Consider the following 57,671-nt stretch of genomic DNA (forward strand, 5'->3'; position numbering starts at 1 on the left):
GTGGCCGATCAGGTCGACCTGGGCAAGCTGTGGCAGGACACGCTCAGCGAATTGTCCGAGGAGATCGCTTCGCGGCAGCAGCGTGCCTATCTCCGATTCACCCGGTTGCGGGCGATCGTCGAGGACACCGCACTGCTGTCGGTTCCGGACGCGTACACCCGGGACGTGATCGAACTGCGCCTCCGTCAGGTGATCACCGAGGCGCTCACCAAGCGGCTGAACCGGCCGATCCAGGTGGCCGTCACGGTCCGCCCACCGGAGGACGGCACCGGTATACCCGGCACGGTGTACGGCACCCCGGTGGAGCCCGAACCGGCGCCCCGCCCGGAGCCGCAGCCGATGCACTACGCGGATCCGCCGCGGACCCCCGACCCTCGGCCGTACCAGCCCGAGCTGCCGCCGTACCCGCCCGAGACGGCCTACCAGCAGCCTGCTTTCGGGCCGCAGGAGCACGCCCCGGAGCCGTACCCGACCGGATCGGCGCAGCACTCGTCCCCGGCGCCGGCGCCCTACACCCGCAACGACGGGCAGGAGGCGCTGTTCGCCGACCCGATGCCGATGATGCCGCCGCCGGCCGCGCCGCAGGTCAACCGGCCCTCTCCGGCGCCCGCACCGGAGAAGAACGAGGCCGCCCCGCTCCGGATGCCCGTCGACCCGGCACAGCTGCGGGACAACCAGCGCCACCCGGCCGACCGCCGCGACGACCCGATGCCGAACCGGGCCGGTGACAACGGTCCCGGCCGGCCGCCGGTCGACCTGCGCGGTCCCGGCTCGTCGCCACGCCCGGGCGGCAACGACGGGAACCGGCTCAACCCGAAGTACATGTTCGAGACGTTCGTCATCGGCTCGTCCAACCGCTTCGCGCACGCCGCGTCGGTCGCGGTCGCCGAGTCACCGGCGAAGGCGTACAACCCGCTGTTCATCTACGGCAGCTCCGGGCTGGGAAAAACTCACCTGCTGCACGCCATCGGCCACTACGCCACCACCCTCGGTCACGCGCGCTCGGTGCGCTACGTCTCCACCGAGGAGTTCACCAACGACTTCATCAACAGCCTGCGCGACGACAAGACGCAGGCATTCCAGCGCCGCTACCGCGACGTCGACATCCTGCTGATCGACGACATCCAGTTCCTGGAGAACCGGGAGCGGACGCAGGAGGAGTTCTTCCACACGTTCAACACGCTCCACAACGCGAACAAGCAGATCGTCATCAGCTCCGACCGCTCGCCGCGCCAGCTCGCGACGCTGGAGGACCGGATGCGCACCCGCTTCGAGTGGGGCCTGCTCGCCGACATCCAGCCGCCGGATCTGGAGACGCGCATCGCGATCCTGCAGAAGAAGGCCGCCCAGGAGCGCATGTACGCCCCCGACGACGTGCTGGAGTTCATCGCGTCCCGGGTCTCCAACTCGATCCGCGAGTTGGAGGGCGCCCTCATCCGGGTGACCGCGTTCGCCAGCCTGACCCGCTCCCCGGTGCAGCTCTCACTCGCCGAGGAGGTGCTGCGCGACTTCATGCCGGACGGCGCCGGCCCGGAGATCACCGCCGACCAGATCATGGTCTCCACCGCCGACTACTTCGGCGTCTCCCTCGAGGACCTGCGCGGCCACTCCCGCAGCCGGGTCCTGGTCAACGCGCGCCAGGTCGCCATGTACCTCTGCCGCGAACTGACCGACCTCTCGCTGCCCCGCATCGGACAGGCCTTCGGCGGCCGCGACCACACCACCGTCATGCACGCCGACCGCAAGATCCGGCAGCACATGGCCGAGCGCCGCTCCCTCTACAACCAGATCGCCGAACTGACCAACCGGATCAAGCAACAAAACACCTGATTTCGTACGCTCTGGCCCGCCCCCACCCGCACCAGCCCCGTCCCGCCGAGCCACCCCGGCCCAGCGGGCCAGAGACCGCCGTCGGCCGCCGGGCGGAATCCCCACTCGCTGTCGCTCCGGTCCCACCCGCCCGACACTCCGCCCCCGCCGTGCCGCGCCCAGCCGCGATGCCCCGGCCGGCCTCCTTCGGCCTTGAGCGCCGTTCTACCTTCCGGCAGCACCACGCCGCGCCCTAACTTCCGGCGGCGCCCGCCGCCCCGCCTCACCTTCCGGCAGCGCCCACCGCCGAGCCCTATGTGCGCCGGCCGCTTGCCGCAGGGCCGGCCTCCGATCGGTATGGCACGCCGCTGCTCGGCGGTTGTCCACGGGGCTCACCCGGCCGGCGTTCGAGCCTCCGTCCACACCTCCCAAGCACCAGGTCTCAGCGGTCCCACGGCATCGCTTCGCAGACCCGAAAGGTGCTGCCTGCTCGAGTTACCCACAGGCAGGTGACAACGACCTTGAACTGGGAAAACGCGGAATACACAGCAGTTATCCACCGGTTCCACCCGGGTTTTCCACAGATTCATCCCCGGAATTACACCCAACCTGGGGATATCGTCAGATCTCTATGTCAACTTTTGAGGGCGCAAAACCTGAAGTTGTCAACGGCGGAACGGACCCGTTTCGTGCCAACGTTTTCCACACTAATCCACAGGCGTCCACAGGGGTTCTCCCCAGCCGGTGGACAACTCGCTCCCCGTTGACCACAGATGTGGAGAACTCCTGGGGATATCGATGTGGACAAACCCGGGAGGGTGACTCGTTAGTCAACTGCCTGTGGAGCAGTGTGGATTACCTGTTGAAGGTTCTGGGGACAACGAGACGCCGACGTCCCCGTCCTGTCCACAGGTCGGGGGACAAACCCAGTGGATTACCGGTGGATAGCCTGGGGACAACGGTGGATAACTGCCGTGAACTTCTTCGCTGTGGACGCAGACCCGGGTTTATACCCCGGTTACCCACATGTGAATCACCGGTGGATAACCCTCTCACCAGGGCAAACGCGGGTTCTCCACAGAATGCACAGGACCTATGAAGACGACTAGTTATTTCTCTAATAGAACTCAAAAACAATCATCAGCGTTGTGGAAGGTGTGGATGCCCGGCTTCCGGGCTCGCTGAGGTCCGGGACAGAGCAGCACCAGAAGCAGGAGGGCTGACCACCCTGTCGCCTCGAAGCGAGCTCCCCGACGTGACACCGCACCCCGCTGCCGAACCAGGCTGCGGCAGTGGCGCTGGGACTGACGGATCGCCCGTCGCCGACCGACGCGGGCTTGTCGAAGCTGTGTCTACCGACTACGCCTGAATACCGGGAAGCTAGGGTCTCGATCCGTTTCGCGCCTGGAGCCGGATCGCACCGAGACCCGGGCTTGCCTCGTTCCGGCAGTGGGGGTCCCTCTCCGGTGGCGGGATCCGACTCGTTCCGGCGATGCGGTTCGCCTTCGGCCGCCGGGGCCGGTTCGCTTCGATGAGGCGGCTCGCTTGACCGGAGCTGTGCCACCTCGCACGACGAGGGCTCGACGAAAGGCTTGTCGAAACGATGCCGGTTCGCTTCGACGGAGAACGCAGTGGTGCCGGCCGACTCGACCGGCCGGCACCCGTTCGCTTCGGCCCGGGGGTGCCGGTTCGCCTCGACGAGGGGATGCTGGTTCGCTTCGATGGAGCGGACCGGTTCGCTCCGGCGGGGCGGGGGCGGGCACACGTGAACAGCGTCAGCGCCATAGAGTTTCAGTGGGGTCGACACCCCGTAGAGGAAGCATCGCGGAGGACAGCATGAAGTTCCGGGTGGAGCGAGACGCGCTCGCCGACGCCGTGGCCTGGACAGCCAAGAGCCTGCCCAGCCGGCCGTCAGTGCCGGTGCTGGCCGGTGTCCTGCTGCGAGTCACCGACGGCCGCCTGCAGGTCTCCGGCTTCGACTACGAGGTCTCCAGCCAGGTCTCCGTCGAGGTCCAGGCGGACGCGGACGGTGCCGCACTGGTCTCCGGCCGCCTGCTCGCCGAGATCACCAAGGCGCTGCCCGGCAAGCCGGTCGACATCGCCGCGGTCGGTGCGCACCTCGAGCTGGTCTGCGGCAGTGCGCGTTTCACCCTCCCCACGATGCCCGTGGAGGACTATCCGACCCTGCCGGACATGCCATCCAGCGCGGGCACCGTCGACGCCGCTACGTTCGCCTCAGCGGTTTCCCAGGTGGCCATCGCGGCCGGCCGGGACGAGACGCTGCCGATGATGACCGGCGTCCGGCTCGAGCTGAACGGCTCGACCATGGCGATGCTGGCCACCGACCGGTACCGGCTGGCCATGCGCGAGATCGAGTGGACCCCTGACGACCCGGACATCAGCCTCAACGCGCTGGTCCCGGCAAAAACCCTGAACGACACGGCGAAAGCGCTCGGCCCGCTCGGTGGCTCGGTGACGCTCGCCCTGGCGCAGGGCAACGCCGGCGAGGGCATGATCGGTTTCGCCGGCGGCACCCGGCGCACCACCAGCCGCCTGCTCGACGGCGCGAACTACCCGCCGGTCCGCTCGCTCTTCCCGACCTCGCACAACGCCGAGGCCCGGATCGCCGTCTCCGCCCTGGTCGAGGTCGTGCGACGGGTCGCGCTGGTGGCCGAGCGCACCACCCCCGTGCTGCTCAGCTTCAGCGAGGACGGCCTGGTGGTCGAGGCCGGTACCACCGAGGAGGCGCGCGCCAGCGAGGCGATGGAGGCCGAGTTCACCGGCGAGGCGCTGACCATCGGCTTCAACCCGCAGTACCTGATCGACGGCCTGCAGAACCTCGGCGCCCCGACCGCGGTCTTCTCGTTCGTCGACGCGTTCAAGCCCGCTGTGATCTCCCCCGCGGGCGAAAGTGGCGAAATCATCCCGGGATACCGCTATCTGATCATGCCGATCCGGGTAACCCGCTGATACTGAGCGAGGAACATTCGCACTTCTAGGGGGAAGACCATGCAACTCGGCCTGATCGGTCTCGGCCGGATGGGTGGCAACATGCGGGAACGACTCCGTGCCGCCGGGCACGAAGTCGTTGGATTCGACCACAACGCGGACAAGTCCGACGTCGCCAACCTGGCTGAGCTGGTCGAGAAGCTGGCCGCCCCGCGCGTCGTCTGGACCATGGTGCCCGCCGGCAAGATCACCGAGGACACCATCAACGAGCTCGCGGGGCTGCTCTCCGAGGGCGACATCATCATCGACGGTGGAAACTCCAAGTTCACCGACGACGGCCCGCGCGCCGAGCGGCTGAAGCCGAAGGGGATCCACTACCTGGACGTCGGCGTCTCCGGCGGCGTCTGGGGCATCACCAACGGGTACGCGCTGATGGTGGGCGGCGAGGCCGAGATCGTCGAGCACTGCAAGCCGATCTTCGAGGCGCTCAAGCCGGCCGGCGAGTTCGGCTTCGCGCACGCCGGCACGCACGGCGCCGGCCACTACGCCAAGATGATCCACAACGGCATCGAGTACGGCATGATGCAGGCGTACGGCGAGGGCTACGAGATCCTGCTGGCCTCCGAGCTGGTGCACGACGTGCCGGCGGTCATCAAGAGCTGGCGTGAGGGCAGCGTCGTCAAGTCGTGGCTGCTCGACCTGCTCGACCGCGCGCTCGACGAGGACCCCACCCTGGCCAACCTCAAGGGTTACGTCGAGGACACCGGCGAGGGCCGCTGGACCGTCGACGAGGCGGTCCGGCTGGCCGTTCCCGCACACGTCCTGGCCGCCTCGATCTTCACGCGGTTCGAGTCCCGGCAGGACGACTCGCCCGCGATGAAGGCTGTCGCCGCGCTGCGCCAGCAGTTCGGCGGCCACGCCGTCAAGCGCTGATCCATGCACGTACGCCGGGTCGAGCTCGTCGACTTCCGTTCCTACGAGCGGGTGGCCGTCGATCTCGATCCCGGCGTGTCCGTGCTGGTCGGGCAGAACGGCATGGGCAAGACGAACCTCATCGAGGCACTCGGCTACGTGGCCACTCTGGACAGTCACCGAGTGGCCACCGACGCTCCGCTGGTCCGCTTCGGCGCGACCTCGGCGGTGATCCGGTGTGCGATCGTCCACGATGGACGCGAGCTGCTCGTCGAGCTGGAGATCGTGCCGGGCCGGGCGAACCGGGCCCGGCTCAACCGTTCGCCGGTGCGCCGCCCGCGCGAGGTCCTGGGCGCGCTGCGGATGGTGCTGTTCGCCCCGGAGGATCTGGAACTGGTCCGCGGCGACCCGTCCGAGCGCCGTCGTTACCTGGACGACCTGCTGGTCGCCCGGCAGCCGCGGTACGCGGGTGTGCGCGCCGACTACGACCGCGTGGTCAAACAGCGCAACGCCCTGCTGCGGACGGCCTACCTGACCCGCAAGGTGGGCGGAACTCGGGGGCAGGACCTGTCCACGCTGACCGTCTGGGATCACCACCTGGCCCAGTACGGGGCGGAGCTGCTCGCCGGCCGCCTGGAACTTGCCGCGGCCCTCGGCCCGCACCTGACCAAGGCGTACGACGCGGTGGCGGCCGGCAAGTCGGCGGCCTCGATCACCTACGCGTCCCGGCTCGGCGAGGATCTGACCACCGATCGCGCGGCACTGGCCGAGGCGATCGTCGCCAAGCTGCAGGAGCGCCGGGCCGCCGAGGTGGAGCGCGGCACCACGCTGGTCGGCCCGCACCGCGACGACCTGCTCCTGTCGCTCGGCGAACTGCCCGCCAAGGGCTACGCGAGCCACGGTGAGTCCTGGTCGTTCGCCCTGGCGCTGCGCCTGGCCGCGTACGACCTGCTGCGCACCGACGGGATCGAGCCGGTGCTGGTGCTCGACGACGTCTTCGCCGAGCTGGACGCCGGGCGGCGCGATCGGCTGGCCGCGCTGGTGTCCGACGCCGCCCAGCTGCTGGTGACGTGCGCGGTGCCCGAGGACGTGCCGGCCGCGCTGCGGGGCGCGCGCTTCGACGTGACCACCGGGGCGGTGACCCGTGCCTCCTGAGTCGGCGGTGAACAGCCTGTGGACAACGCTGTGGGCGATTTGTGGAGGAAAGTCGGCCTGTGCGGGCAGCGCTCCGCCGCCCGCGGCGGGCGTAGGCTTCGGGCGGCGATCACGCGGTGGTTCAGCGGCTCTCAGCGAGCCGGTGAGCGAAGTGTCGGCGTGCCTGGTGGGTCAGTGCCGGGGTGACCGATTCCGGCCAGGCTGGGAGACGGTCGGCGAGTCGGCGGCCGGTGGCGGGCACCATGGTTGTCCACAGGCGGTGCCACGAGGTGTGTGGCGGGTCGGTGCCGAGAGCGCCGGGACCGCACACGCGGTGAGTCAGCGGGGGGCGTGATGGCGGGCGAGGCGAACGCGGGTGCCGGACCGGAGGCCGCGGGCAGGGCCGCGCCGCGGGCCAGGAAGCCGGGCCCGGAGGCGGCGAACAACCGACCGGTGGCGGCGAACACCGGGCCGGTGGCCGGGAAGCCCGGGCCGGAGGCGGGAAACGCCGCGCCCGTGGCGCGGAACGCAGGGTCGCGGATCGGGCAGCCCGGGCCGGAGGCCGGGACCGCCGGATGGGAAGCGGGAACGGGCCGGCCGGCGGCCGGGACCGCCGCGTCGGAGGCCGGGATGGCCGGGCCGGAGCTGGCCCGGGCGGTGCTCGACGCGGCTCTGGCGCGACGGCGGGAGGCCGCCCGGCAGCCGCGCAGACGCAGCGGTGGGGGCGGCGGGGAACGCCGGTTGCGTGGTTATTCCGGGCCGGGGCCGGACCCGCGGGATCCGCAGCTGTTCGGTGCGGTTCTGCAGCGGTTGATGAAGACCCGGGGCTGGGAGCGGCCGCGTGCCGAGGCCACGGTCTTCGGCTCCTGGGAGAAGGTGGTCGGACCGGACATCGCGGCACACAGCCGGCCGGTGCGGCTGGACGCCGGGGTGCTGACCGTGGAGGCCGAGTCGACGGCCTGGGCCACCCAGCTGCGGATGCTGACCGGCAAGCTGCTCCAGCAGATCGCCGGCGAGGTGGGACACAACGTCGTCACCCGGCTCAACATCCACGGTCCAGCGGCGCCGTCGTGGAGCCGCGGCCCGCGCCGCGTCCAGGGCCGTGGCCCGCGCGACACCTACGGCTGAGCGGTCCGGCGCAGGCCCGACTTGTCGGCATTGCGGTTGGTGTGTTCCCGCGGAAAGACGATTTTTGCAGGAAGTTTTCGCTGGTATGGAACCAGATCGGAATCAGCTGCGTCGTTATGGATATGGGGATTCGACGGCTGCTGGTCCTGCTTCTCCTCGTCCTGGGCGCGGTGCCGGTGGCAGCAAGCCCGGCGTGGGCCTGCTCCTGCAAGGCGCCAGGTGGGCTGGACCGCGCCGACCAGGCCTTCGTCGGCGTGGTGCGTTCGGTGCAGGCGATCGGGCATGGCGAGCGCGTGGAGTTCGCCGTGGAGTCGGTGCTGAAGGGCTCGGTGGGTGCGGTCACGTCGGTGCGCACCATCGAGACCGAGCCGGCGTCCTGCGGGGTCCGCTTCGCCCAGGGCGGCCGCTATCAGGTGTTCGCCGCGGCCGGCCGGACCAGCCTCTGCAGCGGCAACCAGGCGGTCAGCGCCGGGCTGCGCAGCGGCGACAAGCCGGCGTCCCGGACCGGCGACCAGCTGTCGCCCCGCAGCGCGATGCGATGGCCCCTGTTCCTCGCCGCCGGTGCCGGAGTGCTCCTGCTGGTGATCGCCGGCGAGTTCTGGTGGTTGTCCCGCCAGCCGGAGCTGCGCGCGGAACCCCGCCGCCGAGCCGTCGGCCCGGTGTAACGGCCAATTGCCCCGGCCGGTGAGTCAGCTCCCCCATCCTGCATGCCGGCCGAGAGCCGCGGGGCACCCTCCCGCGCCGAGTGTCCGGCGTGACCGTCAAGGCCGGTAGGTGCGGTTCAACCGCGGGGATGGACCCGGCGTGACGGTCGCGGTGCGAGGAATGCGCGGCGTGACGGCGGCGCGCACCGGCGTGACCGTTGAGGAGCGGCGGTGCGGGGACGGGTTTTCGGTGACCAGCCGCGGACCGTGAAGGGTGCGGCGATTGTTTTGGACGCGCCAGCGGCCAGATCGCCGTGCCCGGCCCGCGCGGGAGCGTGCGGTCCGCACCCCAGCGGACGCGCGTAAATGATGATTTTGAAGTTGATCGGCTCAGTTGATCGGCTCGTCGGCTCAGTAGTCGGCGAAGACCGCGAAGCCGCGCTCCGCGCAGCGGCGGTAGAAACCCGCCAGGATCGCCAGCTCGGTGCGGGCGAAGCTCCAGTGCGGCGCGTTGCCCGCCTCGTCGCGCAGGGCGGCCAGGCGATGGTCGAGCCAGCGCAGCTGCTGCTCCGGAAGCCGCCCGCCGGAGATCGCGTTGCGCATCACCGCGGCGACGGTGTCGAAGGTGACCAGGTCACCGAAGTGCTCGTGGCCCTCGACGAAGCGCTCCAGGCCGCCGGCGATCCAGGCGCAGCCGTCCGGGTCGATCACCGGGTCCTCGTCCTCGGCGGCCGCGTCGGTCGCGTAGAGCACGCCTTCCAAACCGAGCAGCAGGTCGACCAGCTCGGTGTAGGCGGTGGCGCGCACCGTGCCGGTCTTGGCGATGTGCAGCGCGAGCGCGCCGGTGGGCGCGGCGATCTCCGGGGCGTCGGCGATCGCGCCGAAGTCGACGAACTCGGCGGGGGCCACCGGGTCGTAGTACTGGCCCGTCCGCGGCCAGTGCACCGCGACGTTGTCCAGGCCCTTGTCGTGCGCCATCGGGCAACCCTTCCTCGACCTGACCAAGCGATCTGTTCGGCCGTGCACGGCCCGCGCGGGCGAGGTTACGACACCGCCGCCCGCCGCTGACAGGCAGTGTGGCAGTGCGGGCGGGCCCGGTCCGGCAGGCGCGCCCGGCCCGCAGCGTTGCCATTGTGCGAACGGGCACTTCCGTGTAGGGGGAGACGTGGGAGGCGGGCTCAATCGCGCTACGGCACTCTCAGGCACCCGGAAGGGGTGCCGGACCCTCGCCAACTCGCTTCGGCGGAGTAGAATCGACGGCGACCGGGAAAACTGTGCTTGACGGTGCCGGGGCAGCTACGCGCAGCCACCTTCGTCACGCTACGCGGTTTTTCCAGCCGATCACGATCCGCGGGCCGTCCGCGGCGACCGGCGTGCACGGTTCCACCGGTGGTCCGCTTCTCCCGCGGTGTCATCTCCGGTGCCTCGTGCGCGCCGATAGCCGCTGGTCGCCCGCCAACCCCGTGCGGGGCCTCTTGGGGCCCGGTGCGAGAAAGCGGCCGAGGGTGGCAGAGAACAATCAGCAGTATGGTGCCGAGTCGATCACCGTGCTCGAAGGCCTTGAGGCGGTTCGCAAGCGTCCCGGTATGTACATCGGTTCCACCGGCGAACGGGGTTTGCACCACCTGATCTGGGAGGTCGTGGACAACGCCGTCGACGAGGCGCTCGCCGGGTACTGCGACACCATCGACGTGGTTCTGCTGGCCGACGGCGGCGTCTCGGTCACCGACAACGGCCGGGGTTTCCCGGTCGACCTGCACCCCAAGCTGAAGAAGCCGGGCGTCGAGGTGGCGCTGACCGTGCTGCACGCGGGTGGCAAGTTCGACAACCAGGCCTACAAGGTCTCCGGCGGTCTGCACGGTGTCGGCGTCTCGGTGGTGAACGCGCTCTCCACCAAGATGGCCGTGGAGATCCACAAGTCCGGCTTCGTCTGGCGGCAGAAGTACACCGCGTCCGTCCCCAGCGAGCTGGTCAAGGGCGAGGCCACCGACCACACCGGCTCGACCGTGCAGTTCTGGCCGGACCCGAACATCTTCGAGACGGTGGAGTTCGACTTCCAGACGATCTACCGCCGGCTCCAGGAGATGGCCTTCCTGAACCGCGCCCTCACCATCAACTTCACCGACGAGCGCACCGAGTACCTCGATGAGAACGGTGAGCCCCGCAAGGTCACCTTCATGTACGCGGGCGGCATCTCAGACTTCGTCAGGCACCTCAACGCCACCAAGAGCGCGATCCACAAGACGGTGATCGAGTTCGGCAGCGAGGACAACGAGGCCGGCATGGGCGTCGAGATCGCCATGCAGTGGAACGAGTCCTACGGCGAGTCGGTCTACACCTTCGCGAACCGGATCAACACCCACGAGGGCGGCACCCACGAGGAGGGCTTCCGCTCCGCGTTGACCACGATCGTCAACAAGTACGGCATCGAGAAGAAGTTCCTCAAGGGCGACCAGAAGCTGTCCGGTGAGGACATTCGGGAGGGTCTCGCCGCGATCATCTCGGTGACCCTGCGCGAGCCGCAGTTCGAGGGCCAGACCAAGACCAAGCTCGGCAACACCGACATGAAGAGCTTCGTGCAGCGGGTCGCCAACGAGCAGCTCGCCGACTGGTTCGACCGCAACCCGGCGGACGCCAAGCTGATCATCACCAAGGCCGACCAGGCGGCCCGCGCCCGGATCGCCGCGCAGCAGGCCCGCAAGCTGGCCCGGCGCAAGTCGCTGCTGGAGTCCGGCTCGATGCCGGGCAAGCTGGCCGACTGCCAGTCCACCGACCCGCGCGAGACCGAGCTGTTCATCGTCGAGGGCGACTCGGCCGGCGGCTCGGCCAAGCAGGGCCGGTCCAGCAAGTACCAGGCCATCCTGCCGATCCGCGGCAAGATCCTGAACGTGGAGAAAGCCCGGATCGACCGGGTGCTGAAGAACAACGAGGTCCAGTCGCTGATCACCGCGATGGGCACCGGCATCCACGACGAGTTCGACATCGGCAAGCTGCGGTACCACAAGATCATCCTGATGGCCGACGCCGACGTCGACGGCCAGCACATCCAGACGCTGCTGCTCACCCTGCTGTTCCGCTTCATGCGGCCGCTGGTCGAGCAGGGTCACGTCTACCTGGCCGCCCCGCCGCTCTACAAGATCAAGTGGAACAAGCGGGGTGACGACGCGCAGTACGCCTACTCCGACCGGGAGCGGGACGGGCTGATCGCGCTGCGTCAGCAGAAGAAGCCGAACGCCAAGCCGGACGACATCCAGCGGTTCAAGGGTCTCGGCGAGATGAACTTTCACGAGCTGTGGGACACCACGATGGACCCCGAGACGCGCACCCTGCGCCAGGTCACCCTGGACGACGCCGCGGTGGCCGACGAGCTGTTCAGCGTGCTGATGGGTGAGGACGTCGAAGCGCGGCGGTCGTTCATCCAGCGCAACGCGAAGGACGTCAGGTTCCTCGACATCTGATGCCTGTGGACACGTGCCCGGGTCACCCGACCTGGTCACGTGTCCACAGCGCGGGGCACCTTTCCACAGTGTTATCCACAGCAATTCGCGGGTCTTTGGCCGAATTTGTCTGGCTTCACCTTGAGTAAGGGTTAACAGTGACTGACATTCCCGAATCCCCCGGCGACGACGCGGCCCAGGAGGAATCCGGCGGCGGTGTGACCCAGCGCGTCGAGCCGGTGGGCCTCGAGGTCGAGATGCAGCGCTCGTACCTCGACTACGCGATGAGCGTGATCGTCGGCCGCGCGCTGCCCGACGTGCGCGACGGCCTGAAGCCGGTGCACCGCAAGATCCTGTACGCGATGTACGACTCCGGCTTCCGGCCCGACCGCGGCTACGTGAAGTGCGCGCGCGTGGTCGGCGACGTGATGGGCAACTACCACCCGCACGGCGACTCGTCGATCTACGACGCCCTGGTCCGGATGGGTCAGCCGTGGTCGCTGCGGTACCCGCTGATCGACGGCAACGGCAACTTCGGCTCGCCGGGCAACGACCCGCCGGCCGCCATGCGCTACACCGAGTCGAAACTGTCCCCGCTGGCGATGGAGATGTTGCGGGACATCGACGAGGACACCGTCGACATGCAGGACAACTACGACGGGCGTACCAAAGAGCCGACGATCCTGCCGGCGCGCTTCCCGAACCTGCTGGTCAACGGCTCCGAGGGCATCGCGGTCGGGATGGCCACCAAGATCCCGCCGCACAACCTGCGGGAGATCGCGGCCGCCGTCCAGTGGTGCCTGGACAACATCGACGCGGACGAGGCCACGACGCTCGACGCGCTCATCGAGATCGTCAAGGGTCCCGACTTCCCGACCTACGGCCTGATCGTCGGGCAGCAGGCCATTCAGGACGCGTACCGGACCGGTCGTGGCTCGATCCGGATGCGCGCGGTGGTCGAGGTGGAGGAGGACCAGCGGGGCCGGCCGTGCCTCGTGGTGACCGAGCTGCCGTACCAGGTGAACCCGGACAACCTGGCCGAGCGGGTCGCCGAGCTAGTCAAGGAGGGCAAGCTCACCGGCATCGCGGACATCCGCGACGAGTCCTCCGGCCGGACCGGCATGCGGCTCATCCTGGTGCTCAAGCGCGACGCGGTTGCCAAGGTGGTGCTGAACAACCTCTACAAGCACACCCAGCTGCAGGAGACCTTCGGCGCCAACATGCTGGCGCTGGTGGACGGCGTGCCGCGCACGCTCAACCTGGCCCAGTTCATCCGCTACTACGTCGAGCACCAGATCGAGGTCATCCGACGGCGGACCGCGTTCCGGCTGCGCAAGGCCGAGGAGCGGGCGCACATCCTGCGCGGTCTGGCCAAGGCGCTGGACATGCTCGACGAGGTCATCGCCCTGATCCGGCGCTCGCCCACGGTGGAGGACTCGCGCCAGGGCCTGATGACGCTGCTCGACGTCGACGAGATCCAGGCCACCGCGATCCTCGACATGCAGCTGCGCCGCCTGGCCGCCCTGGAGCGCCAGCGGATCATCGACGAGCTGGCGAAAATCGAGATCGAGATCGCCGACTTCAAGGACATCCTGGCGAAACCGGAACGGCAGCGGGCGATCATCTCCGACGAGCTCGGGGAGATCGTGCAGAAGTTCGGGGATGACCGGCGTACCCAAATCATCCCGTTCGACGGCGAGGTCTCCATGGAGGATCTCATCGCGCGCGAGGACGTTGTGGTGACCATCACACGTACGGGTTACGCCAAGCGCACCAAGGTCGACATGTATCGATCTCAGAAGCGCGGTGGCAAGGGCGTGAGCGGCGCGACCCTGCGTCAGGACGACATCGTCTCGCACTTCTACGTGATCTCCACGCACGACTGGATGCTGTTCTTCACGAACAAGGGCCGGGTGTACCGGGCGAAGGCGTACGAGCTCCCCGAGGCGAACCGGACGGCCAAGGGCCAGCACGTCGCCAACCTGCTGGCCTTCCAGCCGGACGAGCACATCGCCCAGGTCATCCAGATCCCGAATTACCAGGTGGCGCCCTACCTTGTGCTCGCCACTAAGAATGGTCTCGTGAAGAAGACCCGCCTCGACGAATTTGACTCCAACCGCAGCGGTGGCATCATCGCCATCAACCTGCGGGAGGATGACGAATTGGTGGGCGCGGCGCTGGTGGCACCCGAGGAGGACCTCCTTCTCGTGTCCAAGCACGCCCAGGCGATCCGCTTCAACGCGACCGACGAGGCGCTGCGGCCGATGGGCCGGGCCACGTCCGGTGTGATCGGCATGCGCTTCGGCGACAACGACGAGCTCCTCGCCATGGAGGTCGTGCGTGAGGGCCTCGATGTGTTGGTTGCCACCAACGGTGGGTATGCCAAACGCACGCCGATCGAGGAGTATCCGGTACAGGGGCGCGGCGGCAAGGGGGTGCTCACCGCGAAGATCACCGAACGTCGTGGTGGACTTGTCGGCGCTCTGGTGATCAGCCCGGAGGATGAACTGTTTGCCATCACCAGCAATGGTGGTGTCATCCGGACTCCCGTGAAGCCTGTACGGCGCACACGGGATCGGAACACAATGGGGGTCAAGCTGATGGACCTCCCTGAAGGTGTAACCATCGTGGCGCTTGCTCGCAATGCCGACGAGCCTGACGAACAGGACTAGTTGATGCCGGAGACACAGGCGAAGTCGGGGGGCCAGGGAACCTCAGCGACTCCGGACGATGCGGCGAAGAAGGACGGTGCCGCATCGAACGGACGCGAGACCGCTGGGCGCGCCGCTGTCCCCGCCGATGCCCCGTCCCCGCCGAAATTCACCAGGGCGCCGGGCATGGCCCCGCCGCCCGGTGAGCCATCCGCTGCCGGATCGGACGCCGAGGCCAAGCGGCCCGGCGGTCCCGCCGTGGCCAAGGCCTCGGCGGCGGTGCCGATCGTGACGAAAGGCAAGGGCGCCGCGCCCGGGTCCGCCTCGGCGCGACCCGCGGCGACCCCGGGGAGCACCACCGGCGGCGTCACGCGGCCGGCGGGCAGCGCCCCGACGGTGACCCCGCCCGGCGCTGCGAAACAGCGCACCGCGCCGGCCAGCGGGTCGGCCGCGGCCCCGTCCGGCTCGGGTGGATCGTCGGCGGTGGGGGCCGCCCGGGTCTCCGAAGCGGTCCGCTCGGCCCGCTCCACGGTCTCCTCGGCCGCGGCGCGTGGCCCGCGCCGGGCCCGGCTGAACCTCAAGCGGATCGACCCGTGGTCCGTGATGAAGTTCTCGTTCGCGGTCTCGATCGTGCTCTTCATCGTGGTGGTCGTCGCGACCTCGGTGCTCTACCTGGCACTGGACACGATGGGCGTGTGGACCTCGATCAACACCAGCCTCCAGGACCTGGTGAACGCGAGTGGTGGCTCCGAGGCCGCCACCGCGAACACCTTCCACATCACCGCCTGGGGCGTGATCGGCACCTCGATGCTGATCGGCGCGGTCAACGTGGTGCTGTTCACCGCGCTCGCGACGCTCGGGGCGTTCATCTACAACGTGTGCGCCGACCTCGTCGGTGGCATCGAGCTGACGCTGGCGGAGCGGGACTGACGATGTGATCGGGTTGCGGGCCACCCCCCGCTTTGGTGGCTCGCAACCCGGTGCGGTAATGTTCTGTCCGCAGGTGAGGGGCTATAGCTCAGTCGGTTAGAGCGCAGAGCTGATAACTCTGAGGTCGATGGTTCGATTCCATCTAGCCCCACAGACGACAGGGCGGCTCCTGTCCGCAGAAAGCGCGGACCTGGGTCGCCCGTCTTGTCTGCTCCGGGGCCGGCCCCCGGAACCCCGCGTTACGGTGGTTGCGGTGACCGGGTCTCTCGCTACTACCGCTCTGACGGTACGGTGGGTGCGTCTGCGGTCCCGGACTTGGGGGTAGTCGATGCTGAAGAAGCTGTTGATTGTTGCGGCAGTCGTTGGTGCCGCCGCGCTGGTGGTCAAGAAGGTCAAGGCCTCCAGTGACGAGCGAGCGCTGTGGCACGAGGCGACCACCGCTCCTGATCTGCGCTGAGGCGCGAACCGGGGCCCTAGCTCAACTGGCAGAGCACCGCCTTTGCAAGGCGGGGGTTAGGGGTTCAAGTCCCCTGGGCTCCACGGAGGAGAAGCTCTCACCCCTCGGGTGAGGGCTTCTTTGCGTCTCCGGTGGGTTTTCCGGCGACGCGGTGGTTCACCGATCTAGTGACGTGCCGCACCATCGCCGCCATACCTGTGCATTTGCCCGGTCTGTGCGCTGTCGGATATCCACAGAGGAGGGAACCGGCCCTGCGCGGCTGGTTCCCGGCGGTTAGCCTGCGACTCGTGAGCGAACGAAGACGGGCAGCCGCCGTGATCGTGCGGGACGGCCGCGTGCTGATGGTGCACGAGCGCAGCCGGCGATCGGGTGGCGGCGAGTGGTGGACCCTGCCCGGTGGTGGCCTGCAGCCCGGCGAGACGGCCGAGGACGCGGTGCGGCGCGAGGTCTTCGAGGAGACCGGCCTGGTGGTCAGCGACCTGCGATATGTGTTGGAGATGCCCTATCCGTCCGGCATGACGTCGGTCTTCGCGGTCACGGTGGCCGACGGCGAGCCGCGGGTGGGGCAGGACGACGGCAGCGGACCCGAGCCGCTCGGGCTGGATTGGCTGCCGGTGCCGGAGCTGCCGATCGAGACCAGCGGGGTGCCGGTGCCGCCGCTGATGGTGGTGCTGCCGACGATGGCGTCGGCCTCGGATTAGGGCCCGGCGTCAGTCCGGCTCCGCTGAGGGTCCGGTGCCAGGCGGGCAAGAACTTGGCTCCGGGTCCGGCTTCGGGCGGGGAAGAACTCGGCTTGAAGTCCAGTGCCAGGCGGGGAAGAACTTGGCTCAGGGTCCGGTGCCAGACGGGCAAGGACTCCGGGCAGGGTCCGGGGTCAGACTGGGGACGACTCCGATACCGGCGCCTCGACGGGCGTGGCCGGCTCGGCGACAGCGCGGCGGCGCTCCGCGACGAAATAGGCGCAGGCGGCGGCGTAACTGAAGGTCAGCAGCAGCCCCAGGACCCGCATCGGCGCGGGCGGGTAGGGCAGCATCGCGACCGCCAGGGCGCCGAGTGCCCAGCCGGCCAGCAGCACGGTGTTTACCACGTCGTGCCGGCCCCAGCGGCCGGTGCGACGGTGGGCCTGCCGCTGGATCTCCACGGTGAAGGCGTGCGCCATGCCGAGAGCCAGCAGAGCGAGCAGGATGGTGGCGAAGACCGAGTGATGGCCGCCGCCCACCGCCGCCATCGCGGTGGCCCCGGTCATCAGCGCGAGCCCGCTGACCGTCCCCACGCGGGGCTCGCGGCGCTCCTGAACGAACCCGTCCTCCACATCCTCAAACACTCGGCATGATCCGGCAGAATCTGAGCGCCGCGACCCGTATGAGGATCACATTCAAGAGATTGGCGTACGCGCGGGACCGGGCTGAAGTGACGGACGAGGCGTATCCGGGCGGACTGATTGCCGGGGGTGCCGGACAACAGGTGCCAAGAGCCGGGTGCCGCGGTGGAGGGGTATGTCCGGTGATGGGCATCCGCGCGACCGGGCCGCTGGCTGATGGTTGCCGGGGTGGAGGGACATGTCCGGTGGCTGCGCGGGCTGGTTTGGGGCCATGATGGCGGGCGTGATGGGAAGCCTGCAGACCGAACCCGCCCAGTCCCGCCCCGACCTGCTCGCCCCGCCGGTGGCCAAGGCCCTCGCGGTCTGGCCGGAGGAGGCGCCGGTCGACGTCGATCAGGTGCTGGTGGCGCCGATCGACGCGAGCCTGGCGGACACGGCGGCCTTCTGCGCCGCCTACGGCGTGACGCCGGCCGAGTCGGCGAACTGCGTGATCGTGGCCGGCCGTCGTGGCGAGGTGACGAGGTATGCGGCATGCATCGTCCTGGCCACCACCCGCGCCGATGTGAACGGCGTGGTCCGGCGGCATCTCGACGTTCGCAAGTGCAGCTTCGCGCCGATGGACGAGGCGGTCTCGCTGACCGGGATGGAGTACGGCGGGATCACCCCGATCGGCCTGCCCGCCGACTGGCCGATCCTGGTCGATTCCCGGGTGGTCGCCGCCCCGCACGTGATCGTGGGTTCCGGCGTCCGGCACAGCAAGATCGCGGTAGCCGGTCCGGCCCTGGGCGCCCTGCCGGGCGCCCAGGTCATCGAGGGGCTGGCCAGGGAGATCGGCTGACGTCGACGTGGACCGGCGTCAATCCCGTTCCACGTGAAACGTCATAGACCGGCGTCGACGGCTTCCCGGCGGGCGATCTCCTCGAAGGCGGCGAGCAGCGCGGACGGCTCCTGGGCACCCTGGATGGCGTACTTGCCGTCGATGACGAAGGTGGGGACGCTGGTGATGTCCAGCTCCCGCGCCTCGGTCAGGTCGACCTGGACGGCACTGGTCCCGGCGTCCGACTCCAGGTAGGCGAGCGCGGCCGCGGCGTCCAGGCCGATCGAACCGGCCACCTGGGCGAGCGCCGGCAGGGAGCCGATGTCCACGCCGTCGGTGAAGTGGGCCCGCTGCAACGCGTCGAGCATGTCGGCCTGCCGGTCCTGCCCGGCCGCCCAGGCGATGAGCCGGTGCGCCGCGAGCGTGTTGGCCGCGATCGCCCGGTCGAAGTCGAGCGCCAGCCCCTCGCTCGCGCCGATCCCGGCGACGTGCGCGAACATCTGCTCGGCTCGCTCCGCGCCGCCGAACTTGTCCGCCATCACCTGCTTGATCGGCAGTGGCTGGGGCACCGGCGAGGCGTCCAGCTGGTACGCCCGGTAGGTGACGGTGACATCCCCGCCGAACTCGGCCAGCGCGTTCTCGAGGCGACGCTTGCCGATGTAGCACCACGGGCAGATGACATCGGACCAGACTTGGATATCCACACTTCTCCGTTCTGGGGGCGGTTCGACCGACGGGGCCTCAGTTCAGCTGGTCGGCGATCTGGCGTTTGAGACGGGCCAGGATCGCCGTGCCGCCGCGGACACGCAGCGGACTGATCGCCTGGGCCAGCCCCATCCGCGCGTAGAGGTCATCCGGCACGGCGAGGATCTCGGTCGTGGACGCCCCGGCCAGCCCCTCGGCGAGGATGCCCGCGAACGCCCGGGTGGTGGGCGCCTCCGGCGGGCAGTCGAACCACGTGGTCACCGTGGCGTCCGGCCGCACCTCGGCCTTGAGGAAGAACGCTGTCTGGCACTCCGGCACCTGCTCCATGCCGTCGTGCCCGGCCAAGTCGGCGGGCAGCGACGGCACCGCGTCGGAGAACTCCAGCAACATCTCCAGCACCACCTCGCGGGGCGCTGAGGCGAACTCCTCGACGATCTCGGCCAGCTTCGGCGGCATGTCGGTCACGAAGACCAACTTAGCCCGGTCGCGCAGCCGGCGACGCGCTGCCCGATCGCGTCAGGCGGCGGCCGAGGTGGTGACGAGAGCGACGTCACTGGGACTGATCAAGCCGACCACCTCGCGGTCGGCGACGCGCTGCCCGATCGCGTCAGGCGGCGGCCGAGGTGGTGACGAGAGCGACGTCACTCAGACTGATCAAGCCGACCACCTTGCGGTCGGCGTCGCAGACCAGCAGCCGGCGGACCGAGCGGGACCGCATGGCCTGCACCGCCTCGTCCACCGTGGCGCTCTGCTCGATCATGATCAGCTCGCGGGTGGCGATCGCACCCAGCGTGGTGCCGGCCGGCGGAAGGCCCTCGGCGATCGCCCGCACCACGATGTCCCGGTCGGTGACGATGCCGGCCATGGTCGGGCCGTGTGTCACCACCACGTCGCCGATGCCCTGGTCCCGCATCGCCTGCGCGGCCTCGTCGAGGGGCGTGTCCTCGGGCAGGTAGACCACCCGCCGAGTCATCGCATCCGCCACCAGTCTGGCCATGCCGTCCCCTCCCGCCGTCGATCGGTCGCTATCCCAGTGTTCCCGCGATTACCCGGGCGACGTCCACAAGGGCCACGTCATTTCGCTCACCGGTGCCGCGGTCGCGCAATTCCGCGTAACCCTCGGCGAGGCGGCGGCCGACCACCACCGACCGCGGGATCCCGATCAGCTCGGCGTCGGTGAACTTCACCCCGGCCGACACGTTCGGCCGGTCGTCGACCAGCACCCGGATCCCGGCCCGGGACAGCTCGTCGCCCAGCGCGAGGGCGGCCTCCACCTGGCCGTCCCGGCCGGCCGCGACGATGTGCACGTCGGCCGGCGCGACAGCGGCCGGCCAGCACAGCCCCTGCTCGTCGTGGTGCTGCTCGGCGATCGCGGCGACCGCCCGGGACACGCCGATGCCGTAACACCCCATCGTCGGCCGGACCGGCTTGCCGTCGGCGCCCAGCACGTCCAGCCCGAACGCGTCGGTGTAGCGCCGGCCGAGCTGGAAGATGTGCCCGATCTCGATGCCCCGCCGCATGGTGAGCGTGCCGCCGGCGCAGGCCGGGCAGGGATCACCGGCCCGGACCTCGGCCGCCTCGATGGTGCCGTCCGGAGTGAAGTCGCGGCCGGCCACCACGTCGGTGGCGTGCTTGCCGGCCTGGTTGGCGCCGGTCAGCCAGGCGGTGCCGGGTGCGACGCGCGGGTCGGCCAGGTAACGCACCTTGCTGCCCTGCGGGCCGAGATAGCCCCTGACCAGGTCGGGGCGGGAGGCGAAGTCGTCGAAGAGGGTGGCGGTGGCCGGGGCGAGCACGGCGTTCAGCCGTTTCAGGTCGACCCCGCGGTCGCCGGGCACACCGATCGCCACGACCTCGTCCTCGCGGCCCGGATGGTGCACGGTGACCACCACGTTCTTCAGGGTGTCGGCGGCGGTCCAGTCGGTCCGGCCGCCCAGCCGGCGCTCGTTGGCCAGCTCGACCAGCGCGGCGATGGTCGGGGTGTCCGGGGTGTCGTGCACGGCGAGCGGGGGCGCGGTGACCTCCCGGGCGGGCGGCACCGGGGTCACCACCGCCTCGGTGTTGGCGGCGTAGTCGCAGGCGGTGCAGCCGACGAAGGTGTCCTCGCCGACCTCGGCCGAGGCCAGGAACTCCTCGGACGCGGAGCCGCCCATCGCGCCGGCGACCGCCGAGACGATGGTGTGCCGCAGGCCGAGGCGCTCGAAGACGCGTTGGTAGGTGGCGCGCATCACCGCGTACGAAAGACGCAGTCCCTCGTCGTCCAGATCGAAGGAGTAAGCGTCCTTCATCAGGAACTCGCGGCCGCGGAGCAGGCCGCCGCGCGGGCGGGCCTCGTCGCGGAACTTGGTCTGGATCTGGAAGAGCAGCAGCGGGAAGTCCCGATAGGAGCTGGTCAGGTCCTGCACGAGCAGGGTGAACATCTCCTCGTGGGTGGGCCCCAGCAGGTGCTCCGCGTCGCGGCGATCGCGCAGTTTGAAGATGTCGTCGCCGTAGTCCGTCCAGCGGCCGGTGACCTCGTAGGGCTCGCGCGGGAGCAGCGCCGGGAAGGCGACCTCCTGCCCGCCGGCGGCGGTCATCTCCGCCCGGACGATCGCGGTGACCCGATCCAGCACCAGCTTGCCGAGCGGCAGCCAGGTGTAGCCGCCCGGGGCGGCGCGGCGGATGAATCCGGCGCGCACCAGGAGCCGATGGCTCGGCACCTCCGCGTCCGCCGGCTCCTCACGCAGGGTCTTGAGCAGCAGGGTGGACATCCGAAGCAGCATGGTGACCGAGCCTAGAGACCGGGTGTGACTAAATCACCCGCTTATCTAGGTGTCGTCAGCGTCACGTTCCGTTCGCTCGCTGTCCGGTGGAAAACTGGTCCGGCACCAAAGCTGAACAGACGTTTGGGGGGCGGAATGGCCTGGCGCAGCTTCGTGGCGATGGGTGACAGCTTCACCGAGGGCATGTGTGACGAGTATCCGGACGGGACCTACCGGGGGTGGGCCGACCTGGTCGCCACCCGCCTCGCTGTCGACTCCGGACCCGACTTCGGATATGCCAATCTGGCGATCCGCGGCCGGCTCCTGGACCAGGTGATCGCCGAGCAGCTCGAACCGACCCTGGAGATGCGGCCCGACCTGGTGAGCTTCGCGGCCGGGGGCAACGACATCCTGCGGCCCCGGGTCGACCCACGCGCGCTGGTCGAGCGGATCGACCCGGTGATCGCCCGGATCCGGGCCACCGGCGCTGACGTGATCATGTTCCGGTTCGCCGACGTCGCCGTGCACATTCCCGGCGGGCAGCGGATGATCGGCACCCGCGCCGCGGTTCTCAACGACGGGTTCCAGGAGATCGCCGAGCGGCACGGGGCACACCTGATCGACCTCTTCGCCGACGACGCCTTCCTGCATCGCGAGATGTGGAGCGACGACCGGCTGCACCTGTCCGCGGCCGGGCACCGGCGGGTCGCCGGGCACGTGCTGACCGCGCTCGGCGTCGGGGTCGAGGAGGACTGGATGCTGGTGCCGCCGGCGCCGCAGCCCACGCCGTGGCGGCTGGCGGTGAGCGCCGATCTGCGCTGGGCCCGTGAGCACCTGGCGCCCTGGGTGGGACGGCACCTGCGGGGCCGTTCGTCGGGGGACCTGATCACGGCGAAGCGCCCGATCCTGGCCCCGGTCAACGACTGAGGAGGGCTAGCGTGACAGCTATGTCCGTACCGAACGATCCGGCGCAGGCGCTGCAGGCCTATGCGCATCCCGACAAACTGGTCACCACCGAGTGGCTCGCCGCGAACCTGGACACTCCCGGCCTGGTGGTCGTCGAGTCGGACGAGGACGTGCTGCTCTACGACACCGGGCACATCCCGGGCGCCGTCAAGGTGGACTGGCACCTGGAGCTGAACGACCAGGTCAGCCGGGACTACCTGGACCCCGCCGCGTTCGCCGCGATGTGTGCGGCCAAGGGCATCGGCCGCGACGACACGATCGTGTTCTACGGCGACAATTTCAACTGGTGGGCGGCGTACGCCCTGTGGGTCTTCAGTCTTTTCGGACATCGTGACGTGCGGCTGCTCGACGGCGGCCGGCAGAAGTGGGTGGCCGAGGGGCGCCCGGTGACCCGGGAGAAGACCACCCGCGCCCCGGCGGAGTACCCGGTGCCGGTGCGCAACGACGCGGAGATCCGGGCGTTCCGTGACCAGGTGATGGGGCACATCGCCAGCGGGCGGCCGCTGGTCGACGTGCGCTCGCCGCAGGAGTACACCGGCGAGCTGACGCACATGGCGGCGTACCCGCAGGAGGGCGCGCTGCGGGGCGGGCACATCCCGGGCGCGGTGAGCAAGCCGTGGAAGTCCGCGGCCAACGACGACGGCACGTTCAAGGCGCACGACGAGCTGATCAAGATCTACCGGGACGAGCTGGGCCTGGAGACGGCGGACGACATCATCGCGTACTGCCGGATCGGCGAGCGGTCCAGCCACACCTGGTTCGTCCTGCACCACCTGCTGGGCTACCCGCAGGTGCGCAACTACGACGGTTCCTGGACGGAGTGGGGCAACCTGGTCCGTGCTCCGATCGCGAAGGGCGCGGAGCCCGGCGGGCTGAGCTGATCTTTCGGGGCGGCCCGCGAGGCCGCCCCGAAAAGGTCCAGTTTTTGTCGGACGGACCCGGTACCGTGCGACGCCGTGAGCAACACGTTCCAGGTCGATCTACGGGGCATCGTCGACCTGCTCAGCCACCACCTCTACGCGAGCCCCCGCGTCTACGTCCGCGAGCTGTTGCAGAACGCCGTCGATGCGATCACCGCGGTCGGGCCGGATCACGCGGGCCGCGTCGAGATCACCACCGGCGCCGCCCTGCGGATCACTGACAACGGCATCGGACTCACCGAGGCGCAGGTGCACGAGCTGCTGGCCACCATCGGCCGCAGCTCGAAACGCGACGAGCTTGGCTTCGCCCGGCACGAGTTCCTCGGCCAGTTCGGCATCGGCCTGCTCTCCTGCTTCCTGGTGGCCGACGAGATCCGCGTGCACACCCGGCGCGACGGTGCCACCCCGGTGCTGTGGACCGGCTATTCCGACGGGCGTTATGACGTGCGACCGGGTGACGAGCGCGAGCCCGGGACCACTGTCACCCTGCTGCCGCGTCGCGGCGCCGAGCACTACCTGACCAGCGCGACAGTCACCGAGCTGGCCGAGCTCTACGGCTCGCTGCTGCCGGTCGAGGTGAGCGTCGACGGGCGCCGGATCACCACCGGCACGGTGCCGTGGGCGCTGCCGGCCGGCGAGCGGAACGCGTACGCGGAAAAGGTCCTGGGTTTCCGGCCCTTCGACGTGATCGAGCTGAACGTGCCCGGTGCCGGCCTGTCCGGCGCGGCGTTCGTGCTGCCCACCCCGGTCAACCCGGCAAGCCGCGGCGGCCACCGGGTCTACCTCAAGCGCATGCTGCTCTCGGAGAGCGTCGAGGGCCTGCTGCCGGACTGGGCGTTCTTCGCCCGCTGCGTGGTGGACAGCACCGAGCTGCGCCCGACAGCGAGCCGCGAGGCGCTCTACGACGACGGCATGCTGGCCGAGACCCGCGACGCGATCGCCGATCAGCTGCGCGGCTGGCTGGTCCGGCTCTCCGCTGCCGACCCGCGCCGGCTCGCCCAGTTCCTGCAGATCCACCACCTCGGCGTGAAGGCGCTGGCCCTGCACGACGACGAGATGCTGCGCCTGGTCGAGCAGTGGTACCCGATGCAGACGAACGTGGGCGAGCTGACCCTCGCCGAGTTCCGGTCCCGCTTCGGCGTGCTGCGCTACGCCGCCACCGCCGACGAGTTCCGGCAGCTCGCCGCGGTCGCCGCCGCCCAGGACGTCGGCTTGATCAACGGAGGTTACGTCTACGACGCCGACCTGATCGAGCGCCTGGCCGCCACCGACCCGGAGGTCCGCGCCGAGCGGCTCGACCCGACCGACCTGACCACCCGGTTCACCGCCGTCGACGCGGAGGCCGAGCTGCGGCTGCGCCCGTTCCTCGCGGCCGCCCAGCGCCGCCTGGACAAACTCGGCTGCGAGGTGGTGGTCCGCGCCTTCGACCCGGTCACCCTGCCGGCGCTCTACCTGGTGAGCCGATCCGCTGCCTTCCACGAGGAGTTCACCGCCAGCCGCGACCAGGCCGACGACCTGTGGGGCGGGGTGCTCGACGCGCTGGCCCAGTCGGTGCCGAGCGACCGCCCCCAGCTGGTGCTCAACCATCGCAACCCGCTGATCCGCCGGGTCGCCGCGCTCGGTGACGCCGAGCTGGCCGCGCTGGCCGTCGAGTCGCTGTACGGGCAGGCCCTGCTGCTCGGCCACCACCCGATCCGGCCGGCCGACGCGGCCCTGCTCACCACGTCGTTCCTGGGCCTGCTGGACCGGGCCGTCCCCGAGGAGGAGACCCGATGAAGACTGCCGAGGAGCTCTGGGGCGTCCTGGAGGAGGCGCACCACCTGCCGTACGGGTCGGCGCAGATCGCCCTGGTCGAGCAGGTGCTGCGGCACGCCGACGGGGCCGGTGACCCGGCGCTGGCGTTCTACACCCGGCTGTTCGCCACCACGGCGTACGTCTACGGCGGCGAGTCGGTGAAGGCGTTCGCCACCTTCTCCTGGTGCGTTGGCGACTTCGACCGCAACCCGCAGCCGTACCACGAGCGCTGGACGCACAACCTGTTCTGGCAGTTCAAGACCATGGTCAGCGCGCTCACCAAGTTCCCCGAGATCCCGCTGGCGCGGACCTACGCGGTGCTCGACGACATGGAGCGGCGCTACCGCGAGGGCGGCCACGGCATGCAGCCGGTGTACAAACACCGGTACCTGGTGGCCCGGCACATCGGCGCCGACGCGGAGGCTGACGACTGGTTCGAGAAATGGCGGGCCGCACCCCGCACCTCGCTCTCCGACTGTGCCGGGTGCGACCCCACCACGCTGGTCACCCACCTCAACGCCCGCGGGCGGTACACCGAGGCCGTGGAACTGGCCGGCCCGGTGCTGGCCGGCGATCTGTCCTGCACCGAGCAGCCGCAGACCATCCTCAGCGAGCTGATGGTGTCCTACCTGCGTTCCGGCCGGCCGGCCGAGGCCGCCGACGCGCACCGTCGCTCCTACCTGGTGGAGCGGAGCAACCTGGCCGACCTGTGGGGGATCGGCGACCACATCCTGTTCTGCGCCCGCACCGGTAACGAGGCGCGTGGCCTGGAGATCGTGCAGCGGCACATCGACTGGTTGGACCGGGCGCCGTCGCCGGCCGCCGGGATGAACTTCGCGGCCTCCTGTGTCGCGCTGCTGCGCCGCCTGGTGGCGCTGGGCCACGGCGACTCGCCGATCCGCCGCAGCGGCCGCCCGGACACCACCGCCGCCGCGCTCGCCGACGAGCTGACCGGTTACGCCACCGAGCTGGCCGCCCGGTTCGACGCCCGGAACGGCACCGCCCACCAGAGCGAGGTGATTGCCGAGACGATGGCGGCGGAGCCGTACGGGATCGAGCTGCCGCTGGCCCCGACGGCCCGCCGGGCGCCGCGGCCGGCGACACCGTCCATCGTGGATGTCAAGCCGGTGGTCCCGGACGGGCTGACCGAGACCGAGCTTCTGGATCTCGCCGAGAAACACCTCGACGAGGACGAGCACGACGAGTTCGGCGCGGTGCTGGCGGCGTACGCGGAACGCTTCCCGGAGCCCGGCGATCCGCTGCTCGCCGGCCGGCTCTGGACCTTCCGCGGCGTGCTGCTTCCCGCTGACGACCACGACGGCACGATCGCCGCCTGGGAGCGGGCCGTCGTCGCGTTCGCGCAGGCTGGTGCGGGCGGCAAGGTGAGTGCCCTGCGCGCCCGGATCGCGATGGAGCGGGCCCGGGCCGAGCGCGGCGACCCGGCGGAGGACGTGGCACTGGTTCGGGCCGACGTCGCGTACCAGGAGCAGCACGGCGACGCGCGCGACCGGGCGAACGCCTGGCTGCGACTGTCCACCATGTACTTCATGGCGGACAGCCTGGACGAGGCGAACGAGGCCGGCGACCGGGCCGACCAGTACGCGGCCGAGTGGGGCCGGCCCCGCCGGGTGGCCTATCACGCGCTGATGCGGGCGCGGAACCGCGGCGCCGCGCACCGGCACGACGAGGCGCGCGAGGCGGCCCGGCAGGCCTGGGCGTTCTACCGCGAGCACGGGCCGGCCCGGATCAGCGCCGAGGCGGCCACCGTCTTCGGGCAGGTCGCCGAGGAGCCGGCCGAGGTGCTCGAGGCGATGACCGAGTCGCTGACCACCGGGGTGCCCGGTGCCGAGATGGTCGGGCACGCCCTGCGCGGCCGGGCGCTGATGGCACTCGACCGGGCGGAGGAGGCGATCGACGACTTCGTCGAGGCGGTCGCGATCTGCGCCGAGCAGGAGGCGGAGCAGCCGGGAGCGTTTGCCCGGCAGGATCTGGCCCAGGCGTACCTGCAGGCCGGTCGCTTGCCGGAGGCGGCCGAGGTGGCCGAGGAGGCGGTGCGCGGGTTCGAGCGACTCGGCTTCGCCGAGCCGCTCAACGACACCCGGTTCATGCTGGCCGGCATCTACCGTGATCTTGGCGACAGTGGCCGGGCGCTGGAGTTGTACCGCGAGCTGATCGAGGTGCTGGCCGACAACCCGCACGGTCGCGGCCAGGTCGGTGAGGACGCCGGGCAGCTGCTCTACAAGGTCGATCGGGACGCCGAGGCGGCGCTGACCTTCCAGGCGGCGGCCGAGGCGCTGCGCGAGGCCGGCGATCTCGCCGGCGAGCTGCGGGTGCTGCGCCGCCGGCTGATGGCGCTGAACTACGCCGACCAGGTGGACGAGGCCGAACTGCTGATCGCGGAAGTCACCCGGAAATATGCCGAACTCCCCGCGGAACTGGCCGGCGAGCCCGGTGTGCAGTGGGGCCGCGGCGTCTTCGCCTTCGAGGTGGGCAACCTGCTGATGCGTCGTGGCCGCTGGGCGGAGGCGCTGCCGCACCTGGAGGGCGCCCCGGAACGTCTGCGCACGATCGGTGCGACGGAGGACGCCGATCGGGTGACCAACATGCGCGCCGAGGCGTTGCTGAAATCGGGCCATCCGGTCGAGGCGCTGGCGCTGCTGGACGCGTTGGCGCCGGAGGCGCGGCATCCGGACGTGTACGCCGACACCCGGAAGGCCATCGACGGGCTGAACGACCGTTAAGTAGAGGCTTGACGACGCGTTAAGGTAGCGAGGTGACGACGGTAGATCAGCGGCACCGGACGACCCCACCGGCGCCTCGGCGGCGGTCGCGCCGCGATGAGATTCTCGAGATCGCCGTGGGCCTGTTCGCGGCCCGCGGCTATCACGGTGTGTCGATGGACGACATCGGATCGGCGGCCGGCGTCACCGGTCCGGCGCTGTATCACCACTTCGCCGGCAAGGAGGCGATGCTGGTCGCCGCGCTGATCCCGGTCAGCGAGAGCCTGCTGGAGGGTGGCCGCGAGCGGGTCGCCCGGCATCCCTCCGAGGCCGAGGCGGCGCTCGCCGACCTGATCGACTTCCACGTCGACTTCGCGCTGGCCAACCCCGCGGTGATCGCCCTGCACCTGCACGAGCTGGACCGGCTGCCGGACGAGCCGCGCCGGCAGATCCGCCGCCTGCAGCGGCTCTACGTGGAGGAGTGGGTCGGCGTGCTGACCCTGCTGCGCCCGGAGCTGGAGGCGGCCGAGGCCCGGGTGCTGGCGCACGCCGCGTTCGGCTTGATGAACTCGACGCCGTTCCTGGGTGGCGAGGTGGACCGGCGCCGGCGGGCCGACCTGCTGCGCGATGCCACCATGCACGCCCTGACCGGGCGATAAGACGTACAAATAGGACAACAGGCCTCCGCGGGCCCACCGGTTCGCGGCGGCCACGGAACACCGGTCGTCCCACCGGGCGTGCCGGCATGCCGACATACAGGGGAGCCTCATGATCGAGTCGTTGCTCGTCGCGAACCGGGGCGAGATCGCCCGCCGGATCATCCGCACCGCCAACCGTCTGGGTATCCGCACGATCGCGGTGTATTCCGAGGCCGACGCCGACCTCCCGTTCGTCGCGGAGGCCGACGAGGCCGTGTGCATCGGGCCGGCCAACCCGGCGCAGAGCTACCGCAACGCCGACGCGATCCTGGCGGCCGCCAAGGAGCGCAAGGCCGAGGCGATCCACCCGGGGTACGGCTTCCTGAGTGAGAACGCGGCCTTCGCGCGTACCGTCGCATCAAGCGGTCTGGTGTGGGTCGGACCCGGCGCCGACGCGATCACCGCGATGGGCGACAAGATCAATGCTCGCAATCTGATGGCCGCGGCCGGCGTGCCGGTCGCGCCCGGCACCGCCGAACCGGTCGCCGACGCCGACGCCGCGATCGCGGCGGCCGAGACGATCGGCTACCCGGTGATGGTCAAGGCCGCTGCCGGCGGCGGCGGGATGGGCATGGGTGTCGCGACCGACGAGGCGGCCCTGCGCACCGAGCTCGGCAAGGTGCAGGCGTTCGCCGAGCGGATGTTCGGTGACGGATCGGTGCTGCTGGAGCGCTACTTCCCCCGGGTACGCCACGTCGAGGTGCAGATCCTCGGCCTGGCCGACGGGCGGGTGATCGCGCTGTCCGAGCGGGAGTGCTCGGTGCAGCGCCGCAACCAGAAGCTGGTCGAGGAGGCGCCGTCCCCAGCGGTCGGCCCGGAGCTGCGGGAGCGGATGTTGCAGGCCGCGGTCAAGGCCGGTGAGGCGGTCGGCTACCGCAACGCGGGCACTGTGGAGTGTCTGCTCGACCCGGCCACCGGCGAGTTCTTCTTCCTGGAGATGAACACCCGGCTGCAGGTCGAGCACCCGATCACCGAGCTGATCCACGGCATCGACCTGGTGGAGCTGCAGCTGCGGATCGCCAGCGGCGAGGACGTGACGGTGAACCCGGACACGGCCGGGCACGCCATCGAGCTGCGGATCAACGCGGAGGACCCGAAGCGCTTCCTTCCCGGCCCCGGCAAGATCACCACCTGGGTCGAGCCGGCGGGCGCCCGTGTCGACTCCGGCTACACCTCGGGCAACACGGTCACCCCGTCCTACGACTCGCTGATGGCGAAACTGATCGTCACCGGTACCGATCGTGCGGACGCGCTGGCCAAGGCCCGCGCCGCGGTCGCCGGATTCGAGATCGCCGGCCCGAAGAACAACCTGCCGTTCTTCGCCGAGCTGCTGGAGAACGAGGAGTTCCTCTCCGGCGACTACGACACCGCGATCATCAGCCGGATGCGGAACGGGGTGAAGTGATGACCTTCATCAGTATTCGCGAGGTCGCGCCCCGCGACGGCCTGCAGAACGAGGACCCGGTCCCCACCGACGGCAAGGTCGAGCTGATCGACGCGCTCGGCCGGACCGGCGTGCGGAGGATCGAGGCGGTCTCCTTCGTGCACCCCAAGGCCATCCCGCAGATGGCCGACGCCGACGAGGTCTGGTCGCGGATCACCCGTGAGCCGGGCGTCAGGTACTCCGCGCTGATCCCGAACACCAGGGGCGCGCAGCGCGCCTTGGCCGCCGGGTTCCGGGAGATCGAGGTGGTGGTCTCGGCCAGCGACACCCACAACCGGCGCAACCTCAACCGCTCCACCGACGAGTCGCTCGACGACATCGCCGGGCTGATCCCGCTGGTGCACGACGCCGGCGGAACCCTCGAGGTGATCGTCGCGACGAGCTTCGGCTGCCCCTACGAGGGTGACATCGCGCCCGAACGGGTGGCCGGCATCGTCTCGCGGGTGCGCGCCGACGGCGCGGACCGGATCGCGTTCGGCGACACCACCGGGATGGCGACCCCGCGCCGGGTCCGCGACCTGCTTTCCGAGGTACGCCCGGACCTCCTGCACTTCCACAACACCCGTGGTACCGGACTGGCCAACATCGTCACCGCCCTGGAGCTCGGGGTGGTCGAGTTCGACGCGAGCGCCGGCGGGCTGGGCGGCTGCCCGTACGCCCCCGGGGCGTCCGGCAACGTCGCCACCGAGGAGGTCGTGCACATGCTGCACGACATGGGCTTCGACACCGGCATCGACCTCGATCGGTTGATCGAGGCCGCCGAACTGGCCGAACGTCTGGTCGGGCGTCCCCTTCCGTCGGGTGTTCTGCGAGCCGGGCCGCGTACCCGTCTGGTGTGATTTTCCGATCCGATTCCCGCGATCATTTTTCTGATTTGCTCGCGTGACTTTCCGCTCGCTCACGTCGTTACCAATACCGAGTGGCCGATATCGCCTGATCTCACCAATAGAGGTCGGGCAGTCATGCGGCCGACGACGAGGGGTGGATCCGATGGCGGGCTGGAGGGTCGAGCGCACGCCGCGCACGGCGTCCCGCTCCGTGCCGGCCACCCCCGGCAGCTCCTCGCTCATGCCGCCCCACAGCCAGGGGGCGGAGCGGCGGTCGGAGCGCCGCGCCGGACGTGCCGGTTCCCGGTGGGTCCTGCGAGCACTCGTCGTCGGTGGCCTGGCCGGAGCGGCCTGGCTGCTCACCGGTGCCGCCGCGCACGCCGCCGGCCCCGAGCCCGAGCCGATCACCGGCACCTGGCTCGGAGCCGCGACGGAGTCCGGAGCCGTGACGGAGTTCGCGGCCGTGACGGACTTCGAGGCCGTGACGCGGGACGTGTCGCGGGCGACCGGCACCGAATCCGTGGTCGGCGAACTCCTGAAGGCGGCCGTCCAGCCGCTGGAGTCCGCACCCGAGATCCCGCCGTACGACTCCTCGGCAGGGGAGCCCCTCGACGAGGCGCTGCCGCCGGCGGCCGCTCCGCTGCGTACCAGCAGCGAGGACGCGGACGACGAGAAGCAGCCCGCCGCCGAGGTGCGCGAGGCTGAATCCACGGCCCAGCCCGCCCGGCCCGCCGCGAAGCGGGCGATCAGGGCGGGCGGGGACAAGGCGAGTGGGAGCACCCGGGCCACGCGGAACCGGGCCGGCGTGACACCGGTCCGGCGTCTCAAGGCCCACTCCCGATCGCATCTCCATCGGCATGCCCCGGTCGCCCGGCCGGTTGCGCCGGAGAGGCTCCGGGAGGACGTGCCCGGCGGTGACGGACCCGCGCCCGCGCGGACGAACCTCGGGGCAGTCAGCGGTATCCCGGCCGGTAGCGGCTCGGGAGGTTCCTCGGAGACCGGCTCGTCGGCCGTTCTCCCGTCCGGGATCGCGAACGGCCCGGTGGCCTGCCACCGCTGCCCGATCGCACCCGATGTCGACGCCCGGCGCAACGACGCCGAGGCGCCGACCGTCTCACCTGACTAGTGATGGTCCCCGACGGCGTTCATTGAGCGGCCGTCGCACCAGGACCGGCGATTCCCGAACCGTTTGCGTACAAGCGGCGAATCGCACGGCGTCCTGAGAAACCACACCGCTATGGGCGCACGTCGACGAGCGGAGTCAGGGCCGGATAAATACGAGCCAGGGCACCGCTGCGCCCAGAATCCAGTTCCGGAACAGCCAATTGAATAAGCGGAAAATCCTTGCTGACCATTTTTGAAAGGCATCTCTTTCCTCATGAAGAAGACGTGGGTTCGTAAGACGCTGAGCGTCGGGATCATGGCTGCCGGCGCTCTGCTCATGGCGCCCGCCGCGGCCCAGGCCGGGTTCGCGCCGTCGGCGGCCGGCCAGGACGGCGTCACGCAGTTCTCCTCCAGCAACCTCGGCGCCCTCAACGGCACCCAGTTCGCCGCCCCGATCACCGCGCCGATCAACATGAACGGCAACGCCATCGCGCTCGGCGGCATCTCCCGGGCCACCGGCGCCGGGGTCAACCGGGTCGTCGAGGGCGGCCAGCACTCGCGTGGCGGCAACGACATCACCCAGCGTTCGGCCGGCAACGTCGGTTTCCTGAACGGCACCCAGATCGCCGTGCCGGTCACCGTGCCGATCAACCAGAACGGCAACGCCGACAGCCTGTTCGGCATCAGCGACGCGAGCGGCAGCGGCGTGAACCACGTCCAGGAGCACAGCCGGGTCGCCGGTGGCGGCTGGAACGACGGGATCAACCAGGCCACCGGTGGCAACGTCGGTTTCCTGAACGGCACCCAGATCGCCGTGCCGATCACCATCCCGATCAACCAGTGCGGCAACGCGACCTCGTTCTTCGGGGTCTCCCAGGCGCGCGGCGTCTGCGGCAACTTCGTCGGCGGCGACAGCGGCCGGACCTTCCGGGTCGAGGGGCAGCGCCGGGTCGTGCACACCGGCGGTGGCTGGGACAACGGCGTCAACCAGAGCAGCTTCGGCAACATCGGGTTCCTCAACGGCTCGCAGTACGCCGCGCCGGTCATCGCCCCGATCAACGCCTGCGGCAACTCGCTGAGCGGCCTGCTCGGCACGTCCAGCTCCCAGGCGTTCTGCGTGAACCGGATCGGTGGCAGCGACGACCGGATCTGGGTGAAGAAGCCGCACCACGGGCACAAGGGTGACCAGGGTGGCGACGTCCAGGGCGACGACGGCTACGACGGCGACGACTGCACCAAGAAGTGCGACGACGACGACACCGGCGACGTGCGCGGCGACCACGGCTACAACGGCGAGGCCCCGGCCGTGAACGACGACAACGGCTACGGCGACGTCAAGGGCGACGACAACGGCTACGACAACGACGAGGCCCCGGCCGACGTCAAGGACGACAACAAGGGCTACGGCGACGTCAGCCCGGACAAGTACGGCGACAAGACCGGCGGCCGCAAGTCGGTCGAGAGCACCGCGGTCAACAGCCTGACCGGCAGCCTGGGTGGCCTGGACCTGCTCAACACCCTGCGCTGATCTTCGGCACCACCACGACGGGAGCCCTCGCGATCCGCGGGGGCTCCCGTTGCCGTTCGTCCACGTTCTGGGATAACCTAACGATCGTTAAAGTTGGCGACCCGAGCGGGGGAGAGTCGATGGACGGTGACGCGCTGGCGCAGGTCCGCAAGCGGGTGCTGGCCGGTGGCGCGGAGCGGTACCACGCGGCGAACGCGGCGAAGGGCAAGCTCTTCGCCCGGGAGCGGATCGCACTGCTGGCCGACGAGGGTTCGTTCGTCGAGGACGGCCTCTACGCCAACAGTCTGGCCGACGGACTGCCCGCCGATGGGGTGATCACCGGAGTCGCCCGGATCGACGGGCGCGACGTCTGCGTGATGGCCAACGACTCCACGGTCAAGGCCGGCTCGTGGGGCGCCCGGACGGTGGAGAAGATCGTCCGCGTCATCGAGCGGGCGTACCAGACCGGCGTTCCGATGATCTACCTGGTCGACTCGGCCGGCGCGCGGATCACCGACCAGGTCGACCTCTTCCCCGGTCGCCGCGGCGCCGGCAAGATCTTCCACACGCAGGTCCGGGCCTCCGGCTCGATCCCGCAGATCTGCGCGCTGTTCGGCCCGTCCGCCGCCGGCGGCGCCTACATCCCGGCCTTCTGCGACGTGGTCGCCATGGTCGAGGGCAACGCCAGCATGTACCTCGGCTCCGACCGCATGGTCGAGATGGTCACCGGGGAGAAGACCACGCTCGAGGCGATGGGCGGGGCCCGGGTGCACTGCGCCGAGTCGGGTGTCGGCCACTTCCTCTGCAAGACCGAGCAGGACGCGCTCGACGTCGTCCGCACCTATCTGTCCTATGTGCCGCAGAACTGGACGCAGCGCCCGCCCGCCCGGTCCGCCGTGGCAGCGTCCGGAGCCGACCTCGGCGTGCTGGTCCCGGCCAGCGAGCGGCAGGCGTTCGACATGCGCAAGTACATCAAGGGCCTGGTCGACGAGGGCTCCTTCTTCGAGATCCAGGCGCTGTGGGCCCGCGAGTTGACCGTCGGTTTCGCCCGGCTCGACGGCGAGGTGGTCGGCGTCCTCGGCAACAACTCGATGTTCAAGGGCGGCGTGCTCTTCGTCGACTCGGCCGACAAGGCGAGCCGGTTCGTGCAGCTCTGCGACGCCTTCAACATCCCGCTGCTGTTCCTGACCGACGTGCCCGGCTTCATGGTCGGCTCGGCGGTGGAGAAACAGGGCATCATCCGGCACGGCGCCAAGATGATCACCGCGATCTCCGAGGCCACGGTGCCGAAGGTCTGCGTGGTGGTGCGCAAGGCGTACGGCGCCGGGCTCTACGCGATGGCCGGTCCCGGGTTCGAGCCGGACGCCACCATCGCGCTGCCCACCGCGAAGATCGCGGTGATGGGCGCCGAGGCCGCGGTGAACGCGGTCTACGCCAACAAGATCGCGGCGATCGAGGACCCGGACGAGCGGGCCGCCTTCGTCGCCGAGCGCCGCGCCGAGTACGAGCGCGACATCGACATCATGCGGCTGGCCAGCGAGCTGGTCGTGGACGCCGTGGTGGAGCCCGGCGACCTGCGCGGTGAGCTGATCCGGCGGTTCGCCGCCGCGCGCGGCAAGGATCGCGCGTTCTCCCGCCGTCGTCACGGCGTCACTCCGGTCTAGAAGACAGGTGATCGGCAATGGTGGATTTCCGGCTCGACGCCGACTTGGCAGAGCTGCGCGACAACGTCCGGCGCTTCGCCCGCGAGCAGATGGCTCCGGTGATCGCCGAGCATTATGAGAACAAGACTTTTCCGTACGATCTGGTCCGCCAGATGGGCGCCATGGGCCTCTTCGGCCTGCCCTTCCCGGAGCAGTTCGGCGGCATGGGCGGTGACTACTTCGCCCTCTGCATCGCCCTCGAAGAGCTGGCCAGAGTGGACAGTTCGGTGGCGATCACGCTGGAGGCCGCGGTCTCGCTCGGCGCCATGCCGATCTTCCGGTTCGGCACCGACGCCCAGCGCAAGCAGTGGCTGCCTCAGCTGACCAGTGGCGAGGCCCTGGGCGCGTTCGGTCTCACCGAGCCGGGCTCCGGGTCGGACGCGGCCGGCATCAAGACCCGCGCGGTGCTCGACGAGTCGACGAACGAGTGGGTGATCAACGGCTCCAAGGCGTTCATCACCAACTCCGGCACCGACATCACGGTGCTGGTCACGGTGATGGCGGTGACCGGGACGAACCCGGACGGCAGCCACGAGCTTTCGACGATCATCGTGCCGTCCGGCACCCCGGGCTTCACCGTCGCGCCCGGCTACTCCAAGGTCGGCTGGTGTGCCTCGGACACCCACGAGCTGGCCTTCGACGACGTCCGGGTGCCGGCTGACAATCTGCTCGGCGAGCGCGGCCGCGGGTTCGCCCAGTTCCTGCGGATCCTCGACGAGGGCCGGATCGCGATCGCCGCCCTCTCCGTCGGCCTGGCCCAGGGCTGTGTCGACGAGTCGGTGGCGTACGCGAAGCAGCGCACCGCCTTCGGCCGCCCGATCGGTGACAACCAGGCCGTGCAGTTCCTGATCGCGGACATGGACCTGCGCGCGCACGTGGCCCGGCTCGGCTACTACGACGCCGCCGCCCGGATGCTGGCCGGCGAGGACTTCAAGCGGTACGCCGCGATCGCCAAGCTGAACGCCAGCAACGCCGCCATGGAGAACAGCCGGTACGCCACCCAGGTGCACGGCGGCTACGGCTTCATGAACGAGTCGGCGGTCGGTCGTTTCTACCGGGATGCCAAGATCCTCGAGGTCGGCGAGGGCACCTCGGAGGTGCAGCGGATGCTGATCGCCCGCGGTCTGGGCCTGTAGCCGCCGCGAGTCGCAAACCCCGTAGTCCACTTCCCGACAAACCGGGCTTTCGGGTTCACCCCGATCGATTGTGGTGCCTATTTTCGCAGCATGGCGTCCGATCAGTGGTCCGGGTTCGGCGCCGTGCTGCGTGCCCATCGGCGGCGGGCCGGCCTGACTCAGGAGGAGTTGGCCGGCCGTGCCGCGATCGGCGTGCGCACGGTGCGCGACCTGGAGCGCGGCCGTTCCTCCCGGCCCCAGCGGACGACCGTCGAGCTGCTCGCCCGTGCGCTCGGGCTGACCGGTTCCGATCTGGAGGCGTTCCTGTCCGCGGCGCGCGGCCGGCCGGCTGCCACGCTGCCGCCGGCGCCGCTCGACGAGCTGATCGGCCGGGACGCCGACATCGCCGAGCTGGTCGCCCGGCTGACCGACGGCGACGGGCCGCGCGGGGTGACCCTGGCCGGGGTGGCCGGGGTGGGCAAGACCAGCCTCGCCGTGGTGGTCGCCCACCGGCTGAGCGAGGCGTACCCGGGCGGGGTGGCCGGGGTCGCGGTGGCCGACGAGATCGCCGCCGGGGAGTTGCTGAGCGCCGTGGCCGCCGAGTTCGGCGCGCCCGGGCCGCGGGACCTGCCCGGCTATCTGGACGGGCGGCCGGCGCTGATCCTGGTGGACGCGGTGGACCGAGCCCCGCTGGCGGTCGGCGCGGCGCTGGCCGAGTTGCTGGAGCAGGTGCCACGGTTGCGGTTCCTGGTCACCGGGCGGGAGCCGGCCGGGCTGCCCGAGGAACGGGTGTGGCCGGTGGCGCCGCTGGCCACGCCGCCGGTGAGCCTGTCGGTGGACACGGCCGGGGAGCTGATGGTGTACCCCGCTGTGGGTCTCTTCCTGGAACGGCTGGGCCGGGTGCGGCGCACCCGCCTGGCACCGCACGAGATCGGGCCGCTGGCGGCACTGGTTCGCCGGCTGGGTGGCTTGCCGCTGGCGATCGAGCTGGCCGCGGCTCGCGGCCGGGTGCTCACCGTGCCGGAGATCCTGGAGCGCTATGCCGCGTCCGCCGAGCCACCGCGGTCGCCGGCGGTCTCGTTGGACGCCGTGGTGGCCGAAACCTATCGGGCGCTGGCGCCCACCGAACAGTGGGCCCTGCGCCAGCTCGCGGTCTTCCGGCACCGCTGGTCGCGGGATCTCGCCGAGGTGCTGCTGGGCACCGCGGACGTGGTGCATCTGCTGGACCGCCTGGTGGCCCTGGGCCTGCTCAGCGTGAGCGACAACCAGGTGGTGCACTTCCGGCTGCCGTCGGCGGTGCGGGAGTTCGCCGCCGAGCGGGCGGCGGCCGAGGGCGAGCTGGCGGATGCCCGGAAACGGCATACTCGCCTGCTGGCCGAGCGGCCCATCCCGGGCGTCCAGGCGGTCTTCTGAGAGCGTCCTAACGGGGGCAGGGCGCGACGTGCGCTAACCGGCGTGAATCGTGCCCCCCACGCGACGCCGGTCGCTGCTGACGCCGCGCCCATACGCGGCGAGAACGAGGCTCCCCCACAAGCCCCGCATGTCGCCCCGATCGCGCCGCATCCCCCTGGGCCGCCACAGTAGCCGGGCCGTGCACACCACCGAAAAGATTCGCTCGTTCTGCCGGTGGTTCTGCCGGTCATCAGTGCCGATGTCAGGCCTGCGTGACCGTTTCTGCACTCCCCGCAGTGGCGCACGGGTTCACCGCGTCCCGAATCGTCCGGAGCGAGCCGAGCAGATCGTCGAGCCGGTCCGGCGGCAGCAGGCCGACATACCACTTCTGCACCAGCTCCAGGTGCCCTGGCAGGACCTGGCCGAGCCGCTCCTGCCCGGCGTCGGTGATCACGGCATAGGAGCTGCGTCGGTCGCTCGGGCAGGCCTCCCGGCGGACCACGCCGTCGCGCTCCATGCGGTCCACGACGCGGGTGACGCCGCTGGTGGAGAGCGTGGTCTGCCCGGCCAGGTCGGTCATCCGCAGGCGGTGGCCGGGCGAGCGGGCGAGGCGCATCAGCACCTCGAACTCGACGGTGGAGAGGCGGTGCTGCTCGAATTGGGCGGCGAGGCGGTTCATCAGACCCGTGTACGCCTCGGCCAGCAGGCCGACCGCGGTGAGGCGAGGGTCGTCCAGATCGGTGTTCACCCGTACCACGATAACAGGCACTTGACAGAGGGAATATTGCTGAGCATATAGTTGCTCCGTCAGACAAGCATCCCGCACCGTCCGAGAGTTCGAGAGAAGGACCAGTCATGACCGTCACCACCCGTGAGTTCGAAGGTCTGCAGTTCCCGGCCGCCGGCACCTACGAGCTGGACGCGGCGCACAAGCGGGTCGGCTTCGTCGTCAAGCACCTCATGGTCAGCAAGGTTCGCGGCCAGTTCGCCGAGGCGAGCGCCACCATCACCGTCGCCGAGAACCCGCTGGAGTCCTCGGTCGTCGCCTCGATCAAGACCGCCAGCGTCGAGACCGGCCAGGTCGACCGGGACAACCACCTGCGTACCGGCGACTTCTTCGAGGCCGAGAAGTTCCCGACGATGGAGTACCGGAGCACCGGGGTGAAGTCGCACGCCGGTGCCGAGTTCGTGCTCGACGGTGAGCTCACCATCAAGGGCGTGACCAAGCCGGTCGAGCTGGTCGTCGAGTTCGAGGGTGCCACCACCAGCCCGTACGGGCAGCACCTCTTCGGCTTCAGCGCCACCACCGAGATCGACCGCGAGGACTGGGGGCTGACCTACAACATGGCCCTGGAGACCGGCGGCGTCATGATCGGCAAGAAGGTCAAGATCGAGATCGAGGGCGAGGCGATCCTGCAGCAGGGCTGAGCCCTCCGCACCCTCCACAGTCGAGGCGCCGTCCGGTTCTCCGGGCGGCGCCTCGGTTCGTCTGGCGGTAGGCGCCCGGGGATGGGAAGGTGGACCGAACGTATCCGCTCGTTCACAGCGTGGTGACCGAGGTCCGTTTCGTCCCCGACCGTCATGGGAGGGCATATGGGCACAGATCTGGCACACGCCATCTTCTCGCCCGAGGATCGGATCCGGTATCGGCACAAGGTGCGCCGCTGCCTCGACGTGCTGGGCGGCCTGCTGGACACCGATGTGTTCGATCCCGGGACCGGCATGACCGGATTGGAGATCGAGATCAACCTGGTCGACGCGGATGCCTCGCCGGTGATGCGTAACGCCGAACTGCTGGCCGACCTGGGCGATTCCCGGTTCCAGGCGGAACTGGGACGGTTCAACATCGAGTTGAACGTCCCCCCGCGACAGATCGCGGCGGAAGGCTTCGGCGCGTTCGAAAAAGACATTTCAGAGGCCTTGCGTACGGCTGGGGAGCGCGCCGGCAAGGCAGACAGTCGCCTCCTCCTGATCGGCATGCTCCCGACGCTCACCCCGGAGCACCTCACCCTGGCGAACCTGTCGGACAACGAGCGGTTCCGGGCGTTGAACGACGAGATCGTGGCCGCCCGTGGCGAGCAGTTCCCGGTCGACATCCGCGGGGTGGAGCGGCTGCGCAGCGCCAGCGGCACGATAGTGCCGGAGGCCGCCTGCACCAGCGCGCAGTTCCATCTGCAGGTGGCCCCGGAGTGGTTCGCCCGTTACTGGAACGCGTCCCAGGCGGTGGCGGCGGCCCAGGTCGCGCTCGGCGCCAACTCGCCGTTCCTGCACGGCCGCCGGCTCTGGGCGGAGACCCGGATCGCGCTGTTCGAGCAGGCCACCGACACCCGCCCGGACGAGCTGAAAGCACAGGGCGTACGCCCCCGGGTGTGGTTCGGGGAGCGCTGGATCACCTCGGTCTTCGACCTGTACGAGGAGAACGTCACGTTCTTCCCGCCGCTGCTGCCGCTGCTCAGCGACGAGGACCCGGACCAGGTCCGGGCGGCCGGCGAGGTACCGCGCCTCGGCGAGCTCTGCCTGCACAACGGCACGGTCTATCGGTGGAACCGGCCGGTCTACGACGTGATGGACGGCCGGCCGCACCTGCGGATCGAGAACCGGGTGCTGCCCTCCGGGCCGACAGTCGTCGACCTGCTGGCCAACGCGGCGTTCTACTTCGGCGTCATCCGCCGGCTCGCGGAGGCGGAACGACCGATCTGGTCCCGGCTCGACTTCGCCACGGCCGGCGCCAACTTCCGGGCCGGCGCCCGGGACGGGCTGGACGCGGTGGTCTGCTGGCCCGGGCTCGGCGAGGTCCCCATCGCCGAGCTGGTGCTGGAGACCTTGCTGCCGTTGGCCTACGACGGGCTCGACCGGTTCGGGGTGTACCCGGGCGATCGGGATCGGCTGCTCGGGATCATCGAGGACCGGTGCCGGAGCGGACGCAACGGCGCCGCCTGGCAGACCGCCGCGGTCCGCGCGGCGGAGCACCGGGGGTTGTCCCGGACCGCCGCGCTGCGCGAGATGACGCATCGGTACCTCGACCTGCACGGGCTCAACGAGCCGGTGCACACCTGGCCGATGTGACGGTGGTCAGTCCTCCGGGTTGATCCGGGCGACCGGCGGGTTCGCCGGCGGCGGCGTGATGGTGGAGCGGGCCGTCGTGTCCTTGCCGGCGGCGGCACGCTTCGCCGGCGACTTGGCGGGCCGGGCCGCCGCGGCGAGCTCCGGGTCGAACGCCGCGCCGGCTGGCTCGGCCTTCTTGGGACGGGGCTTACGCGGTGCCGGAGCGGCGACGACCGTTGCGGCGACGCTCTCGTCAGCCCGGCGTTTCCCGAAGAGCGCCCAGCCGCGACGCCCGCCCGGCTCGGCGGGCTCCGCCGGGGGCGACGCCGGCTCGGCGCCCGGCGTCTCCGGTGCGGGGGCCGGCTTGGGGACGACCCGGTCGGCGGGCTTGGCCGCGACGGCCGCGCTCGCCGAGTCGTCCGGACGAGCAGCCGGCGCCGGGCCCAGCTCGGGCGGGCTGGTCGACGGGGTGGCGCCGGCCCGGCTGCGCCCGGTTCCGCCCAGTGCCACGATCAGTGCCGACCCGCCCAGCCCGGCCAGCACCGCATAGGGCGCGATCAGGTACGCCGACTGGAGCGGCCCGGTCGCCTTGGTCAGCAGCGGCGCCAGCGCGAGAAACGCCAGCGCGACCAGCAGCGGACCGACAGCGCCGGAGGTGGCGGTGCCCAGTCCCCGGTCGCCGCGGCGGGTGGCCGGCCAGGCCGCGATCAGGCCGATCAGGAAGGCGGCGGTGAGCGTCAGCAGGGCGCTCGGCCAGTAGATCCCGCCGTACGTGGTGGCCGCGCCGGTCTCGGTGAACTGCCAGCTGGTCAGGTAGGTGTCCAGGTCCCGGCCGCTGGTCAGCTCGGCGACCACGCCGGCGATGGCCAGGGCCCAGAGCCAGGCGGCGGTGCCCAGCAGGTTGGCGGCCACCGGAGCCGACGAGACCGCCCAGAACGCCACCACCATGCCGATGAGCAGGCCGATCAGTGCGTAGCCGACGGCCACCAGCTGGGGTGAGTGGGAGAACAGGTGGTGCGCGGGGGCGGCGGATCGGGCCGGCAGGGCGACCAGCGCCACCGAGACCAGTGCCCCCAGACCGGCGGACGCGGCGAGTGCCAGGCGCCACAGCAGGCGCCAGCGGCCGGGCCGGTCGGGGCGGAGCCGGCCGGCGATCACCGCGCCCAGCACTGTGGCACTCGCGGTGATCCAGGTCGCCCAGCCGAGGCTGTTGAGCCAGGTGCTGTCGGCGGCCGCGGTGGTGGCCGGCCATTCGATGACGCCCAGGCCGTAGCCGAGACCCAGTTGTGCCGCACCGGCGCCCGCGGCTGTCCCGGCCGCGGCGGCGGTCTGTGCTGTCCAGCCCTTGTCGGCCATGCGCGCACTGTACTGGCCACCACCGATGTCCGCGACATACCCATCCTGGTCAGAGCGAGGATGGCGTTGCGTGTGCGTCTCCCCTGGGTACTTCAAGATTCGGTACCTTGACGCTGCGACGAGTGTGGGTGTACGGAGCGGAAGGAGCGGCGATGCCGGACGAGCGCCAGCCGGGCCCGGACGAGACACGTCCGATGCCGGCCGTGGACGAGACCGCCGCCGACGCCACCCAGGTGGGACCGGGCCCGTCGCCCGGTGCCACCCGATCGGGGGACGCCGCGGCGGCCTCGACCCGGCCGATGTCGCCGGTGGGCGACTGGGATCCGGACCCGCGCGGCGCTGACGACGCCGCCTGGACCGGTCGCGCCGCGGTACGGCCACCCGGCCCGGACGAGAACGGTTACGCCGACGGCGACTGGAGCATCGTCGCGCCCGAGGAGGAGGCGACCGGCCGCTGGTGGATGCCGATCGTGGTCGGCATCGTCGGGGTGACGCTGCTCGCCCTGCTCGCCACCGGCATCTATCTGATCGTGCGGAACTCCCGAGCCGGCGTGGACACGCCGCAGCCGACCCCGACCCAGACGGTCACTCGGACCGTGACCACCGCGGCGACCACCGAACCCACCACCGCGGCGACGACCGAGCCGACGTTCAGCGCGGTGCCGACCACCGAGCCGGCGGCGACCGAGGCGACCGTGCCGGCGCTGCGCGGCATGCCGGTGAACGACGCGAAGGCCGCGCTGGCCAGGTCAGGTCTGAGCTATCGGGTGATCCTCCGGCCGAGCGACGCGGAGCCGGGCACGGTGATCGACAGTGATCCGCCCGAGGGCCAGGTGGTCCCGGCGGACACCCGGATCACCCTCGTCGTCGCGGCCGAGCGGACCGACGGCCCGGCCACGGCGACGACGGTGCCGACCGGGGGCGCCACCACCGGGCCCTGAGCATCGGCGCCGGTCACTGGTCGCCGGGTCGGCTAGCGGTGCGCCCGGGCCGATCGAGCGGGAGCCGTACTCGGCCGCGCGGCGGGCTGACGGGCGTTGCGGGCTCGCGGATCCGGGGCCTTGCCGACCGGACGCAAGCCGTTGACCTGTACGAAGATGGAGCGGCGTTCCACGGCGTCACCGGCCGAGTTGAGCTCGTAACCGTCGAGCCAGACCCAGCCCTCGTACGTCGGCCAATCGTGTACCCGGATGACCCGGAACAGCATCGGTGATGCGAATTGGACGCTCGCCGCTTTCGTCACGTGGAGGACATCACCGGACCGAGGAAGTAGCACGTCATCTCCTGCCCTGAGATTCGTTGCCGGATGGTTTAGCGGGATTGACTTGTGACACAGATGCACCAGTCTGCCCGGCTCATGCACCTTTGCAAGCCTTCGACAGTGCCAACCATCGAAGCGAGTTGCGGAACGTCACCATCGCCGATCCCGCCACCCTGTCTCGGGCGGAAGCCCACGTCGGACCTCATATGGCTCGGCGCCCCATGTCGGACGTCGCTTTGGTGTGTTTCGTCGGACTTGGCGGCCTCACTCAAGAACGTTGCGTGATGCAAGCCATACGGAAAGATTGCACCACCAGTGTCGTCGATGCAAGTTGCATGTCCCTCTTCGGTGATCGTCCGTGATCATGGCGTCTCGCTAGGTGATCTAGATGCTTTCGCTGGTAGTGCCAATGTGTACCAAATTTGCCGCATGATCCACATTGTTAGGAGCAATTCGGACAATAACCGTTAAACCCTGACAATCACTGTCCAAACGCCACTGAGCTGCCAGGATCCAACTTGTCCAATGGGATTACCCCGTTCGGAGAACCTCAACCGTCGCGCGCGTCCCGGCGTACCCACGGTCGTTACTGCATTCAGAACGGTCCCATCGATCTTTTGGTGGGGCTCGATGGAGGCGGATCGGACGGCTCCGTATCCCGCCGAGATCGGTACTCACCCCCGACATGAGGAGCGATCGTGGAATTCGAGGTCAAAGGCCTGCGGATCGATCTGAGCCAGGCGCAGTGGTTCAAGAGCACCCGCAGTGGGGCAGACAGCGACAACTGTGTTGAAGTGGCGTTCGTCGACGACGCCATCGCCGTACGCGACTCCAAGAACCCGGCCGGTCCGGCGCTCATCTTCACGCAGGCCGAGTGGGACGCCTTCGTCGGCGGCGCCAAGGACGGCGAGTTCGACCTCTAACCCGCGGTCCGATCCTTCAAAGCCTTCCGCGTCGGCGCCCTGACCTGCGCCGACGCGTCGGCTGTGACCATTTGCCCGATTTTTCCGTCGCCTCGAGCGGCGCGCCTCGTTGAATGTTCCAAGCGCGGACCGGACCGCGCTGACCGGCCGGGACGAATCCTCCACGAGGCAAGGCAGTGACATGACGATTGGTTCGGAGAACCTCAGCAACGGCTCGGCGACGGCGCAGGACCGATTCAGCGGGGGCGTGAGCGCGTACCGGCAGGGCCGGCGCGATGCGCTGAGCGGCGACCACAGCGACGGCGAACTCCTGTCGCGCGGCAGTTCGGGTCTGCCGACCCGCTCGCCCGGACGCTCGCACAGCATCGAGCCGACCAGCGCGCTGGATCGGGCGGCCAAGCTGCCCTCGCTCGACCTGCAGGGCCTGACCGAGCCGGTCTTCACGTCGAGCTGGACCGACGCCCCGGCGAATGCCTCGATGGCCGACCACCCGCTGCTCCGCGGCCTGCTCCTGGAGCTGCCGGCCCGCGGCACCTTGCCGCAGTCCGACTGGCTGGACCGCTGGTTCGAGGCGGCCCGCTCCATCCTGGAGCTGCTCTACGTGCAAGAGGCGAAGAAGCAGCACTGAGCTGCCGAATCTCAAGAGACGGATGACTCGGATCCGCGCTGATCACTGATCGTCGCTCCCGCCGGGGACCCTTCCGGTCTGAGCGGCTGCGCGAATTGAGGATCAAATGCCCGATGACTCGGACCCGCGCTGATCACCGATCGTCGCTCCCGCCAGGGACCCTTCCGGTCTGAGCTGGCCGCTGCGCGTCCAGAGCGCTCAGCCCGCAAGGGCGACGTCCGTGGGTGGTCACGGAGCCGAGAACCAACCCCCCGGTATCGTCGCTGCCCTGTCCACAGCCTGCCCGTCGCCACACCGACGATCCCGGCACACCGTTGTCGCGGTGGCCGGTGGTGCCGGCGGGCATCGTTGGTCGGCGGGCGGTGGCGCGGCCGTCGTGGGTCAGCGGGCGTTAGCGCGGGACGTCGTTGGTCGGTGGGCGGTGGCGCGGGGGGCGTTGGTCAGCGGGCGGTGGCGCGGACGCGCTCGCGGGCGTGGCTGATGGGGGCCAGGACCAGTGGGGCCAGGCGGCTGTGGCGCAGGACGGCGCGGACGCCGATCGCCACGACGGCCGCCGCGACCAGGGTGAGCGCGACGCCGGCGAGGCCGGGGAAACCCGTGGTGGCCGGCACGCCGTCGCCGGGCAACTGGACCAGACCGGCCGCGAGCGGCAGGCCCACCACCGCGGCCAGGCCGGCCACCTGCAACGGCGCGGCGATCAGCGGGTGCGCCGCGGCGGCGCGCAGTGCCGGTGGCACGGGGGCCAGCGGGGCGGTCGCGAAGGCGCCCGCGCCGCGACGCACCCAGCTCAGCCGGCGCAGCCCGGCGGTCAGCACGATCAGTGCCGGCAGGGCCGGCAGCAACGCCGCCGTGGGCGCCGCCGAGACGCCCGGGGTCAGCGCGGTGACCGTCGGCACCGCGACGAAGATCCCCGCTCCGGCGGCGATCAGACCGGTGAGCAGCCGGGCCCGGCGACGCATGAGCAGCGCGGTGCCGGCCGTCGAGAGCCCGTCGGCCAGGAGTCCGGCGGCGAGCCAGACGGCGGCGAGAGTGCCGATCAGTGTCACGTCCACAACGGTGTCCACATCGACAGCGTTCACCTGCCGCGCACGCGGCGAAACCGGGATATGCCCCCAGCGCCGACCCTTAGGGGCCGCTTTCAGTCCCGAGGGTAGTCAGTCGATCACGCGCCGCCGCCGACCGATGCGCCTATGTGGACGAACCGGCCGGCAACGGTGTGACCAGCGCCGCACTGTCGGCTGCCGGACGCTGATGATCAGCCCGTGAGCCGCGCGGCCGCCGGCGGTCGGGTCAGACCGCGAAGCCGCGGACCGGCTCGCCGGTCGGCGCCGCCGGGGTGGCCTTCCACAGCCCGGTCTTCTGCGCGGCCAGCCGGGACAGGTAGGCCGGGTTCAGCAGTACGTACCGCTTCCACAGGCGCTTCGGCTCCAGGCCGAGGCGCCACAGCCACTCCAGCGCGTATTTCTGCATCCACGCGGGCGGGTTCTTCAGCAGGCCGGCGTGGTAGTCGAAGGCGGCACCGACGGCCAGCAGCGGCATGTCCAGCAGCGGCCGCATCGCGTAGGTGAACACCTCCTGCCGCGGGCAGCCCAGACCGACCAGCACGATCCGCGCCCCGGACGCCTTGATCCGCTCGGCGATCTCCGCCTCCTCGCCCGGGTTCGCACCGCGGAACTTGGAGGCCTCCACCCCGGCGATCTTCAGGGCCGGGAACATCCCGAGCAGCGCCGGCACCAGGCGGTCCAGGGTCGGCTGGGTCGAGCCGTACAGGTAGATCGGCAGGCCCTCGGCGGCGGCCCGCTCGACCACCTTGAGGGTCAGCGTCGGCCCGTAGACCCGGTCGGTCAGCCCGGCCCCGTGCAGCAGGTTCAGCGCCCAGCGGACCGGCTGCCCGTCCGGGGTCACCAGGTCGAAGGAGTTCAGCCGGGCCTCGTGGGCCGGATCCTGCACCCCGGTCATCACCCCGTGCACGGCCAGCGCGGTGACCGCGAACGGCCGCCCCTCGCGAGCCGCCGCGATGATCCGCTCGGTGGCCGACGCGTAGTCCGTCGCATCCACCAGCACCCCAAGGACGTTGCGCTTCCCCTGGTCAACCCCAGCAGGCACAGCGGACACGACCACACCCCACGCTCAGACGGAACTTCCACCCAACAGGCGGGCGAGCATACCGCCGCCCACAACTTCACCCAATCGTTGACTCACACCCCCGAGACAACGTCTCGGACGTAAGCCCCCGGCGTACCGAAAAAGATCTTGATCAAAGATGGCGAAGCCGGAAGGGCGAGCCCCGACCACAACCGACCGTGACCCTCGCCACCCGCCGCGCCCACCGTGACGCGGGGTTTCCGGGGGCCTCGGCCCCCGGGGCAGATATGACGAGAGGCCCCCCGTTCGCGCTTTCCGCGAACAGAGGGCCCCCGGCCTCTTGTGGGGATGGGGGGAGTTGAACCCCCACGTCCTTTCGGACACACGGACCTGAACCGTGCGCGTCTGCCATTCCGCCACATCCCCATGTGACTTGGTCGCCTAAGATCATATAACTGGTCTCGGTGACCTTTGAAACCGCCCCCTGCGGGGCTGTTTCTGGTTACTGCCTGCGACAGACTACGCTGTCGCACGTTACCAAGCGAGTTGAGTACCAAGCGAGTTGATATCGCCCCGCGACGGAGGAAACACTAGCACGGCGCCGTGGGGCGTCATACGAGGGTCAGAAGTGCCGGCTGCTCTTGGGCTACAGATGCACAAGCGGCGGCCGGATACCATCATGTCCTCGGAACCCGAGGAGGAGCCGGTGAGCGTGCTGCAGCGCTTTGAGAAGCGATTGGAAGGCCTGGTCGAGGGGGCCTTCGCGAAGGTGTTCAAGGGTGTCGTGCACCCAGTGGAGATCCTGAATGCCATGCAGCGGGAGGCCGAGGCACACAAGGCGATCCTTGCTGGTGGCCGCACCCTCGTGCCGAACCGCTACGTGATCGACCTGTCGCCCTACGACCATGGTCGTCTGGCGCCCTACGCGGCTGCCCTGGCGCAGGAGCTGGCCCAGTCGCAGGCCGAGTTCATCGGCGAGCAGGCCTGGACGGTCTACGGCGACGTGATCGTCGAGATCGAGCGGGGCGACGGCCTGGACACCGGGATGTTCCGGGTGACCGCGGAGGTCTACACCGGTGGCGAGGTCGCCCCGGTGCAGCAGCCGGCCTACGACGCCGGCCCGCAGTACTCGCCCTATGACCAGCACGGCGGTCACGGTGGTTACCCGCCGCCGCACGGTGGTCACGGTGGCCCGCGCAGCGTCGGCCTGGTCTCCGGTGACGGCCGGACCTACCCGTTGCAGATGGGCTCGACCGTGATCGGCCGAGGCGACCAGGCGAACCTGCGGCTGCCGGACGTCGGCATCTCCCGCCGGCACGCCCGGCTGGACTACGACGGCAACCAGGTGGTGCTGACCGATCTCGGCTCGACGAACGGGACGATGGTCAACGGCCAGCGCGTCTCCGCCGTGGCGCTGAACCCGGGCGACATGATCCAGCTGGGGACGACCACGCTGACCTTCCGAGTGGACGGCTAGCGGCGTTGCCCGAATTCGTCCTCACCGTCGCCCGGTTCGGCTTCCTGATCCTGCTGTGGATCTTCGTGTTCACGGTGGTCGGGGTGATCCGGCGGGACCTCTTCGCGGGGGCCCGGTCGAAGAGCATCGTCGCCAGCCCTCGGGGGGTGGGTGGCGCGATCCTCCAGGGCCGGCCGGCGAAGGCCAAGCGCGGTAAGGCGGCACGGCAACTGGTGGTGACCGCCGGCCAGCTGGCCGGCACCCGGATCACCCTCGGCGAGGCCCCGATCACTATCGGTCGCGCCGAGGATTCGACCCTGGTCATCACCGACGATTTCGCGTCGGCCCGGCACGCCCGGCTGGTGCCTCGGGACGGGCAGTGGTTCGTCGAGGACCTCGGCTCGACCAATGGCACTTACCTCGATCGCGGTAAGGTCTCCGGACCCACTCCCGTTCCCCTTGGCGTCCCGATCCGGATCGGACGCACTTCTCTCGAGTTACGGCCATGACCCTGACCCTGCGCTATGCCGCTCAGAGCGACCGCGGTCTGATCCGAGACCTCAACCAGGACTCCGTCTACGCCGGGCCGCGGCTGCTGGCTGTCGCGGACGGCATGGGCGGCATGGCCGCCGGTGACGTCGCCTCCAACATCGTCATCGCGGCGATGGCGCCCCTCGACGACGACGTCCCGGGGGACGCGCTGGTCGACGCGTTGCGGCATGCCGTCGGCACCGCGAACCAGCAGTTGCGGGACACCGTCGACGCGAACCCCCAGCTGGAGGGGATGGGCACCACGCTCACCGCGGTGCTCTTCACCGGCAGCAAGTTCGGCATGGTGCACATCGGTGACTCGCGCGCCTACCTGCTCCGCAACGGCGAGTTCGCGCAGATCACCAAGGACGACACGTACGTCCAGATGCTGGTCGACGAGGGACGGGTCAGCCCCGAGGAGGCGAGCAGCCACCCGCAGCGGTCACTGCTCACCCGGGCGCTGGACGGCCGCGACATCGACCCGGAGTACTCGGTGCGCCAGGTACTCAAGGGCGACCGCTATCTGATCTGCAGCGACGGGCTGTCCGGCGTGGTCAGCGGCGAGACGATCGGCCAGACCATGCGGGAGATCGCCGACCCGCGGGCGTGCGTCGAGCGGCTGGTGCAGCTCGCCCTGCGCGGTGGTGGACCGGACAACATCTCCGTGGTGATCGCCGACGCGACCGACGCGGACATCGTCGAGCAGGCGCCGATCGTCGGTGGCGCCGCCTCCCTCGACCGGGGCAACACCACAGTGGCGGACGCCTCGACGCCCGCCTCCCGGGCGGCGGCACTGAAGCAGCCGCCGCCGCGCCCGGCCCAGCCGGAGACCGACGGCTACGACCGCGAGCCGGAGCCGGCCGGCCACCCGGTGCGCACCGCACTGCTGGTCCTGGCGCTGCTCGGGGTGCTGGGCGGCGGCCTCTGGGCCGGCTGGCAGTACACCCAGGACCAGTACTACGTCGGCGCGACAGACGGTGGCCAGCTGGCCATCTTCCGCGGCGTGCCCGGGCGGATCGCCGGGCTGGACCTCTCCACGGTGAGCGAGACCAGCACGGTCCGCCTCGACGACCTGACCACTGTCGCCCAGGAGCGGGTCAGGGAGGGCATCCACGCCGGCAGCCAGGTCGAGGCGCGCAACACGCTCACCGACCTGACCAGCGACGAACCGTCCAACCCGAATCTGAAGCCGGTCTGCTCGGTGGCCGGTGCCACCCCGGCCGCGTCCGCTTCGGTCCGGCCCGCCGTGACCACCGCCACGTCAGCGCCGGGAACCGTGCCGAGCGTGCAACCGTCCGAGAGCGGGTCGGCGGCTGCCGACACCGGCTGCCGGACCGCTGACTGAGCACGGCCTACAACGTCTGGGGATTTTCTTGACCGCGCCCGCTGTACCGGCTCCTTCGCCCGCCTCCACGGGTGAGATGTCGCGTATCCCGGGGTTGAAGACGCGCCGTAACGCCGAGCTGGGTCTGCTGGCCTTCGCCATGGCGCTCGTCGCGGCGTTCGGCGCGACCGTGGAAGCCAACAAGTACGACCAGCTCCAGCCGAACTTCTGGGTGCCGGCCGCGCTGCTCAGCATCCTCTTCCTCGGCCTGCACATCGTGGTCCGCTACGTCGCGCCGTACGCGGATCCGGTGCTGCTCCCCACCGTCGCCCTGATCAACGGCATCGGCGTGGCGTTCCTGCGCCGCATCGACATCGCCAACGCGATCAACGACAAGAAGGGGCCACCGGGGATCTTCTCCGGGATCGGCGGGCGCCAGCTCGCCTGGACCCTGATCGCGCTGATCCTGGCGGCGGCCCTGCTCCTGCTGATCCGCGACCATCGGAACGTCTCGAAGTACGCGTACACGCTGGGCCTCACCGGCATCGTGCTGATGATGATCCCGGCCGTGCTGCCGGGCAGCATCTCCGAGGTGAACGGCGCCAAGCTGTGGATCAAGCTGGGCGCCTTCTCCATCCAGCCGGGCGAGTTCGCCAAGCTGATGCTGGTCACCTTCTTCGCGTACTACCTGGTGCGCAAGCGTGAGGTCCTCTCGCTGGCCAGCAAGCGGTTCCTCGGCATCGACTTCCCGCGCGGCCGGGACCTCGGGCCGGTCGTCACGGTGTGGCTGTTCAGCCTCCTGGTCCTGGTCTTCGAGAAAGACCTGGGTACCGCGCTGCTCTACTTCGGCCTGTTCGTGGTGACGCTGTACGTCGCCACCGAGCGGTCCAGCTGGCTGATCATCGGTCTGCTGCTGTTCTTCGGCGGCGTCTACCTGGCGTACCTGCTCGGCGCCTCGGTCGGCGGACCGTTCGCCAACTTCTACGACCGCGCGGAGATCTGGCTGAACCCGTTCTCCCAGGCCAACTACGAGCGGGCCAGCGGCAACAGCTACCAGCTGGTCCAGGGCCTGCTCGGGCTGGGCACCGGCGGCCTGTTCGGCACCGGGCCGGGCGCCGGCTCGCCGCTCTCGGTCCCCGAGGTGCAGAACGACTTCATCTTCGCCGGCCTGGGCGAGGAGATCGGCCTCTTCGGTCTCTCCGCGCTGCTGGTCTGCTACGTGCTGATCGCGATGCGCGGCCTGCGCGCCGCGATCGGGGTGCGTGACTCGTTCGGCAAGCTGGTCGCCGGCGGTCTGTCGTTCACCCTCGGCCTGCAGGTCTTCGTGATCCTCGGTGGTATCACCGGGCTGATCCCGCTGACCGGTCAGACCACGCCGTTCCTGTCCTCCGGTGGCTCCTCGCTGATGGCGAACTGGCTGCTCATCGCGATGCTGCTGCGCATCTCCAACGCTTCCCGGGGTCCGGCGGTCGGCGGTGGCGGACCGGAACGACCCGGACCGAAGAAAGCACCCACCCAGTTGCACGGCGCCATGACGGAGGTGATCAAGCCGTGAACGCCCCCCTGCGCAGGTCCGGCGTGGTCCTCTTCGTACTGTTCGGACTGATCTTCGCGAACCTGAACTGGATCCAGGCCTACAAGGCCGACGAGTACCGCACCCACCCGTGGAACGGCCGGGTGAAGGTCGCCGAGTACGAACGCCCCCGTGGCGTGATCGAGGCCGGTGGCAACGCCCTGGCCCAGAGCAAGGCGACCGACGACACCCTGAAGTACCTGCGGGTGTACCCGAAGAAGGAGATCTACGCTCCGGTCCTCGGCTACAAGCCGGTCAACCTGGGCTCGGTCGGCATCGAGGAGAGCGAGAACGACTTCCTCTCCGGGGAGAGCGACAAGCTCATCGGTGACCGGATCACCGACATGTTCACCGGGGAGAAGACCGGTGGCGGCAACGTGCTGCTCTCGCTGAACACCGCCGCTCAGGAGGTCGCCTGGAAACAGATGATCAACAACGAGCGCGGGGCGAAGAAGGGCGCGGCGGTTGCCATCGACCCGCGTACCGGGGCGATCCAGGCGTTGGTCTCGATGCCCAGCTACGACCCGAACCAGCTGGTCACCCACGACAAGAACGCGGCGGCGTCGGCGTATAAGAAGCTGAACGCGGACAAGGATCAGCCGATGCTGAACCGGGCGCTGTCGCAGACCCTGCCGCCCGGCTCCACGTTCAAGGTGATCGTCTCGGCGGCCGCCCTGCAGAGCGGCTACGACGTCGACACCGAGATCCCGGCCGGCAGCGTCTACCGGGAGGGCGGCGCGACCATCCGGAACTCCGAGGAGGAGGTCTGCCCGGGCGGCGAGGTCACCCTCAAGGAGGCGCTGACCGAGAGCTGCAACACCGGGTACGCCAAGCTCGGCGTGAAACTGGGCGCGGACAAGGTCAAGGAGACCGCGAAGGCGTTCGGTTTCGAGGAGAGCGACCTGCGGATCGGCAACCTGGAGAGCCACGACGGTCTCTCGGTGGCGGCCAGCCACACCGGCGACATCGCGAACCCGGACGGCAGCACCGACAAGTCGGCGCTGGCCCAGTCCTCGATCGGGCAGCGCGACGTGCGGATGACGCCGATGCAGGGCGCGCTGATCGCCGCCACGGTGGCGAACGGCGGCGACCAGATGCGGCCCTACCTGGTGCAGAAACTGCTCAGCTCGGAACGCCGGACGATCTACACCGCGTCGCCGCAGAAGAAGAGCAGCCCGATCGACAGCGCGGTGGCCGGCAAGCTCAAAGAGATGATGATCAGCGTCGTCGAGAACGGCACCGGCAAGAAGGCGCAGACCGACGGGCTGACCGTCGGCGGCAAGACCGGTACCGCGCAGAACGCCGAGGGCGCCGACCCGCACGGATGGTTCATCGGCTTCGCGTTCAACGACAAGGGTGATCCGGTCTCCGCGGTCTGCGTCATGCTGGAGAACGTCTCCGGTGGCCACGCCAGCGCCGAAGCGGCTCGCATCGCCGGACTGATCATGAAGGCCGCTGCCGGCGGGGGAGGAAAGTGACATGATCCGCCCGGGGGTCACGCTCGGTGGGCGCTACCGCTTGGAGGAGCGGATCGCCGGCGGCGGTATGGGTGATGTCTGGCGCGGCACTGACGACGTGCTGGGCCGGACCGTCGCCGTCAAGATCCTGCTGCCCGCGCTGCTCGACGAGCCCGGCTTCGCCGAGCGGTTCCGCGGCGAGGCGCGCACCATGGCGACGATCAACCACCCCGGTGTGGTCGACGTCTACGACTACGGCAGCGACCAGCAGATCGCCTTCCTGGTGATGGAGTACGTCGAGGGTGACGCGCTGTCCCGGACGCTGAGCCGGGTCGGCCGGCTCACGCCGGCCCGGACCATGGCGCTGGTCGCGCAGGCCGCCGACGCGTTGCAGGCCGCGCACGCCAACGGGATCGTGCACCGCGACGTGAAACCCGGCAACCTGCTGGTCCGGCCGAACGGCACGCTGGTGCTCACCGACTTCGGCATCGCCCGCTCCGCGCTGGTGGGGCAGCTGACGGTGGCCGGGGCGGTGCTCGGCACGGCGTCGTACATCTCGCCCGAACAGGCCGCCGGCGACGTGGCCACCGCCGCGTCCGACGTGTACGCCCTCGGCGTGGTCGCCTACCAGTGCCTCTCCGGGCACCGTCCGTTCGACGGGGCCACCCCGATCGAGATCGCCATGAAGCACGTCCGGGAGACGCCCCGCCCGCTGCCCGGCGACATCCCGCCCGCCGTTCGCGCCATCGTGGAGCGCGCGCTGGCCAAGGATCCGAACGCCCGCTGGCCCAGCGCCGCGGCGATGGCGGCGGTGGCCCGGCAGGCCGCGTCGTCGCTGACCACCACGGCGCAGTCGCCGGTGAGCCAGCCGGTCCGGGCCACCCCGACCAGCCCGGCTCCGTCGCAGCAGGCACGCGCCTCGGTGCCGCGGCCGATCTCCGGCGCCCGGGGTGCCGCCTCGGTGCCGTCGGCCCCGCCGGTGTCCTCGGTGCCGCCGGTGCAGTCGTCGGCCCCGCCGGTCGCCACGCCGATGCCGCCGCACTACCGCCCGCCGTCCGGCCCGCCGATGAACAGCGGATATCCGCACCAGGCGCCGGCGGCCAAGCCGGAGGGTTCGTTCGGCCGTCAGGTGCTGATCGTGCTCGCCGTGGTTCTGGCTCTGCTGGTCCTGCTCTGTGCCGGAGTCATCTCGTTCCTGTATCGACATGGCACACCGAATGCCGCCGCCGAAATCGCGCTGGGTGATCAGAGCAGCTCGGCGGCTATTCTCCGCATGGGCGTGGCCGCCGACCGGGTGTCGGTGGCGTCGTACCGTCTTATGCGGGCCGACCCCCAGCTCGGCCCGATCCGACCGAACGAAGGACGACAGACGCTATGACGGCGCAGGCCCGACTGCTCGGTGGCAGGTACCAGGTCGGCGAGCTGCTCGGCTACGGCGGCATGGCAGAGGTGCACCGGGGGCGCGACCTCCGCCTTGGCCGGGACGTTGCGATCAAGATGCTCCGCACGGACCTGGCCCGGGACGCCACCTTCCAGGAGCGTTTCCGGCGCGAGGCACAGAACTCCGCGGCACTGAACCACCCTGCCATCGTGGCGGTCTACGACACCGGTGAGGAGACCTCGGCCGCCGGCGAGAGGCAACCCTTCATCGTCATGGAGTTCGTCAACGGACGGACTCTCAAGGAGGTCCTGGCGCAGGAGCAGCGGCTCCAGCCACGCCGGGCACTCGAGATCATCGCCGACATCTGCGCCGCGCTGGAGTTCAGCCACCGGCACGGGATCATCCACCGGGACATCAAGCCCGGCAACGTGATGATCACGCAGAACGGCCAGGTCAAGGTCATGGACTTCGGTATCGCCCGGGCCCTGGCCAGCGGCGCCACCACGATGACACAGACCAGCGCGGTGATCGGCACGGCGCAGTACCTCTCCCCCGAGCAGGCCCGCGGCGAGTCCGTCGACGCCCGTTCCGATGTGTACGCGGCCGGCTGTGTCCTCTTCGAGCTGCTGGTCGGGCACCCGCCGTTCGTCGGTGACAGCCCGGTCAGCGTGGCCTACCAGCACGTCCGCGAGGACCCGAAAGCGCCGAGCTCGATCGTCCGCGACGTCCCGCCGGACCTCGACGCCATCGTGCTCAAGGCGCTCGCCAAGAACCCGCTGAACCGCTATCAGAGTGCCCAGGAGATGCGCGCCGACGCGCTGCGCGCGGTCTCCGGCCGTCCGGTGATGGCCACCCCGGTGATGAGCCAGGCCGAGACCGTCGCGATGAACAACGGCCCGCACCAGTGGCAGCCGCAGGGCGCCACCACCATCCAGCGGCCGGTGGCGACCACCATGGGCGGCGGCGGCCGGCCGCAGAGCGACAACAAGCAGTCCTGGGTGTGGGCGGCACTGGCCGGTCTGGGTGTGCTGGTGGTGATCGTGCTGGGTGTGGCGCTGGCGTTGAACAAGAACAACGACAGCGGCAACAACAACCAGCCGAAGACGGCGGCGATGCCGGATCTGAAGGGCCAGAAGGAGAAAGACGCCCGCAACGCCTTGATCACCGCCGGGTTCAACAACATCGCTGAGCCGAAGACCGAGCAGAAGAAGGACTGCGACGGCACGGTGTCCCTGCAGAGCCCGGCTGCCAACACGGTGATCCCGGTCACCACCTCGGTCGGCTTCACCATCTGCAACGCGCCGGACAAGGTGACCGTGCCGGACAACCTGGTCGGTAGCACCCAGGGGGCGGCGGAGGACGCCTTGAAGGAGCGAGGCCTGGAGCCGAAGATTCGAGAGGTCGACAGCGCCTCGCCGAAGGGCCAGGTCGTCAAGGTGGAGAGCGCCGGCGAGGAGGTCGAGCCGGGCACCACGATCGAGGTGCTGGTCTCGAACAACAACCTGGTCATCGTGCCGAACGTGGTCGGGAAGTCCGAGGACGTCGCCATCGAGCTGCTGCAGGCCGCCGGGCTGAACGTCAACCCGGTCGTCTATGTGCAGGGCGGCGGGGAGCCGGGCAAGGTCATCAAGCAGAGCAAGAAGCCGAAGAGCAAGGTCGACAGCGGCACGAACATCACGATCACCGTGGTGACGACGGAGCCGTCGGCCGACCCGAGTTCGTCGGTCTCACCGACCCCGACCGACACCACCGGCACCGGCGGTGGCGACGGGACGAACGAGTAACCCGCGCCTCTGACGAAAGAAGCCGGCGACCGAAAGGTCGCCGGCTTCTTTGTCGGTAAGTGATCAGGCGGTGGCGAAGGCGGACCGGCGCCGGTGCTCCACCTCGGCGGCCAGCTCCGGGGCGCGCTCCAGCGCGGCCGGCAGACCGCAGGAGGCCAGCCAGTTCGCCAGCATGGTGTGGCCGCCCTCGGTGAGCACCGACTCCGGGTGGAACTGCACACCCTCGATCGGCAGCGTGCGGTGCCGCATCGCCATCACCACGCCGGACTCGGTACGCCCGGTCACCTCGATCTCGTCCGGCAGCGTCTCCTCGAGCACGGCCAGCGAGTGGTACCGGGTGGCGGTGAACGGGTCGGGCAGGCCGGCCAGCACACCCACGCCCTGGTGGTGGACCAGCGAGGTCTTGCCGTGCAGCAGCTCCGGGGCGCGGGTGACAGTGGCACCGAAGGCCGCACCGATCGCCTGATGGCCCAGGCAGACGCCGAAGAGCGGGAGTTTCCCGGCGTACTCGCGGATCACGTCGAGCATGATCCCGGCGCGGGTCGGCTCGCCGGGGCCGGGCGAGAGCAGGATGCCGTCCGCGCCGAGTGTGCCCGCCTCGGCGACGGTGATCTCGTCGTTGCGCCGTACCTCGCAGTCGGCGCCGAGCTGGCCGAGATATTGCACCAGGTTGAAGACGAACGAGTCGTAGTTGTCAATGACGAGGATGCGCACGTCAGTCACCTGCTAGGCCGCCGGGGTCCGGATGGTTGGAGGTCGTGCTGTACGGGATCGCGTCCGGCGCGGAGTCGTCCGGGTGCGGCGACGCACCGTTGGGCAGCGGCGAGTCCCGGTCGACCGAGTTCGGGTCGATCTGCGAGGTGTCGCCGACCTGCACGTCGTCGAAGGGCAGCAGCGGGGTCGCCCACGGGAAGACCACGTACCACAGGAGTGAGCCGACCGCGGCGAGCAGCACGATCGACATGGTCAGCTTGCTCCAGACAGCACCCGGGAGCTTGCGCCAGATCCAGGCGTACATCCGCTATGCCTTCGTCTTCATCTCGGC

The 57,671-nt window shown here is 70.1% G+C and carries 50 protein-coding genes and 3 tRNA genes (1 of these 53 running past the window's edge); 38 read left to right on the forward strand and 15 right to left on the reverse strand.

Annotation, left to right across the window (positions count from 1 at the left end; genetic code table 11):
• The 6 genes from dnaA (at nucleotide 1) to Actob_RS00030 (ending at nucleotide 8,597) form a co-directional block, all read left to right on the forward strand.
• On the forward strand, nucleotides 1-1,830 hold the full coding sequence (dnaA, locus tag Actob_RS00005; protein ID WP_284917840.1) for a chromosomal replication initiator protein DnaA: 1,830 nt from the start codon (nucleotides 1-3) through the stop codon (nucleotides 1,828-1,830).
• Nucleotides 1,831-3,645: 1,815 nt separating this feature from the next.
• Nucleotides 3,646-4,779 (forward strand): DNA polymerase III subunit beta, encoded by a 1,134-nt coding sequence (gene dnaN / locus Actob_RS00010; RefSeq protein WP_284917841.1) that lies wholly within the window; start codon nucleotides 3,646-3,648, stop codon nucleotides 4,777-4,779.
• Between the two features lie 39 nt (nucleotides 4,780-4,818).
• The gene (gnd, locus tag Actob_RS00015; protein ID WP_284917842.1) at nucleotides 4,819-5,691 is read left to right on the forward strand and encodes a phosphogluconate dehydrogenase (NAD(+)-dependent, decarboxylating); all 873 of its coding nucleotides are present in this window, start codon (nucleotides 4,819-4,821) and stop codon (nucleotides 5,689-5,691) included.
• Nucleotides 5,692-5,694: 3 nt separating this feature from the next.
• Complete coding sequence (gene recF / locus Actob_RS00020) at nucleotides 5,695-6,825, forward strand: DNA replication/repair protein RecF (protein WP_284917843.1); 1,131 nt, start codon at nucleotides 5,695-5,697, stop codon at nucleotides 6,823-6,825.
• A 609-nt stretch (nucleotides 6,826-7,434) separates the two neighbouring features.
• Nucleotides 7,435-7,932 carry a DUF721 domain-containing protein gene (locus Actob_RS00025; RefSeq protein ID WP_284917844.1) on the forward strand — a complete coding sequence of 166 codons (498 nt, stop codon included), beginning with the start codon at nucleotides 7,435-7,437 and terminating at the stop codon, nucleotides 7,930-7,932.
• A gap of 122 nt (nucleotides 7,933-8,054) precedes the next feature.
• Nucleotides 8,055-8,597 carry a hypothetical protein gene (locus Actob_RS00030; protein ID WP_284917845.1) on the forward strand — a complete coding sequence of 181 codons (543 nt, stop codon included), beginning with the start codon at nucleotides 8,055-8,057 and terminating at the stop codon, nucleotides 8,595-8,597.
• Between the two features lie 390 nt (nucleotides 8,598-8,987).
• On the opposite strand, the gene Actob_RS00035 is transcribed toward Actob_RS00030, so the two are convergent.
• Complete coding sequence (locus Actob_RS00035) at nucleotides 8,988-9,554, reverse strand: hypothetical protein (protein ID WP_284917846.1); 567 nt, start codon at nucleotides 9,552-9,554, stop codon at nucleotides 8,988-8,990.
• Nucleotides 9,555-10,081: 527 nt separating this feature from the next.
• Between Actob_RS00035 and gyrB the strand changes: the two genes are divergently transcribed.
• The 7 genes from gyrB to Actob_RS00070 all read left to right on the forward strand — a co-directional run bounded on the left by gyrB (nucleotide 10,082) and on the right by Actob_RS00070 (nucleotide 16,752).
• Nucleotides 10,082-12,034, forward strand: a complete 1,953-nt coding sequence (gyrB, locus tag Actob_RS00040; protein WP_284917847.1) for a DNA topoisomerase (ATP-hydrolyzing) subunit B — start codon at nucleotides 10,082-10,084, stop codon at nucleotides 12,032-12,034.
• 137 nt (nucleotides 12,035-12,171) lie between these two features.
• Nucleotides 12,172-14,685 carry a DNA gyrase subunit A gene (gyrA, locus tag Actob_RS00045; RefSeq protein WP_284917848.1) on the forward strand — a complete coding sequence of 838 codons (2,514 nt, stop codon included), beginning with the start codon at nucleotides 12,172-12,174 and terminating at the stop codon, nucleotides 14,683-14,685.
• A gap of 3 nt (nucleotides 14,686-14,688) precedes the next feature.
• The gene (locus tag Actob_RS00050; protein ID WP_284917849.1) at nucleotides 14,689-15,594 is read left to right on the forward strand and encodes a DUF3566 domain-containing protein; all 906 of its coding nucleotides are present in this window, start codon (nucleotides 14,689-14,691) and stop codon (nucleotides 15,592-15,594) included.
• A gap of 77 nt (nucleotides 15,595-15,671) precedes the next feature.
• Nucleotides 15,672-15,745 (forward strand) — tRNA-Ile (locus Actob_RS00055).
• 177 nt (nucleotides 15,746-15,922) lie between these two features.
• On the forward strand, nucleotides 15,923-16,051 hold the full coding sequence (locus Actob_RS00060; RefSeq protein WP_212847121.1) for a DLW-39 family protein: 129 nt from the start codon (nucleotides 15,923-15,925) through the stop codon (nucleotides 16,049-16,051).
• 10 nt (nucleotides 16,052-16,061) lie between these two features.
• Nucleotides 16,062-16,134: transfer RNA gene (locus Actob_RS00065), tRNA-Ala, on the forward strand.
• A gap of 204 nt (nucleotides 16,135-16,338) precedes the next feature.
• Nucleotides 16,339-16,752, forward strand: a complete 414-nt coding sequence (locus Actob_RS00070) for an NUDIX domain-containing protein (protein ID WP_284917850.1) — start codon at nucleotides 16,339-16,341, stop codon at nucleotides 16,750-16,752.
• A 173-nt stretch (nucleotides 16,753-16,925) separates the two neighbouring features.
• Here Actob_RS00070 and Actob_RS00075 read toward each other — a convergent pair whose 3' ends face one another.
• Nucleotides 16,926-17,375, reverse strand: a complete 450-nt coding sequence (locus tag Actob_RS00075) for a hypothetical protein (protein WP_284917851.1) — start codon at nucleotides 17,373-17,375, stop codon at nucleotides 16,926-16,928.
• A gap of 283 nt (nucleotides 17,376-17,658) precedes the next feature.
• Here Actob_RS00075 and Actob_RS00080 point away from each other — a divergent pair, with 283 nt between their 5' ends.
• Nucleotides 17,659-18,210, forward strand: a complete 552-nt coding sequence (locus Actob_RS00080; protein WP_284922540.1) for a YbaK/EbsC family protein — start codon at nucleotides 17,659-17,661, stop codon at nucleotides 18,208-18,210.
• 41 nt (nucleotides 18,211-18,251) lie between these two features.
• Here the strand turns inward: Actob_RS00080 and Actob_RS00085 are convergent, their stop codons facing one another.
• From Actob_RS00085 to Actob_RS00100, 4 genes are all read right to left on the reverse strand, one after another.
• On the reverse strand, nucleotides 18,252-18,893 hold the full coding sequence (locus Actob_RS00085) for a DsbA family oxidoreductase (protein ID WP_284917852.1): 642 nt from the start codon (nucleotides 18,891-18,893) through the stop codon (nucleotides 18,252-18,254).
• Between the two features lie 37 nt (nucleotides 18,894-18,930).
• The gene (locus Actob_RS00090; RefSeq protein WP_284917853.1) at nucleotides 18,931-19,359 is read right to left on the reverse strand and encodes a SufE family protein; all 429 of its coding nucleotides are present in this window, start codon (nucleotides 19,357-19,359) and stop codon (nucleotides 18,931-18,933) included.
• A gap of 142 nt (nucleotides 19,360-19,501) precedes the next feature.
• Complete coding sequence (locus Actob_RS00095; RefSeq protein WP_284917854.1) at nucleotides 19,502-19,891, reverse strand: CBS domain-containing protein; 390 nt, start codon at nucleotides 19,889-19,891, stop codon at nucleotides 19,502-19,504.
• A 28-nt stretch (nucleotides 19,892-19,919) separates the two neighbouring features.
• The gene (locus tag Actob_RS00100; RefSeq protein WP_284917855.1) at nucleotides 19,920-21,653 is read right to left on the reverse strand and encodes a proline--tRNA ligase; all 1,734 of its coding nucleotides are present in this window, start codon (nucleotides 21,651-21,653) and stop codon (nucleotides 19,920-19,922) included.
• A 135-nt stretch (nucleotides 21,654-21,788) separates the two neighbouring features.
• On the opposite strand from Actob_RS00100, the gene Actob_RS00105 reads away from it, so the two are divergent.
• The 12 genes from Actob_RS00105 to Actob_RS00160 all read left to right on the forward strand — a co-directional run bounded on the left by Actob_RS00105 (nucleotide 21,789) and on the right by Actob_RS00160 (nucleotide 37,843).
• Nucleotides 21,789-22,559, forward strand: coding sequence for an SGNH/GDSL hydrolase family protein (locus Actob_RS00105; protein WP_284917856.1), 771 nt, complete (start codon nucleotides 21,789-21,791; stop codon nucleotides 22,557-22,559).
• Between the two features lie 20 nt (nucleotides 22,560-22,579).
• Nucleotides 22,580-23,479, forward strand: coding sequence for a sulfurtransferase (locus Actob_RS00110; RefSeq protein WP_284917857.1), 900 nt, complete (start codon nucleotides 22,580-22,582; stop codon nucleotides 23,477-23,479).
• A gap of 75 nt (nucleotides 23,480-23,554) precedes the next feature.
• The gene (locus Actob_RS00115) at nucleotides 23,555-25,294 is read left to right on the forward strand and encodes an HSP90 family protein (RefSeq protein ID WP_284917858.1); all 1,740 of its coding nucleotides are present in this window, start codon (nucleotides 23,555-23,557) and stop codon (nucleotides 25,292-25,294) included.
• On the forward strand, nucleotides 25,291-28,053 hold the full coding sequence (locus Actob_RS00120) for a tetratricopeptide repeat protein (protein ID WP_284917859.1): 2,763 nt from the start codon (nucleotides 25,291-25,293) through the stop codon (nucleotides 28,051-28,053). Before Actob_RS00115 ends, Actob_RS00120 begins: the two co-directional genes overlap by 4 nt.
• A 32-nt stretch (nucleotides 28,054-28,085) precedes the next feature.
• Entirely contained in the window at nucleotides 28,086-28,691 is a 606-nt protein-coding gene (locus tag Actob_RS00125) for a TetR/AcrR family transcriptional regulator (RefSeq protein ID WP_284917860.1), read from the forward strand.
• A gap of 109 nt (nucleotides 28,692-28,800) precedes the next feature.
• Nucleotides 28,801-30,135 (forward strand): acetyl-CoA carboxylase biotin carboxylase subunit, encoded by a 1,335-nt coding sequence (locus Actob_RS00130; protein ID WP_284917861.1) that lies wholly within the window; start codon nucleotides 28,801-28,803, stop codon nucleotides 30,133-30,135.
• Nucleotides 30,132-31,013, forward strand: coding sequence for a hydroxymethylglutaryl-CoA lyase (locus tag Actob_RS00135; protein WP_284917862.1), 882 nt, complete (start codon nucleotides 30,132-30,134; stop codon nucleotides 31,011-31,013). The genes Actob_RS00130 and Actob_RS00135 overlap by 4 nt, the downstream gene beginning before the upstream one ends.
• A gap of 151 nt (nucleotides 31,014-31,164) precedes the next feature.
• Complete coding sequence (locus Actob_RS00140; protein WP_284917863.1) at nucleotides 31,165-32,127, forward strand: hypothetical protein; 963 nt, start codon at nucleotides 31,165-31,167, stop codon at nucleotides 32,125-32,127.
• Between the two features lie 252 nt (nucleotides 32,128-32,379).
• Entirely contained in the window at nucleotides 32,380-33,633 is a 1,254-nt protein-coding gene (locus Actob_RS00145; protein WP_284917864.1) for a hypothetical protein, read from the forward strand.
• 119 nt (nucleotides 33,634-33,752) lie between these two features.
• Nucleotides 33,753-35,276 carry an acyl-CoA carboxylase subunit beta gene (locus Actob_RS00150; RefSeq protein WP_284917865.1) on the forward strand — a complete coding sequence of 508 codons (1,524 nt, stop codon included), beginning with the start codon at nucleotides 33,753-33,755 and terminating at the stop codon, nucleotides 35,274-35,276.
• Between the two features lie 20 nt (nucleotides 35,277-35,296).
• Entirely contained in the window at nucleotides 35,297-36,451 is a 1,155-nt protein-coding gene (locus Actob_RS00155) for an acyl-CoA dehydrogenase family protein (RefSeq protein WP_284922541.1), read from the forward strand.
• Between the two features lie 90 nt (nucleotides 36,452-36,541).
• Nucleotides 36,542-37,843: an ATP-binding protein gene (locus Actob_RS00160; protein ID WP_284917866.1), complete on the forward strand. Its 1,302-nt coding sequence runs from the start codon at nucleotides 36,542-36,544 to the stop codon at nucleotides 37,841-37,843.
• Between the two features lie 241 nt (nucleotides 37,844-38,084).
• Here the strand turns inward: Actob_RS00160 and Actob_RS00165 are convergent, their stop codons facing one another.
• A complete protein-coding gene (locus Actob_RS00165; protein WP_284917867.1) occupies nucleotides 38,085-38,570 on the reverse strand; it encodes a MarR family winged helix-turn-helix transcriptional regulator in 486 nt (161 codons plus the stop codon).
• A 107-nt stretch (nucleotides 38,571-38,677) separates the two neighbouring features.
• Between Actob_RS00165 and Actob_RS00170 the strand changes: the two genes are divergently transcribed.
• Complete coding sequence (locus tag Actob_RS00170; protein ID WP_284917868.1) at nucleotides 38,678-39,250, forward strand: YceI family protein; 573 nt, start codon at nucleotides 38,678-38,680, stop codon at nucleotides 39,248-39,250.
• Nucleotides 39,251-39,415: 165 nt separating this feature from the next.
• On the forward strand, nucleotides 39,416-40,888 hold the full coding sequence (locus Actob_RS00175; RefSeq protein WP_284917869.1) for a glutamate--cysteine ligase family protein: 1,473 nt from the start codon (nucleotides 39,416-39,418) through the stop codon (nucleotides 40,886-40,888).
• Between the two features lie 6 nt (nucleotides 40,889-40,894).
• Here Actob_RS00175 and Actob_RS00180 read toward each other — a convergent pair whose 3' ends face one another.
• Nucleotides 40,895-42,223: a Hansenula MRAKII killer toxin-resistant protein 1 gene (locus tag Actob_RS00180; RefSeq protein ID WP_284917870.1), complete on the reverse strand. Its 1,329-nt coding sequence runs from the start codon at nucleotides 42,221-42,223 to the stop codon at nucleotides 40,895-40,897.
• Between the two features lie 152 nt (nucleotides 42,224-42,375).
• Here Actob_RS00180 and Actob_RS00185 point away from each other — a divergent pair, with 152 nt between their 5' ends.
• The gene (locus tag Actob_RS00185) at nucleotides 42,376-43,164 is read left to right on the forward strand and encodes a Stk1 family PASTA domain-containing Ser/Thr kinase (RefSeq protein ID WP_284917871.1); all 789 of its coding nucleotides are present in this window, start codon (nucleotides 42,376-42,378) and stop codon (nucleotides 43,162-43,164) included.
• Nucleotides 43,165-43,196: 32 nt separating this feature from the next.
• Here the strand turns inward: Actob_RS00185 and Actob_RS00190 are convergent, their stop codons facing one another.
• Complete coding sequence (locus Actob_RS00190; protein WP_284917872.1) at nucleotides 43,197-43,499, reverse strand: hypothetical protein; 303 nt, start codon at nucleotides 43,497-43,499, stop codon at nucleotides 43,197-43,199.
• A 683-nt stretch (nucleotides 43,500-44,182) separates the two neighbouring features.
• Here Actob_RS00190 and Actob_RS00195 point away from each other — a divergent pair.
• Nucleotides 44,183-44,407, forward strand: a complete 225-nt coding sequence (locus Actob_RS00195) for a DUF397 domain-containing protein (protein ID WP_284917873.1) — start codon at nucleotides 44,183-44,185, stop codon at nucleotides 44,405-44,407.
• A gap of 181 nt (nucleotides 44,408-44,588) precedes the next feature.
• Entirely contained in the window at nucleotides 44,589-45,035 is a 447-nt protein-coding gene (locus tag Actob_RS00200; RefSeq protein WP_284917874.1) for a hypothetical protein, read from the forward strand.
• Between the two features lie 440 nt (nucleotides 45,036-45,475).
• Here the strand turns inward: Actob_RS00200 and Actob_RS00205 are convergent, their stop codons facing one another.
• From Actob_RS00205 to Actob_RS00215, 3 genes are all read right to left on the reverse strand, one after another.
• Nucleotides 45,476-46,099 (reverse strand): hypothetical protein, encoded by a 624-nt coding sequence (locus tag Actob_RS00205; RefSeq protein ID WP_284917875.1) that lies wholly within the window; start codon nucleotides 46,097-46,099, stop codon nucleotides 45,476-45,478.
• Nucleotides 46,100-46,325: 226 nt separating this feature from the next.
• Nucleotides 46,326-47,141: a WecB/TagA/CpsF family glycosyltransferase gene (locus tag Actob_RS00210; RefSeq protein ID WP_284917876.1), complete on the reverse strand. Its 816-nt coding sequence runs from the start codon at nucleotides 47,139-47,141 to the stop codon at nucleotides 46,326-46,328.
• A gap of 322 nt (nucleotides 47,142-47,463) precedes the next feature.
• Nucleotides 47,464-47,546 (reverse strand) — tRNA-Leu (locus Actob_RS00215).
• A gap of 253 nt (nucleotides 47,547-47,799) precedes the next feature.
• On the opposite strand from Actob_RS00215, the gene Actob_RS00220 reads away from it, so the two are divergent.
• The 7 genes from Actob_RS00220 (at nucleotide 47,800) to pknB (ending at nucleotide 56,626) form a co-directional block, all read left to right on the forward strand.
• Nucleotides 47,800-48,597 carry an FhaA domain-containing protein gene (locus tag Actob_RS00220; protein WP_185038478.1) on the forward strand — a complete coding sequence of 266 codons (798 nt, stop codon included), beginning with the start codon at nucleotides 47,800-47,802 and terminating at the stop codon, nucleotides 48,595-48,597.
• Between the two features lie 5 nt (nucleotides 48,598-48,602).
• Nucleotides 48,603-49,085 carry an FHA domain-containing protein FhaB/FipA gene (locus Actob_RS00225; protein ID WP_185038479.1) on the forward strand — a complete coding sequence of 161 codons (483 nt, stop codon included), beginning with the start codon at nucleotides 48,603-48,605 and terminating at the stop codon, nucleotides 49,083-49,085.
• A complete protein-coding gene (locus tag Actob_RS00230; protein WP_284917877.1) occupies nucleotides 49,082-50,452 on the forward strand; it encodes a PP2C family protein-serine/threonine phosphatase in 1,371 nt (456 codons plus the stop codon). The genes Actob_RS00225 and Actob_RS00230 overlap by 4 nt, the downstream gene beginning before the upstream one ends.
• Nucleotides 50,453-50,528: 76 nt before the next feature.
• Nucleotides 50,529-51,986 carry an FtsW/RodA/SpoVE family cell cycle protein gene (locus Actob_RS00235; RefSeq protein ID WP_284917878.1) on the forward strand — a complete coding sequence of 486 codons (1,458 nt, stop codon included), beginning with the start codon at nucleotides 50,529-50,531 and terminating at the stop codon, nucleotides 51,984-51,986.
• Complete coding sequence (locus Actob_RS00240; RefSeq protein ID WP_284917880.1) at nucleotides 51,983-53,482, forward strand: peptidoglycan D,D-transpeptidase FtsI family protein; 1,500 nt, start codon at nucleotides 51,983-51,985, stop codon at nucleotides 53,480-53,482. Before Actob_RS00235 ends, Actob_RS00240 begins: the two co-directional genes overlap by 4 nt.
• A 1-nt stretch (nucleotide 53,483) precedes the next feature.
• Nucleotides 53,484-54,839, forward strand: coding sequence for a serine/threonine-protein kinase (locus Actob_RS00245; RefSeq protein ID WP_284917881.1), 1,356 nt, complete (start codon nucleotides 53,484-53,486; stop codon nucleotides 54,837-54,839).
• A complete protein-coding gene (gene pknB, locus Actob_RS00250; RefSeq protein ID WP_284917883.1) occupies nucleotides 54,836-56,626 on the forward strand; it encodes a Stk1 family PASTA domain-containing Ser/Thr kinase in 1,791 nt (596 codons plus the stop codon). The genes Actob_RS00245 and pknB overlap by 4 nt, the downstream gene beginning before the upstream one ends.
• Nucleotides 56,627-56,689: 63 nt before the next feature.
• Here the strand turns inward: pknB and Actob_RS00255 are convergent, their stop codons facing one another.
• The 3 genes in view from Actob_RS00255 to Actob_RS00265 are tightly spaced (at most 3 nt apart) and all read right to left on the reverse strand, a layout consistent with a single transcriptional unit that may run on beyond the window.
• Nucleotides 56,690-57,340, reverse strand: a complete 651-nt coding sequence (locus tag Actob_RS00255; RefSeq protein WP_284917884.1) for an aminodeoxychorismate/anthranilate synthase component II — start codon at nucleotides 57,338-57,340, stop codon at nucleotides 56,690-56,692.
• A 1-nt stretch (nucleotide 57,341) separates the two neighbouring features.
• Nucleotides 57,342-57,644, reverse strand: a complete 303-nt coding sequence (locus Actob_RS00260; protein ID WP_284917885.1) for a hypothetical protein — start codon at nucleotides 57,642-57,644, stop codon at nucleotides 57,342-57,344.
• A 3-nt stretch (nucleotides 57,645-57,647) separates the two neighbouring features.
• Nucleotides 57,648-57,671 carry the end of a class E sortase gene (locus Actob_RS00265; protein ID WP_284917886.1) on the reverse strand. Its footprint extends 2,307 nt past the window's final position, so 24 of the gene's 2,331 nt are visible here — the last part of the coding sequence; its start codon lies beyond the right edge, outside the window — the gene reads right to left on this strand; it ends in the stop codon at nucleotides 57,648-57,650.

It is taken from the genome of Actinoplanes oblitus, from assembly GCF_030252345.1.
Classification (GTDB): domain Bacteria; phylum Actinomycetota; class Actinomycetes; order Mycobacteriales; family Micromonosporaceae; genus Actinoplanes; species Actinoplanes oblitus.

Coding starts and splice junctions, on each gene's coding strand:
- Actob_RS00185 (WP_284917871.1), top strand. CDS start 42,376: ATGCCGGACGAGCGCCAGCCGGGCCCGGACGAGACACGTCCGATGCCG.
- Actob_RS00150 (WP_284917865.1), top strand. CDS start 33,753: ATGGACGGTGACGCGCTGGCGCAGGTCCGCAAGCGGGTGCTGGCCGGT.
- Actob_RS00200 (WP_284917874.1), top strand. CDS start 44,589: ATGACGATTGGTTCGGAGAACCTCAGCAACGGCTCGGCGACGGCGCAG.
- Actob_RS00050 (WP_284917849.1), top strand. CDS start 14,689: ATGCCGGAGACACAGGCGAAGTCGGGGGGCCAGGGAACCTCAGCGACT.
- pknB (WP_284917883.1), top strand. CDS start 54,836: ATGACGGCGCAGGCCCGACTGCTCGGTGGCAGGTACCAGGTCGGCGAG.
- Actob_RS00140 (WP_284917863.1), top strand. CDS start 31,165: ATGGCGGGCTGGAGGGTCGAGCGCACGCCGCGCACGGCGTCCCGCTCC.
- gnd (WP_284917842.1), top strand. CDS start 4,819: ATGCAACTCGGCCTGATCGGTCTCGGCCGGATGGGTGGCAACATGCGG.
- Actob_RS00245 (WP_284917881.1), top strand. CDS start 53,484: ATGATCCGCCCGGGGGTCACGCTCGGTGGGCGCTACCGCTTGGAGGAG.
- Actob_RS00095 (WP_284917854.1), bottom strand. CDS start 19,891: ATGGCCAGACTGGTGGCGGATGCGATGACTCGGCGGGTGGTCTACCTG.
- recF (WP_284917843.1), top strand. CDS start 5,695: ATGCACGTACGCCGGGTCGAGCTCGTCGACTTCCGTTCCTACGAGCGG.
- Actob_RS00180 (WP_284917870.1), bottom strand. CDS start 42,223: ATGGCCGACAAGGGCTGGACAGCACAGACCGCCGCCGCGGCCGGGACA.
- Actob_RS00060 (WP_212847121.1), top strand. CDS start 15,923: ATGCTGAAGAAGCTGTTGATTGTTGCGGCAGTCGTTGGTGCCGCCGCG.
- Actob_RS00110 (WP_284917857.1), top strand. CDS start 22,580: ATGTCCGTACCGAACGATCCGGCGCAGGCGCTGCAGGCCTATGCGCAT.
- Actob_RS00105 (WP_284917856.1), top strand. CDS start 21,789: ATGGCCTGGCGCAGCTTCGTGGCGATGGGTGACAGCTTCACCGAGGGC.
- Actob_RS00025 (WP_284917844.1), top strand. CDS start 7,435: ATGGCCGGGCCGGAGCTGGCCCGGGCGGTGCTCGACGCGGCTCTGGCG.
- Actob_RS00100 (WP_284917855.1), bottom strand. CDS start 21,653: ATGCTGCTTCGGATGTCCACCCTGCTGCTCAAGACCCTGCGTGAGGAG.
- Actob_RS00080 (WP_284922540.1), top strand. CDS start 17,659: ATGGGAAGCCTGCAGACCGAACCCGCCCAGTCCCGCCCCGACCTGCTC.
- Actob_RS00230 (WP_284917877.1), top strand. CDS start 49,082: ATGACCCTGACCCTGCGCTATGCCGCTCAGAGCGACCGCGGTCTGATC.
- Actob_RS00130 (WP_284917861.1), top strand. CDS start 28,801: ATGATCGAGTCGTTGCTCGTCGCGAACCGGGGCGAGATCGCCCGCCGG.
- Actob_RS00030 (WP_284917845.1), top strand. CDS start 8,055: ATGGGGATTCGACGGCTGCTGGTCCTGCTTCTCCTCGTCCTGGGCGCG.
- Actob_RS00175 (WP_284917869.1), top strand. CDS start 39,416: ATGGGCACAGATCTGGCACACGCCATCTTCTCGCCCGAGGATCGGATC.
- Actob_RS00220 (WP_185038478.1), top strand. CDS start 47,800: ATGTCCTCGGAACCCGAGGAGGAGCCGGTGAGCGTGCTGCAGCGCTTT.
- Actob_RS00235 (WP_284917878.1), top strand. CDS start 50,529: ATGTCGCGTATCCCGGGGTTGAAGACGCGCCGTAACGCCGAGCTGGGT.
- Actob_RS00120 (WP_284917859.1), top strand. CDS start 25,291: ATGAAGACTGCCGAGGAGCTCTGGGGCGTCCTGGAGGAGGCGCACCAC.
- Actob_RS00170 (WP_284917868.1), top strand. CDS start 38,678: ATGACCGTCACCACCCGTGAGTTCGAAGGTCTGCAGTTCCCGGCCGCC.
- Actob_RS00145 (WP_284917864.1), top strand. CDS start 32,380: ATGAAGAAGACGTGGGTTCGTAAGACGCTGAGCGTCGGGATCATGGCT.
- Actob_RS00035 (WP_284917846.1), bottom strand. CDS start 9,554: ATGGCGCACGACAAGGGCCTGGACAACGTCGCGGTGCACTGGCCGCGG.
- Actob_RS00160 (WP_284917866.1), top strand. CDS start 36,542: ATGGCGTCCGATCAGTGGTCCGGGTTCGGCGCCGTGCTGCGTGCCCAT.
- dnaN (WP_284917841.1), top strand. CDS start 3,646: ATGAAGTTCCGGGTGGAGCGAGACGCGCTCGCCGACGCCGTGGCCTGG.
- Actob_RS00260 (WP_284917885.1), bottom strand. CDS start 57,644: ATGTACGCCTGGATCTGGCGCAAGCTCCCGGGTGCTGTCTGGAGCAAG.